This is a genomic window from Paenibacillus xylanivorans (genome assembly GCF_001280595.1).
GTDB classification, from domain to species: domain Bacteria; phylum Bacillota; class Bacilli; order Paenibacillales; family Paenibacillaceae; genus Paenibacillus; species Paenibacillus xylanivorans.
Window position 1 is genome coordinate 57,672 of sequence record NZ_LITU01000061.1, and the last position, 57,671, is coordinate 115,342.

The window sequence follows — 57,671 nt, forward strand, 5'->3', positions numbered from 1 at the left end:
AATCTCGTCCTCGGCTCCAGCGAATCACTGGTTCTGAACGGTAACGTAGATACTTTCGCGGTGACCAACAATGTCATTCACGATAACGACAACATTGGTATTGATCTCATCGGTTATGAGGGTAAAGCGCCGAATACGGCTTACGATCAAGTGCGGAACGGACTCGTAAAGGGCAACAGAGTCTACAATATTTCTTCCAATAATAATCCTTCATACGGGAAGTCACTTCCGAATAACAGTAATGCAGCCGATGGCATCTATGTTGATGGTGGCAAGGACAGTATTATTGAGCAGAACTACAGCTATAGCAATGATATCGGTATCGAGATTGCGTCAGAGCATGCCGGTAAGTCCACGAGCAATATTACTGTGCGCAGCAACGCAGTCTACAACAACCGACTAACCGGCATTGCCATGGGTGGCTACGATAACAAGCGTGGCTCCACAGTAAACTGTAAGATCGTTAACAATACGGTTTACAAAAATGACACGCTTGGCGATGGCAGCGGCCAGCTTTACGTTCAGTTTGATACACAAAATAATGTAATTAAGAACAACATTTTCGTAGCCAGTTCCACAGATGTGTTGATTTACAATGAATACACTAAGAATTCTGGAAACGTTGTGGATTATAATCTCTATTTTGCTCCTGCAGGTAGCAGTGGAGCGAACTGGACATGGAAAAATAAAGACTACACCGGTTTCTCCGCTTACAAAACGGGAACTGGCAATGACGCACACTCCTTGTTCGTTGATCCCAAGTTTGTGAATGCTTCAGTTTACGATTTCCATCTTCAATCTTCATCTCCAGCGATTGATGCAGGGAATACGGATAGTGCAATCATCGGAACACTGGACATTGAGGGGAAACCAAGAGTACAGGGAGCTGCTGTGAATATCGGCGCTTACGAGTAAGATTTATAATCTAACGGGAAGATTCTTCCCTAAGGCAATCCAACAAAGGCGGCTGAATAATCAGCTGCCTTTGTTTTATTTAAATATTAATAACCCTCTTAAAATGGTTGTGTCTGAGTTGGATCTTACCTCAATCCATATTTAGGTAAGGAGCTGCATTTCCATTTTGAGCCAAGGATAGTAAAATCGGTTATAACATGATTAATGCTAAGGTTAATTCACAACTGTAGCAAAGAAAGGAGGATATTTGGAATGAAAACCAGTTTCATCAAGCACAGTATGGCCATCTATTGGATCATAATCTTAATGCTCGTTTTGGTTGCGTGTTCCCGGTCAGAGCAAAGTGAAAATCCATCACCCTCACAGACCACTCATCTTATACTACAACCAGTTGAATACAAGCTGAATCCCGATGAACCCGCATGGAAGCTTGATACGACTCCTGTGGATTTGACCTGGTTCGTAGGTGCCAACTGGTATGGACACACCTGGGGTGAGAGCTTGACCTCCAAGTATGTAACGGAGAAAACAGGTGTTAGTGTCAAATTTGAAGTGCCATCCGGTGAAGCGAGCGAACAAATTACGCTGATGATGACCTCCGGTAAGCTGCCGGATTTGATGACAATAGGCTCGTGGGAAAGTGCGATTAATAAGTTGTGGGAAGGCGATCAGGTATATGCCTTAAATGAATTGGCCGAGCAGTATGATCCCTACTTTTTCAAGGTCGCGGGCGACGGTACATTGAAGTGGTATCGTCAGGAAAACGGAAATACATATGGCATTCCAAATGATTCATACAGCCCCAAGCAGATGCAAGCAACTGGTTTGACGGCTGCCAACCAAACCTTTTTGGTGCGAAAAGATCTGTATGAGGCTATGGGCAGACCGGATTTGAGCACTCCGGAAGGCTTTCTGAACGCATTGCAACTGTTAAAGGATCAGTATTCTGTTTATAAAGGTCAGCTCATCAGCCCCTTCTTCGCTCAGGGGAATGTCTCTTACGGGATGACCGATTACCTGCAGAACCTGCTGGCTATTCCACATGAAAAGGACGGTAAATTTAACGACCGTATGACCGACCCGGACTATATTAACTGGCTCAAAACCTTCCGCACAGCCTATGAGCGTGGCTTGATTAATGTGGATTTTATGGTGGACTCGAATGCTCAGGTAGAGGAAAAAACCAGTAATGCCCGCTATTTTATGATGATTCGCGAGTGGAATGGCATGGCGGCTATCAATCCGATATTGGCCGCAGGTGCATATCCGAATTCGTACTACATCGCTGTGGATGGCCCGCAAAGCACACAAGGTGATTCCGCCGGACTGTTCCCCGGCAATATGGACGGCTGGATGGTTACGATGATTAGCAAATCCACCAAATACCCTGAACGAGCCATCCGCTTCTTGACCTATCTCGCCAGTGAAGAAGGCCAAAGGGATGTATTTCTGGGCAAAGAAGGCGAAACATGGACGATGGAAAATGGCAAACCGCAGTTGAAGGCGGAAATGGTCCAATTGCTTGACAAGGATAGGGAGCGGCTGGAAAAGGAATACGGTATCATGGATACCTACTGGATGCTGCGAAACCCTGCTTTTGTTAACCAGTGGAGACCGGAGAAGGCTCCATCCGTTAAGCAAATGGAGGAGTTCGCCAACAAACAGGCTGATATGGACAGCGGCATCTATAAGGGAATAGATCCTGTAGGAGATTCCGATATAGCGTTAGCCTGGTCACGTATTTCTCAGAATTGGGAAGAAGTGCTGCCAGAACTGATTACCGCCAAAGATGAAGCTGCTTTTGATAAGATTTTCGAAAATTTCCTAGCCCGCCGTGTGAATTACGGCTTTAATCAGGTAATGGAGTACCGTCAGGCCGAGCTGGATGCGCGAAAAGCAAAGATGGCGGAATAACCATTCCCTATCAGCCTCGTTACCTATCAGACAACTTGTAATATATGGTATAACAAAGGTGGGGAGGGCATCAGAATGAAATATCTACTGACTAGACTGAGGAAGCTTTACCGCAATTCGCGTATATCCCAGAAGCTGTTTCTGGCGTTTAGCCTGATGATTGCCATACCTGTTATTTTGGTGTCCTTTTTATATATTCGCATGCAGGAAAGCCAGCTGTATAAGGATGCTATGGCAGCAGGCAATAGCCACGTTTCATGGTTAAACGAACAATTACGCAGCAGGATGGACATCATTGATAACGCTTCCACAACTGCACTTACTCAAAAGGCATTTGTGGATTTTATTCATTCCAATATGATTGTGGATGGACTACGACTGGTGAAATTTAAACAAAACCAATTTGAACAAATGCAAAATATCATTCAAAGCAATGCGATGATTAGTGAGCTCAGCTTTTATGTCGATAACCCGAACTTGTATGAAATCTGGCCTGAAATCTATCATTACAAGAAATTTTGGCCGCAGGATTACTGGGCAAAGCTTCGGGATGAAGGTGGTGCGGCATACCGTTTATTTTCTTTTAAGGACGGAGATCATACGCTATCCTACTATCGACTGGTTCGTCTTCAGGGTCAGGAGAAAAAACGACCTAGCATCATGGAAATTCGCGTTCAGCACAGTATGTTTTTCAGCGACCTGCTCCAGGAGAACAAGGGAGATTTTTTTTCTGTTTTGATGAACGAAAGCGATCCTCCCCAATATGTTTACAATCCCCAGCATGAGTTTTCTCGAAAGGCCGGGGAAGGGCTGGTCGATATCCTTGGCAGTATTCATCGCCAGTTGGATGTACTGCCGCAGGAAAGTCCCGTTAAAATTAAGGTGGGTGATCAGAGCTACTATGCACTGTACCGCTACATCGCTCCGCTGAATACTTATGTGGTCGATATTGCCTCCCATCAGGCATTGATGAAGGGGCCTCGCAGCTGGTATGCATTTGTGGTAACGATTACATTATGTGTATTGCTGCTGATCATGCTACTCGTGTCACATACAACTCGGCGCATTTTTCGACGGCTGGACAGCGTACTGGCTTCAATGCGTCAGGTTCGGAAAGGTGAGCTGGATGCAATGATTGATACCGGTCTAGATGAAAATGAGAGAGGGGATGAAATCGATGAGGTAGCTGTGAGTTACAACAAAATGTTACATGAGGTCAAACGTCTGATGACACAGGTCGTGGATAAGCAGTTAATCGCCAAAAACGCACAGCTGCACTCACTTCATTCGCAGATTAACTCTCATTTTTTGTATAATGCACTGGAATCTATTCGTATGCTCGCAGAGGTTCAACGGCAACCCACTATTGCCAATTCATTGGTATCATTAGGCTCACAGCTTCGCTACAGCATGAAGTGGCGCAGCGATACCGTTGCGCTTCGTGAGGAACTTGCCAATATCCAAAGCTACATTCAATTTATTAATTTAATGGAAGGTGGCAGCATAAAATTGACGGCAGATCTCCCGCAAGAGGTGCTTCGCTATGCGATTCCTAAAATGTGCATGCAGCCCATTGTTGAAAATGCAGTTCATCACGCTGCACCTTCAGGAGATAGTGTCTGTATTCAGATGACCGTTTCAGTGGAGAATAACCGCTTGCTCATTAAGATACAAGATGATGGAGTGGGGCTAGACCCAGAGATGTTAGTCCGAATGCAAGCGGCACTGCGGGGAGATTCGGATACGCCGATGGTTACCAGCAAGAACGGATTAGGTTTGGAAAACGTGAATAAGCGGCTGCAGCTTCATTATGGCAAGGGTTGCGGTCTTTGGATTGATAGTGTTCAGGGCGCTTATACTTGTGTAACGATACGCTTGCCTTGGGAAAATATAAATCTTGGAGGGTGGTAGGAGATGATCAACATTCTGATTGTGGACGATCAAAAGCACATACGTGACGGTCTGCAGGCGATGCTACATCAATTTCCTCTAAAACTGAACAACATTTATTGTGCCGCGAGCGGGATTGAGGCGCTAAATCTTTTGCGCCAGCACAGCATTCACATCGTTATTACCGATATTATGATGCCGGATATGGATGGTTTGGCGCTCATGGCACAAACGAAGGAGGAGCGTATTGAGGTGGAATACCTCATTATTAGCGGTTATAGTGATTTTACATATGCTCAAAGAGCCATCGAACTTGGGGCAAAGGGCTACTTGCTAAAACCCCTAAAGCGGGAGGATTTGCAAACTTCGTTAGACCATGTATGGCAAGAAATCCAAACACGGCAGACACTTACGCACAACATGCAGCATATATCCCGTCTCGCCCAAGAGACAGATCGTAAAGAATTACGAATGTTTATGCAAGGTGCGTTAAACGATGAGGCCTGGATCCTCCAAATCCAGGACCACCATCCTACCCTATGGCACAATTATCGCTTATGCTTGCTTCGGGAGAAATGTTGGATTAACCAGCCAGGGGCGAGCAGCGCCCATAGCATGGAAGCTATTGCCTATGATGTGTTCGGTACACAAGGCTGTATTTGCCTGCAACACAGCCCGTACCTGATTCTCGCAGTGGATGGAGCCATAGATCCGGATGCTTTACCAGCGGCGCTGAAGGTAGCACTGATCGATGCTGTAACCGTCATGACTGACCCTCAGCAGGGATTAAAGGTGCTGCCAGGCAGCTACACACAAGTGCTTGAGCTATACCGCCATAGTTACCTGTTTCCAGATCAGTACAGTATCCTGCCAGCACATATTGAGCATATGGAGCAGCAGTGGCAACTTCCCTATGAAGAGCTTTATGATCTGTTCCAATCCGTTGGGACCGACAATAGTGGTAAAATCGCCCAAGGCATTTCCGCAATATTTCACAAAAATGTGCTGCAACGCTATCATATTCGCTATACCCAGCAGCTCTGCGGTGCTACCGTGAAGATGATGGAAGAGTACGAGCGTATTATTCGCCCCTATATGGGGGAGGAGGCGCTGGATCTTGAGTCTTTGCGTAATCTCTTTGATTATCCGGGAATGCGCGATTATATTCAAGCGCTGCAACAGCAGCTGCTTCGGCTGAATCAGTTCTATTTTGAATATAAGCACAGCTATCGCAATTCGCAGGACTTGAATGAAGCCATACGTTTTATACACGAGAGCTATCATAAGCCGCTGGACCTCGCAATGGTATCCAATCATGTCTCACTTAATTATGCCTATTTCTCAAATCTGTTTAAAAAGAATATTGGCAAAGGTTTTGCCGAATACTTGCGAGATGTGCGTCTGGATAAAGCGCGGCGGCTCCTAGCCGAAACCGATTATAAAGTTGTCGAGGTGGCTGCTATGGTAGGTTATGAAAGCTACAAAAGCTTTACACGGGCTTTTCGCCTCGTGATGCAGATCCAACCCTCAGAGTACCGACAAATGATGCGGCAAAAGGTAGAAAGTGAAGTGCAGTACCGCAGCTCAACACCCTGAGGCAGCATGCTTACAAGGAAAATTCTTTGGAGTGAGAATGCACATTGAATCAAAACCCAAAAAATTGGGATACAACAAAAATAATTGTACCTTTTCAGCAGATTATCCTATTCGATAGAATAAAGATATTCCCCGATGTAAGCGATTTCCTTTATACGCATAGATTGGGAGAAACTATGATCCTATCAAAGGAGGGCAATTATGAAACCATCTCACTTTGCGGAGAAACGGTTGATGAAGAAGGTACTTGGTTTGTTTTTAGTGGTTGTGATGCTGGCTAGTGTTGGCGTGTTGCCAACTTCAAAAGTTCAAGCAGCTGGAACCACAGTTACTTCAATGGAGTACTTTTCACCAGCAGATGGACCTGTTATTTCAAAATCTGGAGTTGGCAAAGCTAGCTACGGATTTGTTATGCCTAAGTTCAATGGAGGTTCCGCTACGTGGAACGATGTATACAGTGACGTGGGTGTCAATGTGAAAGTGGGTAACAACTGGGTTGATATTGACCAGGCAGGCGGTTATATCTATAACCAAAACTGGGGGCACTGGAGCGATGGCGGCTTCAATGGCTATTGGTTCACCCTCTCCGCAACAACCGAAATTCAACTGTACTCCAAAGCGAATGGTGTTAAGCTTGAATATCAACTTGTATTCCAAAACATAAACAAAACAACCATTACGGCTATGAATCCGACACAAGGGCCGCAGATTACAGCAAGTTTCACAGGCGGTGCAGGTTTTACATATCCAACGTTCAACAATGATTCTGCGGTAACCTATGAAGCCGTAGCTGATGATTTGAAGGTGTATGTAAAACCTGTAAATAGCAGCACATGGATTGATATTGACAATAACGCAGCCAGTGGCTGGATCTATGATCACAACTTCGGCCAATTCACCGATGGTGGGGGCGGATACTGGTTTACCGTAACGGAGTCGATCAATGTGAAATTGGAATCGAAGACTTCTTCGGCTAACCTCATTTATACGATTACCTTTAATGAACCGACAAGAAATTCATATGTCATTACGCCATACGAAGGAACAACTTTTACAGCAGATGCAAATGGTTCCATTGGGGTACCGCTTCCCAAAATTGACGGGGGTGCGGCAATCGCCAAGGAACTGGGCAATTTCGTATACCAGATTAACATCAATGGGCAATGGGTGGATTTGAGTAACTCCAGTCAGAGCAAATTTGCATACTCCGCTAATGGCTACAACAATATGTCTGATGCCAATCAGTGGGGATACTGGGCCGATTATATCTATGGTCTTTGGTTCCAGCCAATCCAGGAAAATATGCAAATCCGTATCGGCTATCCGTTGAACGGACAGGCGGGTGGAAATATAGGCAACAACTTCGTAAACTATACCTTCATCGGTAATCCAAATGCTCCGCGTCCGGATGTATCGGATCAAGAGGATATTGCGATCGGAACACCAACTGACCCGGCTATCTCGGGCATGAATCTCATCTGGCAGGATGAATTCACCGGAACTACGCTCGATACAAGTAAATGGAACTATGAAACTGGCTATTATCTCAATAACGATCCTGCTACCTGGGGTTGGGGCAACGCAGAACTGCAGCATTACACGAACAGCACCCAAAATGTATTTGTCCAAGACGGAAAGCTGAATATCAAAGCCATGAACGATAGCAAATCTTTCCCGCAGGATCCGAATCGGTATGCACAGTACTCCTCGGGTAAGATTAACACCAAGGATAAACTCTCCTTGAAATACGGCAGAGTAGATTTTCGTGCCAAGCTTCCTACAGGTGATGGCGTTTGGCCGGCACTGTGGATGCTTCCAAAAGATTCAGTATATGGCACATGGGCTGCATCGGGTGAAATCGATGTCATGGAAGCGAGAGGACGTTTGCCAGGATCTGTAAGCGGTACCATACACTTTGGTGGACAATGGCCCGTGAACCAGTCTTCGGGTGGTGATTATCACTTCCCAGAAGGGCAAACTTTTGCCAATGATTATCATGTATACTCTGTAGTCTGGGAAGAGGACAGCATTAAATGGTATGTCGACGGCAAGTTTTTCTATAAAGTCACCAACCAGCAGTGGTATTCCGCAGCTGCACCGAATAATCCGAACGCACCTTTTGATGAGCCGTTCTACCTCATTATGAACTTGGCAGTCGGCGGAAACTTCGACGGTGGCCGTACTCCGAACGCGTCCGATATCCCGGCAACTATGCAAGTGGATTATGTACGTGTGTATAAAGAACAGTAATAAAACAGCCGTTTCCGCGATTGGGGTCGTGTCGAGGCCATTCACCATAGTTATCGGTGATGTGGCAAGTTGAACGCTAAAAAACAAGGGAGACCAACAACAATAATGTTGTTGGTCTCTGTCGTTTGAGAAAGCAGCCGGTCAGTTTCAAACGTATTTTGTAATTCCATGAAAAATTGTTTTAATTACTCGAAGCTGCTTGCGCTGGGACTACAGAAGCTTCTTCGCGAGCTACCGCTTGTGCCGCCGAACGTGTTACCGCAGGAGCTTCTTCGCGAACTGCCGCTTGTGCCGCGGCACGAGTTACCGCAGGAGCTTCTTCACGAGCTACCGCTTGTGCTGCCGAACGTGTTACTCCAGGAGCTTCTTCACGAACTGCGGCTTGTGCTGATGGACGCGTTACCGTCGAAGCTTCCTCACTCGCAATCACCCTTGGAGTGTTGCTGGAAGCCCAAGCCGTTGACACCGTACTAATTGCGGCTACTAGAAATAGTGTTGATATCGCTATAACAAAGGTTTTCTTTTTCACATTCTTTACGTTAAGCATAATAGTTAATCTCCTTTTTAGTTGTTTACCGTCCCCGGATAAAGAGGAGCAGAATTGTAAGGGTAAATTCCTTGATCCAGCCACTACGTTAAGAATCGTTTCCCCATAGCGTTTACGATCTGCATAGGACATTCCCTTTACGACTTCTTCATCGCAGGACAGTTCACTCCATTTATGAATATCTTTGGAAAGTATGTGAACCAATGGATTAAACCAATGCAATGCACGAGCTACTAATATGAGCGCCTTGATCCATAGATCTTTCCTTTTCAGGTGGATCAGTTCATGATGGAACACCATACCGATATCCACATTTGCAGAATTCTTCATAGGTAGATAAATAGTCGGTTTCCTCAGCCCAATTAGAAAAGGACTGCGAATCATAGCGCTGTATGCAAGCCAAACCTCGCTCTTAAGACCCAGATTCCCTTTGATTACAGGGAGCAGCATAGCAACTTCACTGTTTTTCGGAACAGTGGTTCGCGTAAGTTTTAATTTTTTGAGAAACCTGCGATAACAATATGTTTGCCATGCTAGAAAAGCTATGGCTCCGATTACCCATAAGCATATAAAAGCGAGAGCATTGTTTGCTGAAATGGTCTGTACCTGGATGGCAGGAGCCGGATTGAAGGGTCCAGGTAACACATGTTGAACCGTTAAGGGTAGCTCGTTTACTGTAGTACTAGATGGGAACAACGAAAAAATCCAATGAAAGGCCAGAAAGATGGGCAATAGATACAATCCTAAAGCCATTTTCCCAATTCCAAAACGCCATTTAGCAGGGAAGACTTGAAAGGGAACGAGGCGCAATAACAGAATGAAAACGACAACGACACTTCCGGCAACAGTCAGAGTAGACAGTAATACAAGAATGGTATTCATAGATTACACCTACTTTTCTGAAAACCATTGTCTCAGCTCTGCAATGTCTTGATCAGAAAGCTTGTCGCCATCATACAAAGCTGAAATCAAATTTTTTACAGAGCCTTGATATAATCCATCCAGAACTTGTTGTGTCTCCAAAAGCTTGTAATCTTCGGGCGAAATACGGGGGACATATTTGTTGGTCCGTCCATGCCTTGTAGCTGTAAGAGCCCCTTTGTCTACCAGCCGAGAGAGAAAGGTGGAGATCGTTTGCGCCTTCCATGCTTTACCCCTTTGGGAAAACATGTTCAGCAGTTCTGTGGAGGTGACAGGTGGCTCACACTCCCAGATCACTTCCATCAGCTCCATTTCAGTATCCGATAATTTTTGAAGTTGGTTCACGGTGAACACTCCTTACATCGCTATGCGTCCATAACGAATGGTATTACTACACTACGTAGTACGATTAATTTACTACAAGGTGTAGTGGATAGTCAAGTGTCGAAAGGATTTTGCGAAACCAAAGTCAGGTTTTTACTAGCTATATAAGTTCAACTAATGAATATTTACACTGACACTCCGATGACAGAACAATCTTCCGATCGCTGTTATCCCCAGATTTTTTTGATTCCTTTTTTAAAAGGGGAAATCCGGGGATAGCATATGCTTCCGATGTAGCTTTCTTTCAGAAAGCTTTTAGGTAAACGCTTCGCTTCTTCAGGTTATTCCTTTCCTCTCCGTTCTCGTGTAAATGATTAGTTGAACATATATAGTAAACTCAATCTTTGATTGATTTTAATGCAGAGACGAATGTCTGGAGTATATACTTAGTCTTAAATCCTGAAATCTCTAATAGAGAGAGGAGAAATCATATGAATCTGTTTCATATACAATCTACACTGCAAGAGATCGACTGGACCGCATCGTTTCTGGAGAATAACTTTATCGGTATTGGTTGGCCGGCTACAGGAGATTTGGAGCTCGAGCCTGCAGAAGAATGGAAAGAGCAACTAGTTCGACGCTACAGGATAGGAAAGACGGAACTTAGTGATGTCCTGGACACGCTCCATACCTTTGTCTACGTCATGCAGGATGGGGATTATGTCTTGATAGACGATGATGAATGGGCATATGTTGGGGATTTGGGAGATTATTTTTACGATGATTCCAACGGAATCGGAGAGGAATACATATGCCACCGACGAGGAGTTACCTGGCTGGGGCGCATTCCCTTAGCAGAGTTAAATGACAAAGTACTTGCACTTGTAAGTCATTACTCAATTATTGCAAAATTCGAACATCCAATTTCCCAGGCTCAACTGGAGCCCTGGGTTTCGATCACCTCTACAACCACTGAAGGAGATAATCATTCTTCAGTTAGAGTAGATGATGGCACTATTCAAGAAGCGCTCAATGTTCTAAAAAACGCATTGCATTGCGAAGAAGAAGAACTGCGAATCCGTGCAGCGACGGCAATTTTGCAATATGCAAAAGCTTAGGGGGTTAGGGCTCGGAGCAACATAGTGTGACAACGGACGCTTTGAATATGAGTTGAATAACAGTTAGTATTGACTGGACACCAAATGGTGCCATAATATTTAAGCGTCGCTCGCTACATGGTGTTGAATGAAATGAACGGCTTTTTCTTGGCAATCATATGTAGAGAGTACGTTATGAACGAGAATAACCATTCGTAGGATGTGTTTGATGCCATATGATTAGAATGATAAAGGATGGTCCCTGATGACAACTAATAGAACAAACCCCAAAGTGGATGGATATTTAAACAAAGCAAAGAAGTGGAAGGAAGAATCGGTAAAGCTAAGACAAATCATCCTTGACTGCGGTCTGACCGAAGACTTTAAGTGGATGCATCCTTGTTACACGTTGGAGAATAAAAACGTCGTGATCATTCATGGATTTAAAGAATATTGTGCGCTGCTGTTTCACAAAGGTGCCTTGTTAAAGGACAAGCAGGGTATTCTAATTCAACAAACAGAAAATGTACAGTCAGCCCGCCAGATTCGGTTCACGAATATTCAACAGATCGTTGACATGGAGAACATCTTGAAAGAGTATATTCAAGAAGCGATTGAGATTGAAAAGGCCGGATTGAAAGTAACTCTCAAACAGAATACAGAATATGCTGTTCCAGAAGAGTTTCAACATAAACTGGATGAAAATTCTGCTTTGAAAACAGCCTTTGAAGCGTTGACGCCTGGACGTCAACGAGCATACCTGTTTTATTTCTCCCAACCCAAGCAATCCAAAACCCGTGTTTCAAGGGTTGAGAAATATACGCAGCAAATTCTGGATGGAAAAGGTTTAAATGATTAAGGTATTTCAACCCTTTGGTGAATCTGAGACAAAGGGTTTTTTAATCTCATTTTCATGATAATATGAGATGAAGTATGCGAAATAAATCTTGGTTAGGAGAAGATATGATGGAAGTTTTTGCAGAATATCTAGCACGAATTGATAACCTGGGACATCGGGACCGAACGGAAGAAATTCTAGAATGGATTACCAAGAAGTATCCAAATTTAGTAGCCAAAATAGCGTGGAATCAGCCCATGTTTACCGATCATGGCACATTTATTATCGGTTTTAGCGTAGCGAAACATCATTTGGCTGTGGCGCCCGAAAAGGCTGGTATTAATCATTTTTCCGACGAAATTGTAAAAGCGGGCTATGATCATACCAAGGAGTTGGTACGTATCCGGTGGGATGGCCCGGTTGATTTCTCATTACTGGAGAAAATGATTGAATTCAATATTACGGAGAAGGCAGACTGTTCAACCTTTTGGCGGAAATAGGCATGGCGGATACTACATCTGAAAAGACCTCGCTTAGACATTCAATGATGAGCGGGGTCTTTGCAATGGTCATTCATCAATTGGTTGGGACATTGAACCGAAATAATCTATAACAACGCTGCGAAAAGCGATAGCTGCTTTCGAGATATATCTGTTTTTATGCGACAATAAAGCAATTTCCCGCACAAGGTTCTGATCCTCGATTGGAAGATATACAATGCGTTCCTGTGAGTTTTTTGCCGTACTTGGTATAAAGGCTAGCCCAATCTCCGCTTCAACAAGTGCGGTTAATCTTGCAGGCTCATCTCCTTCGTAAACATACTTCGGTACATACCCGACGGACAGGCATTTGGAGTCCACCAGATCACGAATACCATATCCTTTTTTCACCCCCACAAACCACTCATCCTTAAGCTCTGCTAATGTTATACTGCTTCGATCCGCATATCGATGACCAAGAGGCACAGCTACGACAATAGGGTCCTGGAACAGCATCTGACATTCGATAACATCACCTTGAATTGGAGGGGAGGACAGGCAAAAATCGATTTCGCCTCGATGAAGAAGCGTGGACATGTCTTCCAAAGTAACCATTTGTACATGAAACTGAACATTCGGCTTATTTTTTCGGAATTCCCGCAAGATCCCTGGTAATGTGCTGGCAGTAGTGACCGCCAACTGAAGTGTGCCGTGATCCGGGTTGGAGAGATCCGCAATTTCCTGTTTTCCCTGTTCCAATTCGAATAGGGCTTTTTCGGTCCGTCGAAGGAATGTTCTTCCGAATTCGTTTAAACGCAGCTTTCTGCCCAATCGATCAAATAACGGTGCACCCAAGTCATCTTCCAATCGTTGTATCGTTTTACTCAATGAAGATTGAGTGACATGCAACTTACCCGCTGCCTCCGTAACATGTTCACACCGGGCTAACGTCAGAAAATAGCGTAGCTGAAGAAGCTCCATTTCGCACCACTCTCTTATTCCTTTTAGTTCATCAAATCATAACATAAAATGCGTTGGAATAAATAAAGGAATTCCATTAAGATGACAACAAAAGAAGGAGGTGCATACATAATGAACGTTCGAAATATATGGTTAATGATAGCTGTCGGCTTGGGAATCATGTTGAATCCGTTAAATTCCTCCATGATATCTATAGCGATTGCAAGACTGCAACAGGTATATCTACTTGATGTTACGGCAGTTTCGTGGATCATTTTCTCCTTTTACATTGCCAGTGCTGTGGCTCAACCCGTCATGGGCAAGTGCAGTGATCTGTTCGGCCGCAGAAAGATATTCCTTACTGGTCTTGTTGTTGTGTTCGTTTCCTCCATGTTAGCTCCGTTATCCCCAAGTTTTTCGTGGCTCATCGTGTTCCGAATCATTCAATCTGTTGGTACAAGCATGATGGTAGCCGTTGGGATGGCGATTGTAAAAATCCATGTTACTGAGAAACAGGCAGCTGCCTTGTCAGTCCTCGCAATGTTCCTTTCCGGTGCAGCAGCGGTAGGCCCTTTTATTGGTGGTGTATTGATTCATTGGTGGGACTGGCCAAGCATATTCCTTGTAAATATTCCATTTGTAATCGCGAGCTTTATCTTCGCCTGGAAAACGATTCCCAAAGAGGGGGCACTCAAATCCAACCATGGTGACATGTCCATTAGGAAATGGTTCCTGCTGATTGATGCGCCAGGCATACTTTTGTTCACAATCGCTTTGGTAACTCTGCTAATGAGCTTGCTTTCAGTTAATTCAACCGGACATCTTTCAACATGGCACCTTATGGCAGGGGGAGTCGGTTTGATTGCATTAGTGACTTTTATACGGCATGAATTGAAAACGCCGTCCCCCTTTATTCCGCTGCGGGTATTTGCCAAACATCCCGAGATGACATGGGTAAATGTACAATTTATGCTGGTTAACACTCTGTTTTATGCTCTGTTTTTTGGTATACCGTCTTATTTGCAGCAGGTTCGCCATCTCAACGAAGTTCATACAGGAATAATCATGCTCACCCTCGGTTTATGTTCACTCATCAGTTCTCCTCTAGCAGGACGCTGGATTGACAGATCAGGGACACGACCAGCCTTGATCGTTTCTGCCGTGTTAATGACGCTCGGATCCATCATGATTGTGGTGTTGGATAAAGCTTCGCCGGTTGTGAATATAATCTTGCCCCTGGCTGTATTCGGTATAAGTAACGGGTTGAACAGTGTCGGTATGCAAGCGGCATTGTTTAAGAGCACACCCGAAGAAATGATCGGTGTCGCATCGGGTATTTTTAATACATCGAGATATCTGGGTACTATTCTGTCGTCATTGTTGATTGGTATTGTCATGGGAGATACTTTCAGTTTTAGGGGATTCCAAACGCTCGGGATCATCCTGACGGTATTAGCTGCATCTTTAATCATGATGACCTTACGACGTCAGAGAATAGACAAGGGAACCGAATGCTTATAAGAACAGTGGTTCGGCTGATACAAAGAATTACTTAGCCATATATTGCTTTCGAAACTGAAGCGGAGACAATCCGATATACTGTTTGAAACAGGATGAGAAGTATGGAGCATAACGAAAACCCACTTCTTCAGCGATACCGATCTGCCAGTCTGTAGTTACCAGAAGCCGCTTCCCACGTTCTAAACGAAGTTCATATAAATATTCAATTGGCGTTTTACCATACTTCATTTTCATGCAACGGATAACATAATTGGGATGAAAATGGAGAGCTGCCGCCAAGGTTTCATTGGTGACCTTTGTCTTGTAATTCTGTTGAATGTAATTGGATGCTTGTACTACTAATCGAGTCTGCACGGAGTCCATAACTCGCAAGCTGCCTTCTTCCAACATGGAAAGCAATTCACCGAGCAAGCGTTGCTCCTGCCAGAAGGAGTTGTCGATTTGCAATGCCAACAATTGCTCCAGTAGGTTGAAAGCCGCTTGTGGGTCAGCTAATTTTGAATGTTTAGGAAGACTTAACGTATATGAGTTACCAAACGGTCGGGAAGATTCCTGTACCTCTGGTTCATGGATAGCAGAGGTTGGCAAGTTTTCGTATCTTGCAGCATGCTCGAAGTGCAGCCAGTAAAATACAGTATTCTGTGTACACGGCCCGACCGAAAAGTGTTCTCCTTCTGGCAACAAGAGCAGTGTTTCTCCTTTTTTCAAAGTCCATTGCTGATCATTCTCTCCGATATATAACTGTCCATTAACCACAAGTAATAAATCATATTGGTGGCTGCATTACTATAGAAGTTGATGGGCTACTTGTGGATGAATCTGCGTGGTTGGAGAATCAACCATACCAGTCGTTACACAAAAACTTAAAACCTGTACAACTCAAAGCAATCCCTTATTATTTATGGGGTAATCGACAAACGGGAGAAATGAATGTTTGGCTTCGTACCTGATTTTTGAAACTTGCTTGTAACACTATTAATTGAGAATCAGAGGAGAAGATCATAATGGTTAGAAGTCGCCTGCATGGCGGCTTTTTTATTTCAGAATTTAAAAACATCGGATAATCGTTCTCATTTAATACAAACAGCCACTTTTTTTAAACGAAATTTAAGATACGCATTAAACCAGTGTAAGGTTGGTCTTCTATACTTACATTTATGTTTCAAAAATCATTCGAGGGAGAGATTTATATCAATCATTCACGTTCATTAACATCAAATCTAATGAGAATAACAGCAGTCAGCACACTCGCTCTGGTTCTGACAGCATGCCCATTAATAAGTACGGGTAGTGCTGCTGCTCAAGCATCTCCTGTATCTACTATTTCACAAGCCACAGAGGACGTTAAGGCTCAGGCGCCTATTCAATACCGAATTCAAGCCCGGTTGGACGAGAAGAAGATGACGATTCAGGGGAATGAATCCATTACTTACCGAAATACAAGCAAAGATACATTGAAGCAGTTGGTATTTCATACTTATGCTGATGCGAACCTTTCGAAATCAACCCAGACGACCATGTTTAAGCGCTCAAATGAAGAAATCAGCAAAAATAATCCTGATAAGAAGCCGGAAGACTTTCTTGGAGGCATTGATATTGAGAAGGTGACGACCGGCGGACAAGCCCTTGATTTTAGTAATAAAAACCAAGCTATGACGGTGAAACTGGAGAAGCCTATCCAGCCCGGAGAATCCGTTACGGTTCAAGTCCATTTCAATCTGAAGATTCCCTATGGCTCACAGCGCTTGTCGTATTACAAAGATATTATCAATGGTGCTCATTGGTTTCCTGTAATGTCAGTCTATGATGAGGCCAAGCATGAATGGGACACCAAACCATATAGTCAAACGTTTGAAACGGATTATTATACTTCCGCGGATTATGAAGTTCAGTTCAATGTTCCCGATCAATATCAGGTAATGATGCCTGGAACGATAACAACACAAGATGATGTGGAGAATGGACGCAAAGTAGTATCCACCGTGGCCCGGAATACAAGGGAGTTTGTTTTCTTTGCCAGCCCAAACTTCAAAGTGGACAGTGTAACCCGTAATGGCCTTACAGTAGAGTATTATTATTTTGATAACCAACCAGGTAAGAAAAAGATCGTTGATGGGTATATTGATCAAGCATTCAAAGCCATTGATTTTTTCAGCGACAAATACGGTAAATACCCTTATCCTGAATTCCGAATTGTTGAATCGTATGTGGAAGGTGTGGCTATCGAGTATTCAAGGGTCATTCAAATGGGACAAATCGGAATAAACGCGGCTCCTGAACAGGACACGGTATTTGTCCACGAAATTGCACATCAGTGGTTCCATGCGTTAATCGGAAATGATTCGGAGACGGAGTCTTTCCTGGATGAAGGCTTTGCGGATTTTTCCAAAGTTTATTTTGCTGAGAAGCAGGGGGATAAGCTGAATGGTTTTAAATCCATCCAATTTGACGATTCCACGGTGGATAAGGCCATTGCTTCAACCAATGATGAAGTGGGAGATTGGGCAAGCCCCGTTTATTACGATAAAGGTCGCCAAGCGATATACCAATTGTACCGCTCCGTCGGGGAAGAGAAATTTGATGCATTTATGAAAGTATATTTTAAACGTTATGTGTACCAAAACGCTACGATTGACGGACTTCTCCAAACCATAGAAGAAGAACTGGGGAAAGAAGCGCGAAATGATATGAAGGCGGCTTTATATGAGCCCAATTTCGTGCTGAAGCCTGAATATCAAATGTCTAACGAGGAGAAAACCGCATATCTGCATGATCAATTTCAATTGCTGTATGAATCAGCGTTAACTCAGGTTCCGAATTTGCCTTTTGAAACGATGAGCCGTGTGATGGATAAAGCCCTCCAAGGTGAACCATTAGCCATTGTGCTTGGTGATCAGGTGAGCAAATCAGCGAACAAACAACAGGAAGCTATGGTTAACCAACTGACAACTCTTCTGGATTTAAGTGGAGTGAAGTATGACGTGATCCGGGACCGTCAGGTATTGAAGCAAAAAATGAAAAAGGAGCTGGCCACCAGCAATCTGATTGTGATTGGTAATGCCAAATCAAATGGTCTTGTACAAGCTTTGAAATCCAGCATCATGGACCGTGCTACCCATATCGGCTTTCAATGGAAGACGATCATGAATCAACCTTCTGCAGCTGGAGCGTATATTATCAAACATCCTTATAATCAAAATCGCTTAATGCTGCACTATTTCTGGAATGAAGATCATCTGAGCGGTGGGAGTCTTGAATCGTTCATGATGAAAATGCAGGAATCCATTGGGTTCACCAATGCTTATTATCAGTACTATGTGCTGGACAAAACCGGCAAGGTGACACTGGATAAAAAAGTGGAAAATCCCCTATCGAAATTTTTCGCAGAGGAATAAACGGAAGTGTTCATTCTTATAAAGAATGTCTAATTCTCTTGGGAATTGCCCACCGAAAGATAATGATATAGTTTGTTTAGAGTCGCCATTTAGGCGACTTTTTTTATTTAAGTTCAATTTAGGTTTTTAAAAGCTGTTCTGAAGGGTAAATATAACGTGGATCTTTAAATGGATGTAAAATAAAACGTTGCGGAGGAACATGAAGAATGTGAGGGAAAGCATTGATTGTTAATATCCTGCAAATAATAACAATATAATGTGTGAAGACACCTGAAAATGTACGAGAGTAACATCAATGACAAGAAAATGATCAGAATTCGGAGAACACCGAGATGAGGAGGACATATGAAAACAACCAAGGTCTCATTTTTTGTACTTACACTGGTTTTACTCCTAGTGACGGGGTTATCCGGATGGGCGGGGGATGCCAATGCAAACTCCAATTCAGGTAAAACCTATGTGATCGGCACGGACATTACATTTGCACCGTTTGAATATCAAGATGAAAATGGGGATTTTGTAGGCATCGATATGGATTTGCTGGATGCGATCGCCAAAGACCAGAACTTCAATTATCAAATCAAAGCCCTGGGATTTAATGCTGCAGTGCAAGCTCTGGAGTCCAATCAGGTGGATGGCGTCATTGCCGGAATGAGTATTACAGATGAACGAAAACAAAAGTTTGACTTCTCAGAGCCTTATTATCAATCAGGCGTAGTGATGGGGATTAGTGCCAATAATGATACTGTAAAAAGCTACGAAGATCTTCGCGGTAAAAAGGTCGCTGTGAAAACGGGCACAGAAGGATACAGCTTTGCTGAATCCATCGCTTCAAAATATGGCTTTACCATCGTTCCGTTTGATGATTCATCGCAAATGTATGATGATGTGAAAACCGGTAATTCGGTTGCATGTTTTGAAGATGAACCTGTTTTAAGATTTGGGGTGAACCAAAATAACGGTTTGAAAATCGTTACCGATAGAGAAGATGGGGCTTCCTACGGATTTGCGGTAAGTAAGGGTAAGAATCAGGAACTACTTAAGATGTTTAACGAGGGTTTAACGAATATTAAGGTAAGCGGCGAGTATGAACGTATTAAAGAGAAGTACCTTGGTGAAAATGCCCTAGTGGCAACCCAGAGTCGTTGGGAATTGATTCAGAAATCGCTTCCTTCGCTGTTCAAAGGTTTGGGAAACACACTCTTATATACGATTGTATCTCTGTTTTTTGCCTTTATCATCGGCTTGATATTTGGCTTTATGAAAGTGGGACAAAATAGGTTTCTTCGTGGTGTTGCGACCGTATTTGTGGATATTTTCCGCGGGATACCTTTGATTGTCCTGGCCTTCTTTATCTATTTCGGGATTCCGCAGGCTATGGGCTTTACCATGCCACTGTTCCTGGCCGCCATTCTGACACTGAGTCTTAACGCAGGTGCATATGTAACCGAAATTATTCGTGGCGGGATTCAATCGATTGACCGTGGACAGATGGAAGCCGCCCGTTCATTGGGTCTTCCTTATCGTAAAGCTATGATGAAGATCGTAATTCCTCAGGCCATACGGGTTATGATCCCTTCATTTATTAATCAGATGGTCATTACACTGAAAGATACGTCGATCTTATCCGTCATTGGGCTTGTGGAGTTGACGCAATCCGGTAAGATTGTCATCGCAAGGACGTTCGCCTCTTTTGACATTTGGTTAGTTGTTGCGATTATGTACCTGATTGTTATCATCACATTGACTAAAATCGCTGATTATCTGGAGGTGAAGGTTCGTCGTGGGTAAAATTATGGTTGAAGGATTAAAGAAAAGCTTCGGTTCGAATCAGGTTCTAAAGGGAATTGATATGTCCGTCCTCGAAGGTGAGGTTGTCTGTGTCATCGGACCTTCAGGTTCGGGTAAAAGTACGTTTTTGCGTTGCATTAACCAATTAGATGAGATTACGGCTGGACGGGTTATTGTGGATGATCGGGATCTAAATGATCCCAAAACGAACATTAACAAAGCACGCGAGAATATTGGCATGGTGTTTCAGCATTTTAACCTATTTCCCCATTTCAGCGTGCTTAAAAATATCATGTTTGCACCCAGAGAACTGGGGATATTAAATGAAAAAGAAGCCCGCGATACCGCACTTCGTTTACTTGATCGTGTTGGTTTGTCGGATAAAGCAGACAGCTATCCAAATCAACTATCAGGCGGACAGAAACAACGTGTAGCTATCGCACGGGCGCTTGCCATGAACCCGGATGTTATGTTATTCGACGAACCAACTTCGGCGCTGGACCCCGAAATGGTAGGCGAAGTACTCGGTGTAATGAAAGACCTTGCGAGCGAAGGCATGACGATGATGATTGTTACCCATGAGATGGGGTTCGCCCGTGAAGTTGCGGATCGGGTTATCTTCATGGATGGTGGATTTATCGTAGAACAAGGGACTCCCGAAGAGATATTTGGAAATCCGAAGAATGAGCGCACGATCAGCTTCCTGGAAAAAGTACTCTAAAGCTCCAATTTAAACCCCCTCAAGAGCAAGTTCTTGAGGGGGGTTGGTCTGAATTTAGTTTGAATTGGTCGCGTTTCTTGTGTTCTTTTTTTTACAAAGACGAAAATCGGTCCAGCAAATTTTGTCGGTATTTTCTATTACACCATCTTAAGTTTATCGAGTCACTCCTGGCAGCTTATTGCGGCTCAGCTCCTGCAGGCAATATATGTAGCCATTGTGATGGGGAACGGACTAAGCTATTTCACGGATGTGTTGCCTCATTCACCGGGACTGTCCACGACCCTCTATTACAATGGCTCCATTATGGGTCGTCTTGTGGGAAATATGGGTGGTGGTATTCTTGCTCAGATCATATTTCTCCTTATTGATCCTATGGGCGACAAGGGTTCATTCAAAAGTTAAACCAGCAGCAGGGCATTCCCTGTAGTTGGTAGTTCTTAATCCGCCATTTCCATTCTCATAAGAAAGAGGCAGGCAGGTATTCACCCAGGTGAATCTTGTTTAGCCTTCTTTTCCATTTGCGATGGTCTTTTCGGCCGTCGCATAAACCAATCGGTTGCGGACAAGAGAGGGGAGAAAATTTAGATAGAAAAAGCTGACGGCTATCGTGCATAATGCCAACATGTAATGCAGCCAGGTGACCGATAACTATACTGGAAAGGAGAGAGCGATGCCTCCCAAAGCCACTGAGTGCCCAAGCATCATAATCGGATTGATCAATGAATTGACTCGACATTTATTCTACGGGGGAACAAGCTCCGGCATCCATCTGCCAAGCGCGATGTTAATGGGAGCTATGGCAATTCCCACCAACAGGATGAGATTTTCGGGGCTTAAATGCCATATTTCCAATCACGGTGCCTAGCTGCGACGCAAAAGCCGCAATGAACAGCTTGCAGAATGTTGGATTACAAAAGCGTCTTCATTCTTGCTCCCCCTAACGTTACGTCTCTTCGATTGATACTGGATGGAGTAGACTTTTTAAATAAAGCATAAGGGCTTCATACTGCATTAAAGTATTCGCTTTTTCGGGACCGATTGTGATGTAGTGGGTCATAATTCCCTCCTGAAAGGAAGCAGCAAGTCTGGAGATGTCCATAACGCCATGACGGTGAGAATTCTTCACGTTCCACACCGATCCGAAGAAGGTCCGCAAATTGTGCGATTCCCTTTTCGTAATCCATCTAGAAATGAATGCGAATCACTCTTCCAAATGGAAATTTTCCAACGAATGTGCAGTCATTTGCATGTTTTTAGCGTAGTCGATTTGGAAAATACAGGAGTAAATCACGTTTAATACGTAATCGAAAGCAATTTGTGATGAAAATGTACCGATCTTTGCGTGTTTTGTTTCGTCATTCGGCACCTGGATACAGATCGTACTCATTTTGGCCAACTCACTTTGATGATTAGCAGTAATCGTGATGAATGGAATTTTTTCTCGCGAGAAATGTTGAGCTGCTTTTAGGAAAATGGGTGATTTGTCATGGTAGGTCAAAAAAATGGCGCAATCCTGTGTCGTAAGATTTATGGTGTGGTAAGCCCATTCGGATAGCTCTGTTGTGATCACGACGTATTTATTGATTTTAATCAGTTTATTCTGAAAGCTCTTCGCGCGAATTTGAGAATCACCCAATGCATAGATGAAGATTCGTTTTGCCTGATCCAGCAAATGAGCCGCTTCTGATAGAGAGGTTTCATCCATAAAGGCAAAGTTTTTCTCAATCGTTTCTTTCATTAGTTCAGCAATATCTTTTGCTACCTGGAGTGAGGATTCACCAAGAGCGAATGGATAATTGGGATCGATATTGGAGATGTTCTGAGCATCCTGCTGAAACTCTCGAGCAAGCTTAATACTGAACTCCTTGAACCCCGAAAGTCCAAGCTTATGAGTCAAGCGGTTTATGGCAGAATGTGACGTGTATGTAGCTTTGGCTAGCTCTTGAATATTGAATTGAAGCATGAGTTCCTTGTGCGTCAGAATATAAGAAGCAATGCTTTTTTCATTTGGTGTAAAGTTGTTCATGTCTGTTAATTGAGTCAATATTTTCAATAGGTTCACCCCGGATTCATTGAAATAACGTTGATGTAGAGCGTTCAGTAAACATTTTGTTTAAAAATAGGGCATTAGAAATACAAATTATTGGTCAAATATACCGTAATTTCTTCAAAGCTCCTATGGAGGGTTTTCTTCTTCTATAATAATTGAAAAAGAGCCTTAGGGGGAATTCACATGTTGACCATCGGTTACATTGGCAATGGCAAAAGTACGAATCGTTATCATCTTCCTTTTTCATTAAATCGAGATCATTTAAAAGTAAAAACAATATACGCCCGTCATCCGGAGAAAACGGAATGGGAGAAAATGGATGGTGTTCTTTATACAGATGATCTTGCAGTTTTAATGAATGACGATGAAATTCAGTTAATAGTGGTCTGTACACATATCGAATCCCATTATGAATATGCAAAGATGGCGCTCGACCACGGAAAACATGTACTTGTTGAAAAACCTTTCATGCTTAGCAGAGAAGAAGCCGAATTCATTTTCCAGTACGCAAAAGAAAAAAATCTACTGATTCAATGTTATCAGAACCGACGATATGATTCGGATTTTCTGACGACCAAGAAAGTGATCGAATCAGGAAAGCTTGGTGATCTGTTGGAAGTGGAGATGCATTACGATTATTATCGACCGGAGATCCCGCATGCTACCTCCCATTTTTCCAAATACAAAAGTTATTTATACGGGCACGGTGTTCACACCATTGACCAGGTATTATCCTATTTCGGGCAACCGGACAAGATTCATTACGATGTTCGTCAATTGCTGGGCCCTGGCAGAATGAATGACTATTTCGATCTGGATTTTTATTACGCTTCCCATAAAGTATCTGTCAAATCGAGCTTTTTTCGCTTAAAACCCCGCCCGAGTTTTGTAGTATACGGCAAAAAGGGGGTATTCGTAAAACAAACGGAGGATCGTCAAGAGGAACATCTGAAGTTATTTTATCTTCCCAAAGGACATCCCGATTTTGGTAAGGATTTGCCTCAGCATTATGGCGTATTAACGTATCTGGATGACGCAGGAATCTATCATGAGGAAAAAGTAGTATCTGAACAGGGGGATTATGCAAGAGTGTACGACGACCTCTATGAAGCAATCAACCATGGCAAAGAAAAAGTGATTCAAGACAGAGAAACCATAGCAGTTATGGAAATATTGGAAAAAGGTATGAAGGAGTGTAACTAACATGAAATTGGGAATTGTCGGAGCCGGAATGATTGTAAGGGATCTATTGAGCTTTATTCATGAAATTCCTGCAATTACGTTGAGGGCCATCTGCTCCAGACCTAGTCATTTGGAACAATTGCTGTCTCTGCAAGAGCAGTATGGTATTGCCCGAATATACTCGGAGTATAGCGATATGATTGCAAATGACGAAGTAGATACGATCTATGTCGGACTTCCAAATCATCTTCATTATGCCTATGCCAAAGAAGCGTTATTGAGCGGCAAACATGTCATCTGTGAGAAGCCGTTCACTTCCACCCTGCAAGAATTTCTTGAACTTAAAGAGATTGCACAGCAAAAACAGCTGGTGTTGGTCGAAGCTATCACAAACCAGTATTTGAAGAACTATTTGTCCATGAAGGAGAAACTGCCCAAACTGGGTGACATCAAAATCGTGGAGTGTAACTATTCCCAATATTCATCCCGCTATGCGGCTTTTCAGGCCGGAGAAGTGCTGCCCGCATTTAATCCGGAAATGTCTGGTGGAGCCTTGATGGACATTAATTTGTATAATATTCATCTCGTCGTGGGGCTTTTCGGGAGCCCGAAGAAGGTCGAGTACTGGGCCAACATGGAACGCGGGATTGATACTTCAGGCATGTTGCTTTTGGACTATGGCGAGTTCAAGTGTGTTTGCATAGGTTCTAAAGACAGCACAGCCCCTAATGCAATGAACATCCAGGGTAATAAAGGATATATCCAGATGACGAGCTCTACCAACAAATGTGAATCCTTTAATCTTGCTCTTCATAAGGAAACACCGATTCGGGTAGATGATAAGGATCATCCTCATCGTATGTATGACGAGTTTGTTGAATTCGAGCGTATGATCCGCGAACAAGATCTTGGGAAAGTTACAGCTATGCTTGAGCATAGTGAGAAGGTTATGGAGGTTATTGAACTAGCCAAGCAATCCGCAAATCTTGTATTTGGACCTGATCTATAATTTATTCTGAAATTTCTGATCGATTGTATCTTTTTGTGCAATTCCCAAGATGACGTGTTAAAATGCGGTGAATGATATAAAAATTCATTTGCTAGTGAACCAATAACAGTCTTCTTGGGGAGTATTTAATGATAACGATTAAAGATGTAGCAAAGTTAGCGGGTGTCGCGAGTTCAACCGTATCTTGTGTACTTAACAGCAAGAAATATGTAAGTGAGCACACAAGACAGAAAGTACTTGCAGCAGCAAATGAGCTTAATTACATCAAGCACGGAGCCGCATCCGAATTAAAACGTAAACAAACACAAACTATCGGTGTTATAGTTCATGACATGTCCGTCCCCTATTTTTCCGACTTGGTGAGCGGAATTGAATCCAGCGCTATAAGTCAAGGATACGACCTGATCGTATGCAGTTCTTTAGGTGGAGAGCGCTCTACAGCCGCACGCTTCATCAGGGAGAGAAGGCTGGATGGCGTGATTGTAATCGCTGAAAACATTGAAGATGAATTATTGCTGCAGGCTGCCGAAACGGGATTTCCTATTGTTGTGATGGACCGGGAACTCCATAGTAAGCATATTGTAAATGTTCTGATGGATGATGAGCAGGGTGGATATATGGCAACCCGTTTCCTTCTGGATAAAGGGCACCGCGCAATAGCGTATATCAGCGGACCTTTAAGTTCAGATTGTAATCTGATGCGATATCAGGGTTATCTGAGAGCTATGCATGAAGCTGGAGTGGAAGAGAATGAGAATTGGAGAATGGGCGGACAATTTTTGAAAACAGGTGGTTACAACGCAGCCAAGTTGCTAATGGAAGGAGAACTTCCAACGGCAGTCTTTTTTGCAAATGATGAAATGGCCATTGGAGGCTTGGAGGCATTTAAAGAACATCAGGTCTCCATACCCGAAGATCTATCCATTATCGGTTTTGACAACATACATTTATCCGAATACCTTAATCCACCGCTTACCACTTTTCGACAACCCAAAACAGATGCCGGCTCCCTTGCCGGACATGTTCTAATTCAAATGTTAAAAGGAGAGGCTGTAGAATCGACTTATAGGATCAATATACAGTGTGTCGAACGCGATTCCGTTTCCTGTTATTCTATTATTAAAAGCTAAAAAGGCGGGACTGCTTATGTCCGTGAGAAGCAAAAAAATAATTAAGGCTCCACATGAGCTGGAACGTGCACCAGACAAACAAGGAAGCCTAAAGCAGGACGGGTTATCCGTCATTAAATTCTGCTTGCACACACAAGGGACAACAGGTTCCTATTTTCTGAAAGATCACATGTTGTTGTTCGTCATATCTGGCGTGTATACGGTTCGATTCAAGGATCAGGAGTACACCGTGCGCAGTAATGAAATGGTTTTTCTTCACAAATCAATTCGAATTGATTACATAAAGTCGGGAGAATCCGGCTCTGAATTCATGCTGGACTACATGATGTTTTTCCTGAACGAAAATATGCTTGAGGAATTTGTTCAGTTCTCTGGCTTCAAACCTACGAATACCTTAAATGAATTCATTCCGGTGTCCATTATTCCTGTCAACGAACTCACTCGCTCTTATATAGCGTCATTGAAACCCTATTTCGAAACACCGGAAGAGGTAAAGGACGGGCTGGTACGGATCAAGTTCATGGAACTCCTGTTTCATCTGGCGCATGCCAACGAGCATTTCTTACATCAACTCCTGCAGCCGAATCATGATAAAAACAGTAACTTCGGCAAAATGATAGAAGAAAATATTACCAATCCCATATCCATAAGTGATCTGGCTTATTTGTCCGGCAAAAGCCTGTCTACCTTCAAAAGGGACTTTCAGGCTGCATACCACACTTCACCTCTGAAATGGATTCGTAATCAGAGACTGGATAAAGCCAAGAAACTGCTGGCAGAGACGTCTCTGTCTGTCACGGATGTCTGTTTCTCAACAGGTTTCGAAAACGTTGCCCATTTTTCCAAGGTGTTCAAACTTCAGTTCGGGCTTCCACCGTCGGAATATAGGCTGCAATGCAAGCACAGTGAGGAAAAGATAAAATAAGCTCATCTGAACCTCTTCAGCCTCTAAAAAGATAGTTATGTACCGTTTTTGTGCAAAGCGCTTCGCGATAAAATGTCGTGAAACGCTTTTTTGTTTATCTTTGGAGACAAATGGGCTAAATAAACAAATCAGATGAACTTAATAGCAAAGAAACGTATCTGTTTTCTTGTTATTCTTGACTCATGGGTACGGTGTTGTGGCAAACAAAAATAACTGAGGAGAGGATAAACAAATGGAATATGTTAAATTGGGAAATACAGGTATGGATGTATCTCGGCTTTGTCTTGGCTGTATGGGCTTTGGTGAACCAGGGCGTGGATTTCATCAATGGGTATTGGATGAGGAGAATAGTCGTCCCGTCATTCAAAGAGCTTTGGAGATCGGTATTAATTTCTTTGATACGGCAAATGTATATGCAGGCGGAACAAGTGAGGAGATCCTGGGGCGGGCTCTCAAGGACTATGCAAATCGCGATGAAATTGTCCTTGCGACAAAAGTGTTTTCCCGCATGCATGATGGTCCGAATGGCGCCGGACTTTCTCGAAAAGCAATTATGAGTGAGATCGATAAGAGCCTCAAGAGACTGGGAACCGATTATGTGGATCTGTATCAAATTCATCGCTGGGACAACCATACCCCGATCGAAGAGACTATGGAAGCATTACATGATGTGGTGAAGGCAGGGAAGGCAAGATATATTGGCGCTTCTGCCATGTCAGCATGGCAATTCCAAAAGGCTTTATATGTTGCCGAGAAAAATGGATGGACCCGATTTGTATCGATGCAAAACCACTATAACCTGATCTACCGTGAAGAGGAAAGGGAAATGATGCCTTTATGTCAGGAAGAGAAAATCGGTGTAATTCCATATAGTCCACTTGCTTCTGGTCGACTGACCAGAGATTGGGAGGAAACGACAAAACGTTCTGAGACTGATCAGGTGCAAAAGGCAAAATACGATGCAACAGCCAGTACCGATCGGTTGGTGGTAGAGCAGGTTGCAGATATCGCAAAAAAACGCGGCGTTCCCCGGGTCCAAATCGCCCTTGCCTGGTTGCTGCACAAGGATCCGGTTACAGCTCCGATTATTGGCGCTACGAAGATATCCCATCTCGAAAATGCAGCTGAAGCTCTGTCGATTACGTTAACATCTGAAGAGATTGCATGTTTGGAAGAGCCTTATGTTCCTCATCCGGTATATGGGCTTAATGTGGGATTTAAGTAATGTGAGAAAAGACCGAATAGGTCAATGAATTAGAGACAGGATGGCTATCAGTAACCAACTTGTCTCTTTTTATATTATTTTTTAAGATATAGTTGGATTACATTATTGATGTTTGATAACCATGGCGATTGAAAAGTAGCTACCAATGAGCTTCGGGAAATATTGAATTTAGCAAACAGGAAGTAGCACAGAGGATTTCTAAATTGATATAAGTAGGTGTGGTTTTGACTCTAAATATCGTTAACAGCGAGGTGCACAGCCTTTTTGATCAATTTACCGATCTGATTCAAGGGAAATTCAGGCTTCAAAAATGGGAGCAGCATATTACGATCCCACACGAGATGGGACAAGGAAGTATTCACAGAACACGAATCCGTCCTGGTATGGAAATCGTTATAACCGACGTGACCTATGTCCAGGATATGAGACTTCGTATTCAGGAGGCTTGTCCGTTATTTGAGATAAGTTATTGTCTTAATGGCGATATTTATTGTGAATGGGACGGGAAGGAAAGCCATACCAATCATTGGACGGGCAACGTATTATTTTTCGAGGATGAATTGGTGTATGAAGAGAAAAAAGCGGATGTCCGGCATCATATGCTTGAAATTCGCTTATCCCCGCAGGAACTGCTGTATTATGCGGCAGATCTAACCGAGGAACAGAGAATGCAGTCTTGGCTGCAGCGATATAAAGGGAACATTGATAACTATCCCAATACACCGGAGATTCATCGTTGTGTGTCGGATATGTTGAATTGCTCGTATGATGGAGCCTTGAAACGGTTGTACATGGAGAGCAAATCCATGGAACTGATCGCTTTGTTTGGTGAAGTGGAAGGACATCAGGCGCTGAATGAAAAATGCTTCTTGAGCCGTGATGATCTGGCGAATCTTGATTATGCCAGGGAATTGGTCATTCGCCACTATGAACAGCCCTTATCGATTCAGGAACTGGCGAGAAAGGTTGGGCTCAATGAATTCAAGCTCAAAAAAGGATTTCGTGAACGCTTTGGCATGACTGTATTTGAGCTGGTGCGTAAGCAGAGAATGGAAATGGCGCTTTATTATATGGAAGTACAGCGAATGAACGTCGGAGAAGCGGCCGTATCCGTAGGCTATAGCAATGTCAGCAATTTTGCAGCAGCTTTTCGTAAGATTTATGGATATAATCCAAGTGAGCACCTCAAGATGTTATCTCAGTGGGATGCAAAAACCGATTAGGACAATTTAAAAGGAATTTCGGACATGGCTATCATGTCGAAATTCCTTTTTTAGTTCCCACGCACTCCTTTTATAGGGATAGAAAATCCCTTTGCAGGTAGACCTCCTCTCCCTATTAACTGATAATTGTTATCAATTGAAGGTTGGAAGAGAGGGATCATGATCATGCATCAATTAACTGCTGCAACTACAAGAGAAGCACACACGGTACCTCAGGTGGATCCGCGCCGCTGGATGGCTCTAGCTCTGATTTTGTTGCCGACGCTACTGATTTCGCTGAATAACTACATGATACAGGTGGCTCTTCCGTTGATGCAGTTGAGCGTAAAAGCAAGCTTTGGCGAGGCCCAGCTTATTTTCTCGGGATATTCTTTAGGACTTGCCGTTGCATTGATTCTGGGTGGGAAACTGGGCGATTTATATGGTCGGAAACGTATATTATGGATCGGGGTATTGGGTTTTACCCTGATGGGTCTGCTCGGAGGAGTAGGTTCTAATCCAACGATGCTCATTGTCATTCGTATCATCCAGGGTCTATCGGCAGCAATGATCCAACCTCAGGTTTTGTCCATCATGCAGAGCAGCTTCCCGGCGAACGAAAAAGGGCTTGTTTTTGCCATCTATGGTGCCGTTATCGGTGTAGGTTTTACACTTGGCATCATTTTGGGCGGCTTATTATTGGACTGGAATCTGTTTGGTCTTGGTTGGAGGATCGTTTTTCTATTTAATGTGCCTATTGGACTGCTAGTAATAGCAGGGCTCCACATCGTTCCCGAATCAAAGGGGCATCGCAAGCAGAGTATTGACTGGCTCGGCACTGCTTTGGTCATGCTTGGATTGCTTATGCTCATTTATCCGTTGACGATTGGGCAAAAACAAGGATGGCCGATATGGACTTGGGGATGTCTGTTGTTATCACTGTTGCTGCTGATCCTATTCGTTCTTCGACAGAAACGGAGGGAGGACGCGGGGCGCACGCCGTTAATGGAGCTATCCATTTTCAAAATAGACTCGTTTCGGATCGGCATTTTCACAGAAATCGTTGTATATCTGAGCATGTTCTCTTTTTTCTTCATCTTGAATTATTATGTTCAGGCGGGATTACAATTCGATGTTCAATCAACCAGTCTTGTTTTTTTGCCACTAGGCTTTGGATTTTTCGCTACTTCCTTATTATCCTCGCGGCTGGTGAAAAGGTGGGGAGATGTTGTATTGAAAATAGGGACATTTACCATGGGGACAAGTATATTTTTGCTGATTTGGTCTTTGCATGCCGATACCGTTCATTTGTTCCATTTCCACAATATATTGATACTCTTGGTGTACGGGCTTGGTCTGGGCATGGCAACAACGCCGCTTGCCAATACGATCCTGAATTGTGTGCCAACGGCCTCGGCAGGAACCGGATCGGGACTGTTCACAACCTTTATGTATTTGGCGAACACATTGGGCGTGGCAATAATCAGCATTTTGTTTTCTGCCGCACTGCGCTCGCCCCTTGATGAGGCCGGACTAGCGGATTATGTAAGAGCCTTTTCCATTTCAAGCGCCGCGAGCGGCGGACTTGCCTTTGCTGCTTGTGCCTGCATTTTCCTGTTAAAAGAAAAGTGACGTAATTGCATTCTTGAAGTAATCTGCATCAAAAGAACAGCCCGGAAGGCATAAGTGCCTTTCAGGTTGTTTCGTTTGGAGCAAAACAACAGAGACAAACAGACTAATTCTTACTTGGATGGTTGAGCGGATTACTCGAATTCCGAAAATCCTTAGGCGTTTGGCACTGATGTTTTTTGAAAGATTGAATGAAATTATTTACATGGTTAAAACCCACTCTATGAGCTACTTCGGTTACTGTATAATCCGTTGAAATTAATAACTCCATGCTTTTCTTGATCCGGTATTTAATCAAGTAATCGTACGGTGTCATATGAATGGTTTTCTTAAAACTACGGGTGCACTCCGAGATGCTCAGATGTGCTGCATCAGCAATTTCTTGCAGTGTGATATTCGTTGAATGCTGTTGATGGATAAAGCTGAGCATGAGTTGCAGGCGCTCTTGCTGTAGCTTTGCATATTTGGGTGCCTCCTCGGTAGAAAGCGTAATGTTATTAATCAATATTAACCACAATTGTACGGTTTGGATGGAAACCTCATATTCCCATCCCCACGTTTTAGTTCTATCAAATCTCTTTTTCATATCCCATAGCATATCTACCACGACCCTTTGCCATTCCACATCCCCTTTGATTACCAGTGACACGAGGGCAGAGTCGGTATAAGGTAATACATAATTTTTCTCCATCGCACTATCTGTATAGAAGGCCAACAGCTTTTCAGGAAAATTAAAACTTACATATTGACCGTTGTGGGTTAGATGTGTCGTCACATGAAGGACTCCCTTATTAATCAGGATAGCCTGGCCCGCCAGTAATTCATGATCGATGCCGTTCACCTGTATGACTAACTTTCCTTGAGTAACCAACGTAATTTGTAGCTCTTCATGCCAATGCAAGTCATTAAATCCCCTGCCTTCAGGAATAATTTTCTCGGAATTAACCGTGTACATAATGTATGGAAATGAAGCATCAGGGAAAAGAATCGTCTCGTGAAGCTGTTTTGACATTGAACGGCGTCCTTTCAGATGGTGATATTTATATATAATATAGCGATATTATTACACAATTAAAAGAATAACGATGATATTATTATATCCAATCTTTGTTTTATCACTATAATCCTGTGCACAGAATTGGGGTAGAACATCTTGGAGGAAAAAGCATGAAAATGAATAAATCGTTGTATCCGTCTCATCCGTACATTTTGCTTTTTATAAGCATTTTGTCCATTTCGATCTCTTCCATATTGATAAAGTCCTCAGAGACTCCAACCTCTGTAGCTGGGATGTACAGATTGTTCATAACCGTAATACTAATGCTCCCTTTTGTAGCTTGGAAAAGACTTCGAACCCTTGAGATGAGCAAAAAAGATTGGAGCGTTGTGTTGTTAGCCGGGCTTTTTCTCGGATTACACTTCTTATTCTGGATGGAGTCATTGGTTCATACCTCCGTTGCAAGTTCCATGGTCATTTTATCGTTGCAGCCTCTATTTGTAATGATTGGATCATACTTGATCTTCAAGGAACGAGCTAACATGGTTACCATTCTATGCTTAATCACTGCCCTTGCAGGATCAGTCATTATCGCTTGGGGGGACATCGGGGTATCGAGAGAGGCGTTGATTGGGGATGGATTATCTTTAGTAGGTACAATCTCAGTTTCGGCATATATGCTTGCTGGACAAAAAGTAAGTCATAAAATCGATGCAAATAGGTACAGTATTATTGTTTTCTTTCTTGGGGGAAGTGTCTTGCTTGTCTACAATCTATGCAATCACTTCTCACTAACAGGATATAACGTTTCGGATTGGACGTATTTCTTGTTGCTTGCCGTAATCCCAACCATTTTTGGACAATTTCTTATTAATTTATTATTGAAATCTTTAGGTGCAACGACGGTTTCTGTAGGTATTATCGGTGAGCCTGTTCTTGCGATCATCCTCGCCTTTGTATTTCTGGGAGAAACCATCTCTCTGTTTCAGTTTGTAGGCGGGATGATGACCGTAGTTGGCATGGCAGTGTATTTTTGGGCAAAATCCGTGCGTTACACCGTTCCTGAATCTCGAAACTTGACGTGAAGGTATAGCTGTTTTTCCAACAATAAGATAAGTAGATGAGGAGAATATATATGGCTACCATTGATGATTTTTTGAAATTGGATATCCGAGTCGGAACCATTACAAAAGCTGAGTTTTTTGCAAAAGCGAAAGTACCTGCGATCAAACTTGAGATTGATTTTGGACAAGAGATCGGAATAAAAAAGTCTAGTGCACAAATTACCAAAAGATATGCAGCCGAGCAACTAATCGGAAGACAAGTCGTAGGAGTAGTCAACTTTCCACCGCGTCGTATAGCCGGTTTTAATTCAGAAGTATTGGTTCTGGGAGGAATACCGGACAAAGGTGATGTCGTACTATTAAAACCAGATATCGAACTGCCCGATGGGACACCGATTGGTTAATAGAGCGTTTTATCATATTGGCGTAACAGACAACGGGTAAGATGGCTATCGAGGTGATTGATTATGAAGAAAATATCAACGCAATCGAGTTGGCCAATCGGAAAAAATGTTTTACTTTCGGCGGCCATTATGGTTGCATTGGCTGGATGCAGTTCTAATTCAGCCTCTCCAAAACCAATGGAGATTTCAGGGTTGAACAGCCGTCAGGAAGAGAAAACCGCAGTTCCTTCAGAGAAAATGAGCTATTGGAATGAACAGCGGAAAGGGACGAATTTTATGAATTCCACGTCTCTTCCGGAAAACTATGAAGCGGCCAAGGAACAAGGCATAGAGTTCGTCCGGCTCGCGCCTGATAAGTGGAGCAAAGATCGGGATTTTTTGTTTAACGATCAGCCGGATAAACATATTAATGCAGATTTTTTATAGGGAGCTCGAATAAGTACGAAGGTATCGTGGAAGCGGATTTTGCCCGACTCAAAGCGGATCTGGATGCCGCTGAAGCTAAAGGGATGAAAGTGATAATTACGGTGCTTAGCTTACCGGGAGATCGCTGGCGGCAGTTCAACGGGGCCAAAAACGATGATCGGATCTGGAATGATGTTGAATACCACAAGCAGGCCGCTTGGTTTTGGAAATATCTTACATCCAGACTGAAGAATCATCCTGCCGTCATCGGCTATAACTTGATTAATGAGCCTCATCCGGAAACGGCAACGGGCTTCCACGACTTCTGGACACAGGATTATTCGGAGTGGTATGCCAAAGTGGAACGTTCTGCAGCGGATCTAAATTCACTCTATGACACAATAGTTAAAGAGATCCGAACGGTCGACCAAACGACCCCCATCATTTTGGATTCAGGACTCTATGCAACGCCTTGGGCCTTTACGTACATGAAGGCGATTGATGATCCTAACGTGCTGTATGCTTTTCACATGTATGAGCCTTATGAAATGACAAGTCAAAACAAGAAAAAAGGATTTACTTATTCTTATCCGGGAAGCGTTAAGGCCGGGAATGACAAGACGGAAAAAGAGTTTAACCGTCAAGCACTCAAACAATTTGTGGAGCCAGTCGCCAAGTGGGCATCAGATCATAACATACCTGCGAATCGGATTATCGCTTCGGAATTCGGAACGAACCGAATGGTCCAAGGTGCAGATCGCTACATGGCGGATCTTATTTCTATCTTTAATGAGCATGGATGGCATTGGGCTTTCTACGCATTTCGTGAAGATACGTGGGACGGGATGGACTATGAATTAGGCAGTGAGAAGCCGAACTGGAAGTATTGGGATGCGATTGAAAAAGGGGAGCTTCCTGCCCGTGGTAAGGCGGATAATCCAATTTGGAATGAAATAAAGGGAAGCCTGACGAAGTGAACCTGATATTGTAGTGTTTATTGGAGATTGGCGAGATTTGAAAACTCTCAATTAGGAAATTTCTTGATGCAAAATAATCTTGTCAAATTATCCATAGCATGATATCGTTGATAACGATTATCAATATCAACGCGGAGGGTGGATTTATTTTGCAGAAACGAACAAAATCGCTAGGTCTTATGTTAGCACTGATCGTGCTGCTCATAGTGAGTGCATGTAGCCAGTCCGCTTCAACGAGCAATACGACTGGGACAAATACAAACGCAGCTGCGGAGACGGGTACAACAACCGATTCAGCTTCAGAGTCTGCAGCTGATACAACGACGGCTGCTGAAGAGGAGAGTAGTATCGGGTATCAATCGGATGCAGGCCAAGTACAAGTTCCTAAAAATCCGAAACGCATCATTGACCTGACGGCATTTTCGACAGGATACTTTGTTGCTCTGGACGCTCCGGTAGTCGGGGCGTTGTCAGGTGCGATGAACAACAAGTACATCAAGGATCAACTGACTAATGAGGGTACAACAGATCTCGGTGAGAAGCCAACAGCCGAGCGACTGGTCAGCTTAAAGCCTGACCTGATCATCGTTTATACAGGTACAGAGGGAATCGATCAGTTGTCGCAAATTGCACCTGTAGTACAAATCAAATATGGCGAGCGCAACTATAAAGACCTCATGCTGGAACTGGGTAAGCTGACGAATAGAGAAGATGCGGCCAAAGAATGGATCACGAAATGGGAAGCACAGATTAACGAATTGAAGCCGAAGGTGCAAGAGGTAGTAGGCGATCGCACAGTCTCTATCTTGAATCCGTATACGAAGGGGCTGTTTGTATTCGGCCATAATTTTGGTCGTGGCGGTGAGATCATCTATGGTGAATTTGGCCTCAAGGCTCCAGCCAAAGCTCAGGTAGAGGCGATTGATAGTGGTACAGGCTGGGCGTCGATCTCGATGGAAGTGTTGCAGGAATATGCCGGTGACATCATCTTCACCAGCCCGTGGTCGGGAGATACAAGCGATCCGCAGATCGTTTATGATAATACTCTGTGGAAAAATCTACCTGCAGTTAAGGCAGGTAATGTGTTCCAACTGGATCCGACATCCGACACATACAACGACCCTGTATCATTGGAAGGCCAGTTGAAGTTTATCTCGGACAGCCTTCTTTCGGTGAAGTAAGGCGTATTCAAACATTTAAGTAGTCTAAAAAGGATTATTATACTTTTGTACTGACCAGTCGTCGTAATCAAATGAGGACTGGTTTTTTTGTTTTCACGAAGTTGTATGAGTATCATGAAGGGATATCATCTTAAATTGTCAGTAAAATTGAATTACTTTCAAATATAAGTAGGAGTAATGTAATGACTCAACGAGATTTTATTAAGAGAAGAAGAGTTTGTGAGGATACTTCTAATCTGTATACCAAGGTCAAATTTGTATTGTGGGATTATATCGTTACTACTGTTTTTCCATACATTTGCGTCTTTATATTTTTATTCCAGATACTCGAGTGACCCTTATCATACTTGGGACATCTCTTCCTAAAGGATGATTTGCCTAACTCCCTATTGTTTGCTATAAATCCATTAGACTTGAAAATTTGCCTTGCGTAATAAATTCAGTGGGTGACATGCCACAAGATTTTTTAAAAATTTTGAAGAAGTATGATGCATCGTAATAACCTAAATAATACGCAATGCTGGAGATCGTCATATCGGAATGTAACAAGAGATTACGAGCCTCCATAACACGTAAATAGTGCATATACTTAATCGGTGTGTATCCGTAAACTTCCTTAAACAAGGTAGTTGCATAATTCGGGGTCCGATTGATTAAATCTGCGAGTACTCCAATTTGAATAGGTTCGCGGTAATGGCTTAGTAAATATGATTGAACAGTTTGTGCGTATTTAAGTTTCATTGGGGTTAGTTCAGGTTTTTCCAGCTCTTGAGCAAGGATTCCAAGGAGTTCCTGTGTGATTCCCACGGAAATAATGGGACTGAAGTTGTCCCTTTTCCTCATCTCTTCAAATAGTCGATTGCATCGACTGCTAACATATTGAAAGTTCGAAATTTTGAGCTTGATAAAATGACCCTGGTCAATGAATGGTATTCCGGTTTCGATCTGCGGATCAGTCCTGAAGAGGATTGTATATTTCTGATGTGTACCTTCCTGCGAGTTTTTCCCGCTTCTTAAGCTATAACGGGGAATGAATATAAAGTCTCCTTTTTCGCCTATATAATCTACTCCGTTAATCGAATAGTGAATTTCGCCTTCCATAACAAGAATCAGTATATGACAAGTGATTTCTTCCATAGGTGTTCGCCAATTAGGAATATGATTATCAAAATGTACAACTAAGAGATTTAACATCCAATGTTCCCTTTCTTAATTTTTGTTCAATTATACTACAACAAGAGGGGATTCGGGATAAAGCCCCTCTAAAAGAAACAATTCGATTCGTTAAAGTTATTGTTGAAATATACATGCCAGTATGGATATATACATTTACGGTTGAATGGCATTAAACTATACTTTTTTTTAAGAAGCAACTGATTTGGAAGGAATAACTTTAATCTGTTGATGGTTGAAATGGAAAGGTTTGATTACAGGTTTCTGGATAGTGGTTGTTAATAATGATGCTTGAAAGGGGACAAACAAATGAGAGTATTGCTATTGGATTTGGATTCCTTACGTCCGGACCATTTGGGATGTTACGGCTACAACCGAGATACATCGCCCAATATTGACCGTATTGCATCGGAAGGTGTACGGTTTGATAACTATTATACGTCTGACGCTCCATGTTTCCCTTCCCGTACAGCCCTGATGACAGGGAAGTTTGGAATACATAATGGTGTTGTGGGCCATTCAGGTACAGCTGCAGAAGTTCGTCATGAGGGGATTGAACGCGGCTTTGGAGATAGGCTTGGAAGCGAAAGCTTTCCAATGGTGTTTAGACGTTCTGGTATGAAGACGATACTCGTGAGCCCATTTGGAGAGCGTCATTCGGCATGGACGTTTTATGCTGGTTTTAACGAAATTTATAACACAGGTCAAGGCGGGATGGAATCTGCTGAGGTAGTCTCACCAGTTGTGTTGGACTGGATTGAACGAAACGGTGATCAGGATAATTGGATGCTATATGTGAATTTCTGGGATCCGCATACGCCTTATCGTGCACCGCAATCGTTTGGAAATCCATTCGCTCAAGATCCACTGCCTAATTGGATTACTGATGATGTATTAGCGGAACATGTAAAAAAAGTAGGCCCGCACAGCGCAAGTGAAATTAACATGTACGACAATAATATAGACCCTAATTTCCCTCGTCATCCAGGGGAAATACGTAATCGAGACGAACTTAAGAAGATGATTGATGGTTATGACTGTGGTGTCCGACATATGGATGACCATATTGGCTCTATTTTCAGGCTGCTGGAGAAAAAAGGGTTGATGGATGATCTTATTGTAATCATTACTGCAGACCACGGAGAAAATTTGGGTGAACTAGGTATTTATGGTGAACATGCTACTGCGGACCAAGGAACTTGTCGTATCCCAATGATTATTCGTTGGCCTGGCATGACAACAGGAAGTGTAGATGAGGGACTCCATTATCATTTAGATTTATTGCCTACACTCGCAGAATTGCTGGGTCAAGTTCCAGGTTCATCTTGGGATGGAGAAAGCTATGCTGGTATGCTACGAAATGGGGAAGACTGCGGACGTAATTATCTTGTCTTCTCCCAATGTGCCCATGTGTGTCAGCGAAGTGTTAGATTTGGGGACTGGCTGTATATTCGAACATATCATGACGGCTATCATTTGTTCGATAAGGAGATGCTGTTTAATCTGAAAGAAGATCCATTTGAACAACATAACTTGGCTCAGCAACGTCTGGACATTTGCAGGGAAGCAGTGTATCTCTTATATGAATGGCACGATAATATGATGGCATCGATGAAAGAGAATGTTGACCCACTATGGACGGTTATAAAAGAAGGCGGTCCATTTCATGCAAAAGGTCAATTGAATCGTTATTTGGAACGGTTAAAAGTGACAGGAAGAGAGCATGCAGTTCCTGAACTCCAAAAGCGTCATCCTTATGAGCAAGTCTAATAATGTCATATTCAAAAGGCTAGTAACAACAACCAATAGTTCTATAAGTCAGTTAGTAAAATACATTACTTGCCCAATCGATTTTTCCATAATTTAAGCTTTTATGCTCTAGCGCTTTAAATAAAAATCTTATAAGTTCTGATTTTCAGTTAGGAGAATTTGTATGATAAATACTGAAAAGCTGGTGTCGTGTTGCTCAGCTTCCCGACAAGATACTAGCGTGGAGGTTACAAAAGAGGCAGGAATTATTCCTATGAATCTCAAGATGCACAAGGAAAAGAGCCCATTGCCTTATCTCGAAATGGCACATATTCCCTCAGGGTCATTCCTGATGGGAACTGATACAGATGAAGGTTTTCCTAGAGATGGTGAGGGTCCCGTTCGCAGGATAACCGTGCATACGTTCCAAATAGCACCATATGCAGTCACGAACGCAGAGTTCAAACAGTTTGTAGAGACGACAGGTTATATTACTGATGCTGAACGGTTCGGATGGTCGTACGTGTTCCACTTATTCCCTTCTGAGGAGACGAAGAAGCAAGTAGTGCAAGTTCCACAGTCCACCCCTTGGTGGCTTGTCGTGGAAGGGGCGTATTGGGCTGCTCCTGAAGGAACGGACTCAAGCCTTGTGGATCGAATGGATCACCCTGTGGTACATGTGTCATGGAATGACGCTGATGCTTATTGTCGTTGGGCAGGGGGGAGACTGCCGACTGAAGCGGAATGGGAGTACGCGGCAAGAGGAGGGCTGGAAGGGAAAACCTATCCATGGGGTGATCTGCTAAAGCAAGGCGACGAACATCGTTGTAACATTTGGCAGGGCAAGTTCCCGATCAAAAATAATGCAAGCGACGGGTATGTCGGCACAGCACCTGTGCGTACATACAAACCAAACAGCTATGGCCTTTATCAAATGTCCGGAAATGTATGGGAGTGGTGTGTTGATTGGTTTACCCCCGATTACCATCGTATGACTTCCTTTGACAATCCGAGATTTGAAAGAGAAACGGGAAAGAAGTCGATGCGTGGGGGTTCCTACTTATGCCATCGTTCATATTGCAATCGGTACCGGGTCGCAGCGAGGAGCGCCAACACGCCGGATTCCTCAACCGGAAACTGCGGGTTTCGAATGGTTTACGATAATTAATTAGCTCTGAAGAAGCGTTTCTATCTATTCTCTAAATTAGAATACACTAAATAAAAAACGTAAAATAGATAAGAGTTCCCTAGCGGTAGGGCCCATGGCCGGATTCGTGTAGAATGAAGTCACCACAACACCATTCACACAAGGAGAATCCACCATGAGCTACACACATCTTAGCAAAATCGAACGCGTCAAGCTAGAAATCAAGGACAAAGATCGAGAGTCATTGCACAAGAACGGGGTAGGCACCCGTCGACGATTTGTCGTGAGCTAGATCGTGTTGCTGCATCGTATCACTATCAGGCAGGACAAGCTCAGAATGCTTATGAGGAGCGTCGTAAGGCTTCTGTCTCTCGGGTAATTGGTCAGATACCTTGGCTGCTTCACTGGAGGAAGGAAAAACTGGAGGCAACGTGGTCTCCGGAACAAAACACCGAACGTTTCCGCACCGAAGGCCGGCGTACAGTCTCCTTCAAAACCATCTGGAACGCATATATTGAAAAGTGAATCGCCCCCAGAAGTCTTCATGGAGGCGATTTTATTTAGGCTTTAGCCAGTTGAGGGCATGAAACGCACGACGGAAAGAGATTTATAATCAAGTGAGAAGAGACTTAATAGAAATTTTCAAACGCTTATGAAAGTACAAGGGAGTAGAAATTATAGAAGGCCACATGATGCCCGATCATGTCCATATGTTGGTAGCTATACCACCGAAAATCTCAGTCTCATCGTTTATGGGATATCTAAAAGGAAAAAGTTTGTTAATGATCTTTGAGAAGCATGTACAGCTAAAATATAATACGGGAATATGTTCTTCTCTTCAATACACTTTTACCGGACAAATCAAAGCACTTCCTGACAGGCTCTTGAGTATATCTTCATCTATCATTGAAATCAAGGAGTGATTAACCGCATGAACTGGATCGAATCATTACAACTGGCTATTCAATATATGGAGGATCATTTACTGGAAAATATGACTATCGAGCAGATATCAGCTCAAGCGCATATCTCTCCTTTTCATTTTCAACGTACGTTTGCCTTGTTAACGGATGTTACCGTAGGCGAGTATATAAGGCGGAGACGATTGACTTTGGCCGCAAATGATCTTCTGTTGAGCGATCAAAAAATCATTGATCTGGCGAACAAATATGGCTATGACACTCCTGAATCTTTTTCCAAAGCTTTTCGGAGACTACATGGAATTTCACCTAGTGAAGCACGTAAAAATAGTTCCTCCGTCAAAGCGTATAATCGTCTGGTTATTCAAGTCAGTCTAAAAGGAGCAGAACCCATGAATTACAAAATTGTAGAACATCCCGGAATTACGTTAGTTGGAATAAAAAAAACCTTCTCTCATGTAGAGGGTGAACATTTACGAGGAATCGGGCAGATGTGGCAAGAAGCATATACGAGTGGTATGGAAGATCGTTTATTTGAATTGAACAATGGTGGTATCAAAGGATTACTTGGTGTGTGTGTGGATCAGAGTGAAATCCAGGAGAAGCAAATGGAATACTGGATTGCTACAGCCTATGAAGGTAAAGTGCCGGAAGGACTTGCCTCATTCACAATCCCTCTTTGCAAATGGAGTGTATTTGAAGTGAAAGGGCCGATGCCCGAGAGCATGCAGAGCCTATGGAAACAAATTATATCCGAATGGTTCCCTTCGAATCCATATGAGCATGCGGGCATACCCGAACTTGAAGTATATCCAGGTCCGGGTCATCCTCCGCAAATCTGGATTCCGATTAAATAAAGTGCTACATACTGCCACACTGCGTTCCAGCAGTGCTTAGCCTGTTACGATTCGCCCTTGGAACTCTCCAGGGGCGATCTTATTTCTCTTGTCTTGTTGCTAGATAATGAGCCGGAGAATCTCCGAAAGCACGTCGAAACATAGCAATAAAATTACTTGGCGAGGCGTACCCAAGCGCATCAGCAATCATTCCAACGGAATCTCCTTGTGCCAACATCTCCAAAGCATGTGTCAAACGGGCCTGTTGCCGCCATTGGGCAAAGGTTAATCCCGTATCAGCCAGAATCAAACGCCGCAAGGTGCGCGGGGAAAGGGCGGCCCAAGCAGCCCAATCATCAGCGTTCGATTGTCCTCAGGATACTTCAGAATTTCATTCGCAATTCGTAAGAGACGGGATTCGGAAGGCATAGGCAAGTGCAAAGGCTCCAACGGTGCTCGCACGATTTCATCCAATAGTACAGCGACTATTCGTTCCTGTTGAGGCTCTAAGAAGTCCTGGTCATACCAAGACACTGTCCGTCGCACCAAAGCGTACATCAGTTCCGAAGTGCTGATTACACAAGGATTGGATGGTAAATCGCGACTGGTGTCAGGGAGTACGAGCACGCACCATCCACTCATTGCGCCGCTGATACTAACCTTATGTCGTACATTTGGTGGTATCCAGCCTGCCCGATGTGGAGGGAGCAGCCATGATCCCTGCGCGGTGCGAACATGTATAAGGCCGTTCTCTACGCAAAAAATCTGTCCGCGCTTGTGACTGTGCCAATCGTATTCACGAGTGCCTAACTGAAATTCATTCGCTGGATCTTCATTACCCCAGAAGGCAATTAGAGAAGGGCCGTCCAGTCGGTAGCTATGATCAATAGCTTCATATTTCATGCCACTTGCGCTTAGCATCATTATTGCGTTCAGCCTCCGGCAGAAGTCGAACGATAGGAAACAGGATAAACTCGACCTTCCTGGCGCGGCCGCCGTTACGCTCTCCGTCGCTAGGCCTTCTGGCTACGGCTGGATTCATCTGGTTAAATGAACTGCCAATACATCCGAACTATGTTACTCAATTACTTCTTCCGAGCTTGCTCATTGGCGGTGGCTTGGGGCTGATGTTGATGACGGCTACTCATGCCGTACTTGCAGGCATTCCGTCGCAAGACTCCGGCATCGCCGCAGGACTGCAAAATACAGCCCGCCAGCTCGGCGGCGCGCTCGGAATTGCGGTACTTGTAACGGTGGCCCATATAGGGGCAGGGGGACAAACGAATGAAATTGGTATAACCGCAGCTTCACAGCTGGCCGGATATCATGCTGCTTTCCTTGCATGCGGCGTAATTAGCGGATTATCTGCTTTAGCTTCATTGTTTCTGCAGCGAAATAAGGACTAGTAATCTTCGCTAAATAATAGACAAAAAGGCAACCGATCAATGCGATCGGTTGCCTTTTTGTTTCTAACTAGCAGGTGATACAAAAAAATAAAATTGAACAAGAAATAACACTATGATATAATCATTAGCGTCATCGGCAATTCAACATAAAAGGTGTATACATTTTAATTCCTAATTTAATTGTACATCTGGAACTTTGATTTGTCAATGCTCATTTTCATCCCAAAAAAAGGAATAAGGAGTGTGTTGGGAGAGATGGAAACGAAGGATTGGCGATTGGAACAGGAACGGTTGGAATGGGTAAGAGAGAAACTTCAGGCGAGAATTACCGAGCTGGAGCCTGAGGTTGAGGGAATGCAGGATCAGGCTACGGAAATTCGCAAGCACTTTTGGGAAGAAGTTACGATCAACACAAGCACTCATGAAGATTTTGAAGAGACGTTCTATACCATTAACCAGCAGTCTGCGGTATTGGCCGAGCGGGAACGTGGTCACAAGCGGTTGACGCAGCAATGGAATAACATGAAGCGTTTGCTCCCGTCCCCTTATTTTGGACGCATCGACTTTCAGGAGAAGGGTCTTAAATTCAGCGAGCAGATCTATATCGGGGTATCCTCTTTCGTCGAAGACGGGTTGAGCTTTTTGATCTATGATTGGCGTACGCCGATCGCGAGCATGTACTACGACTCTTCCCCCGGCGTGGCTTCTTATGTGACGCCGATCGGACCAATTGATGGCACAATGGACCTTAAACGGCAATTTCAGATTCATAACGGACAAATCCGCAACATGTTTGATGCGAGCGAAACGATCGGAGACGACTTGCTGCAGCAGGTGCTTGGAAAAGGAGCCGACTCGCAAATGAAGAGTATTGTGGCAACCATTCAGAGGGAACAAAATGCCATCATCCGTAATGACAAAAGCCGAATGCTTATCGTACAGGGAGCAGCTGGCAGTGGTAAAACTTCCGCAGCCTTGCAGCGGGTGGCGTACTTGCTGTACAAACACCGCCAGACGATCAGTGCTGATCAGATTGTTCTTTTCTCACCGAATCCGATGTTTGCCAGTTATATCTCCACCGTCCTTCCGGAGCTCGGCGAAGAGAATATGCAGCAGACCACTTTTCAAGAATATCTCGACTATTGGCTAGGATCTTCGTTACGGCCAGAGGGTGCCTTTGATCAAATTGAATATGTACTGACCGAACATGGAGCACCGGGCTACGAGGCTCGTCTTCAGGGGATCGAATATAAAGCTTCCGATGCTTTTCTGCAAGCCTTGCAGAACTATGGAAACTGGTTGGGACAGGAAGGCATGCGATTCAACAGTATTCGGTTTCGGAACCGTGATTTGATTACGGCGGAGCAAATGAGAGCCAAATTTTACGGTTATGATCATTCCCTGCCCTTGCAAAATCGCATTGTTCTCTTACAGGATTGGCTGCTGAATGAATTGAGTACGCTGGAACGAATGGAACGGGAGGCGCCTTGGGTACAGGAAGAGTTGAACTATCTCGACACCGAGCAGTATGAGGAAGTGTTCGGAATGCTTCACAAAGATAGGGAAGTATTCGACGTTGCTGAGCAATATGCCACAGTTCGTGAAAAAATGACCAATAAGCGCCGGCAAGATGAAGGTGACTTTGACTTTGGGCAGAAGGAAGAAGAACTGCTCCGTCGCAAGATCGTGAAAGAACGTTTTAGCCCATTAAGAAAAAGTATCAAGAAATTCTCGTTTGTTGATATCAAAGGCATATATGGTGAATTGTTTGTTGACGAAGCCGCTTATCGGGAGAAAACGAATGCTGTGGTTATTCCCTCACTATGGACTGAGATATGCAAGCAAACCAGGGAAAGCCTGCTCCGGAATGAGTTGTTCCACGAGGATGCAACACCTTATTTGTATGTAAAAGAAATGATTGAAGGGGTCCGGACTAACACGGAAATCAAATATGTCTTCGTTGATGAGGGTCAGGATTATTCATCATTTCAATATGAATATCTCAAAAAGCTGTTTCCCCGTGCCCGTATGACGGTGCTTGGCGATTTCGGGCAAGCGATCTTCACACAGGCTACAAATTTGGCCGCAGCTGACTCACCACTGGTCCGTCTCTTCGGCGAAGCAGAAACAAGCCTGATCTCCCTTGTACGCAGTTATCGCTCAACCAGAGAGATCGTTGAATTTACAAGAGCGATGCTTCCAGACGGAGATGAAATTGTACCATTTGAAAGAAAAGGGCAGAAGCCCCTGTTGACGAGAATCAACGACAGGGAGAAGCTGAATGTACAAATGGTGGCAAATATCGCGGCGCTAAGAGCTGAGGGCTTTGATTCCATCGCCATCATTACGAAGACCGCCGCCGAAAGCCAGAAGGCCCATGAATCGTTACGGATTCAAGGAGGTGAAGATTTGCAGCTCATTACAAAAGAGACGTTCAACTTCGAAAAAGGCGTAATGGTGATTCCTGTGTATCTCGCCAAGGGTGTTGAGTTCGATGCAGTCTTGATCTACGATGCTTCGTCTGGGATGTATGGTCTTGACAATGAACGCAAGCTTCTTTATACGGCGTGTACGCGGGCTATGCATCGGCTTCATCTGTACACGACGGGCGATTGGTCGCCTTTCGTGCAGGCATTGCCTGTGAATTTGTACGAAGAATGGAATTCCTATACATCAGAGTAAACTCGTAGCGCATGCGAACTAAGCGTCTTTGGTAATAAAAGCAGAATTAGTCATGATTATCACGGAGTCAATGCAATAAAGAAACACAAGTCGCCTTTCTGGCGACTTTTTTTGAATTTCTAAGTGATTGTAGAGATAAAATTGTTAGCGTCTTTCTTTGGATTATTTCCGTATTGTTATACTCAGCATAACTATTATTATATGGGTGGACTAAGATTACAGTTATATAATAGGAATACGTACTATTAATTTGGGGACATTTCCATTTGTCGAAACACAGAATCAGAAGAAAAGATTACATCAATCAATCAATCAATAGAGGAGAGTTGAGATCATGTTAACCAAAATGAATTTGCAGGGAAGCTGGGAGCTTCGACTGGATGAACATAAACAAGGCGCTCAAGTCCCATTTGACGATACCATAATGATGCCGAATACGACCTCACATGCGCGCAAAGGAATAAAGACTGATGTGGCTCACATCGGGTCTTTGACAGATGAATATTCATATGAAGGCTGGATTTGGCTGAAAAGGGAGATTGATATTCCAGCAGCACTTGCTGGCAAGAAATGCAGTTTGTATCTGGAACGCACGCGTATAACCAAGTTATGGGTTGATGGTGAAGAAGTTGGAGCGCAGGATAGTCTCAACACCCCCCATGTGTACAGCTTGCCGGAAGGGCTCTCTGAGGGAGAACACACCCTCACCATCCGGGTTGATAATACGGACTATCCGACGAAAGGCGGTCATCTTACATCCGTTGATACCCAGACCAACTGGAACGGAATTACCGGGAAGTTGGAGCTTCACTTTTTCCACGAGTTGCATTTGGGAGAGGTACAGATCTATCCCGATGCTAAAGAGCGAACATTCAGAATCACAAGTACATTGTCACAATCCATACCAGGTACGGTACTGTGCGTTACCGCGCAAACTTTCAAGCCCCTTTTAGAAGATACTCATGGATATATGCCGTCAGATAGAAATCATATAGTGATTGAGCAAACCTATCCATGCAACCAGAAGGAAGTTAATGTGCTCTACAAGATGGGTGACGACTCATTGCTCTGGAGTGATTCGGAACCAAATCTCTACTTGCTGACCCTTAATCTGTTGGGGGACCATGGCGATGTACTGGATACAATCGAAGTGGTAACAGGGCTACGTGATTTTGAAGCTAATGGAGATGCTTTTACCATCAATGGTCGAAAGACCTTTCTTCGCGGAAAACATGACGGTCTAATCTTTCCCCTTACGGGTTACGCGCCAACCGATGTCGATGAATGGCTGCGAATTCTGAGCATTTCCAAATCATATGGTATAAATCATTATCGTTTCCATACCTGTTGTCCGCCCGAAGCAGCGTTCACTGCTGCAGATATGCTTGGTATCTATATGGAGCCTGAGCTTCCATTCTGGGGTACGATTACGGATGAACTTGATCCACAGCATAATCAGGCTGAACAGGACTATCTCATTCGTGAAGGCTTCGCCATGCTCAGGGCGTACGGGAATCATCCTTCATTTGTAATGATGTCACTAGGTAATGAACTTTGGGGAAGTAAAGAAAGACTGAATACCATTATCAAAGCATATAAAGCATTTGATCCACGCCATCTGTACACCCAGGGTTCAAACAATTTTCAGTTCACTCCGCACATTCTTGAGGAAGAAGACTTTTTCTGTGGCGTGCGCTTATCTAAAGATAGACTTTTCCGCGGGTCCTATGCCATGTGTGATGCCCCGTTGGGTCATGTTCAAACTGATGTGCCTGGTACCCTGAAGGACTACGACGACATGATCATGCCGGATGTGATGGTTTCGGAAAAAGAGGGAATTCAAGCAGGAGAATCGGAAATTCAGATTCAATATGGCACGGAAGCCAAGACTGTGAAAGCCGCGTCTGTTGAACATCAGCTCATTCCACATCTACCCGTCATCTCACATGAAATTGGACAATATGCCATGTATCCTAATTACGAGGAGATCGAGAAGTATAGAGGGTCGCTAAAGGCAAAAAACTTCGAGGTGTTTCGGGAGCGATTACAATCCAAAGGAATGGGACATCTGGCTGAACCATTTTTCAAAAGCTCTGGCAAGCTTGCAGTAGCCTGTTATAAGGAAGAGCTTGAAGCGGCATTCCGATCCAATCACCTGGCAGGATTTCAATTGCTTGATCTTCAGGACTTCAGTGGACAGGGGACAGCATCAGTAGGCATTTTGGATGCCTTCATGGATTCCAAAGGCTTGGTTACTTCTGAGGAGTGGAGGACATTTTGCTCCGATGCCGTACTTCTGGCCCGATTCGAGAAATACAACTACACTTCGGGAGAAGATTTCAATGCCCACATTCAATTAAGGTACTTCCGATCAGATTCATTGAAGGATCGTACATTGGAGTGGGAGATGCGTGATTCGAATCATCTGATTGCATCAGGAAGGGAAGAGATTCCCTTTATTTTTGGAGAAACTTGGTTTGAGATTAGCCAAATGAAGTTCAAGCTTCCTGCTGTGAAAAAGATGACGCCCATCGTTCTATCCCTGTATATTCCAGGTACTGATATCCGGAAACAATATGATCTTTGGATATATCCTGATCATGATGTGACAACAATTGATCATGATTATATTTTCAGTGAATGGTCCGATGAAGTAATTAACTTACTGGAAAAAGGAGAGAATGTGCTGCTGCTTCCCACAATCGAAGATAACGTCAGTTCAATCGAAGGCACATATTGTACTGATTTTTGGTGTTATCCGATGTTCCGATCTATCTCAGAAAGCATGAACAAGCCAGTTCCCGTCGGTACGCTAGGCTTGCTTATTGATAATTCGCACCCTGCATTGAAGCACTTTCCAAGTGAGACCCATTCCACTTACCCATGGTGGCATATCGTCATGAACTCACGGTCTATTATTCTGGATGAGGTTGCCGCGAATGTTCAACCTTTCGTTCAAACCATCGATAATTTTGAACGTAATCATAAGCTGGGACTGCTGTTTGAATGCCGGGTTGGAAAAGGGAAGCTGCTGGTTGGGGCAATAAATTATGATGAATTGATTAGCCGGACGGAAGGGCGGCAATTACTTTACAGCCTTGCACAATATGTAAAAAGTGAGGAGTTCAATCCGGAAGTCAAGTTAGGGCTGGAAGAGCTGCGACAGTTGCTCTGCAAGAAATAGAAACTGCATAATGCACATTATTAACGAATAGAAAAAATGCACATATCAGATTCCCAATAATAAACGAGAAGTCTGCTCTCAGGAACTAACAATAAACCCTTCAAACTGTTTTTACAGTTTGAAGGGTTTTCTTTTATTACTGTAGCTAAAGCGTCACTTCTGTTTTTATCCCTAAGAGGCATTGACTCATAAAACATCAATATTAATGAAATTTGTTAACGAAATTATTATTATGTAAACCAAATAAAATCAGTTTCATTTCTTTTTCCCAGAATGACATAAAACATCCATCATATGTAAATCGTAATGGTGTACGTACGAAGGAGGATACATATGAAAAGTCACGTGCATCGAAAAGAAGAAAACAAACTGAGCTGGATTAGTCTTTCATTATTCGGAGCGGGATGTACGCTAGGAACGGGATTTTTCCTTGGAACAAGTCTGGCTATTCATTGGGCCGGTTTATCGGTGCTTGTACTTTTGGTGCTGGCTGCTGCCGGGACTTATTTCGTATTTGGAGCATTGGCTCAGATGACGGCAGATGATCCGAAGGAAGGGGCTTTTCGAACCTATGCCGGAGAAGCGTTCGGCCCATGGGCCGGTTTCGGAAGCGGCTGGATGTATTGGTCTTCTGAAATGCTGATTATGGGGAGTTCATTAACGGCACTCGGATTGTTCTCTCAATTTTGGTTTCCCAAGTTTCCATTATGGGTGTTTGTAGCGGTATATGCATGCATTGGATTGTTCATCGCCGCATTGGGAGCCAAGGGGTTAACCCAAACTGAGAATGTGCTCGCAGTGATCAAGCTGGCTGCAACGGTTGCTTTTATTGCGATCGCAGCAGCGGCTTGCCTAGGCTGGTTAGATGTGAAGATTACCCCACAGAAAATAACCAACGAATGGTTTCCTCACAAAATAAAAGGCGTCTGGACCGGGTTTATTTATGCCTTTTTTGCTTTTGCCGGGATTGAGGTCATGGGTTTGATGGCAGCCAAGCTGAAAGAACCAAAGGATGCAGTGAAGTCAGGCCGTGTCATGTTGTTAACCGTCAGTACGCTGTATGTTGTGGCGATTGCCTTGATCCTGCTACTGGTGCCCGCCGCGAAGTTAACACCAGACGAGAGTCCACTCGTCAAAGCGATGTCATCGATTGGATTTACGGTCGTGGTTCATATTCTCAACGGAATTTTGATTATAGCCGGGTTCTCCACGATGGTCGCCTCAATCTATGCGATTACGTCCATGTTGGTTAAACTGGGTGAAGATGGAGATGCACCGAAGATGTTTACAAAGACATGGGGGAAAAAGAACATGCCCCTTCATGCTTTGGGATGCACTGCGGCCGGATTAATTCTTTCTACCCTATTGGCATTATGGATGCCAAAGAGCCTGTTCGAATATATAACTACCGCAGGCAGCTTGGTATTAATGTATACCTGGCTTCTAATTTGCATCACGTATATCAAGAAAATGAAACCGACGAAATGGAATCGCGTCAAAGTGTGGACCGCCATGTTTCTTATTGTTGCAGCAGTAGCTGGAACCGCCATGGAAAAAACCAGCAGAACAGGTCTACTGGCAAGTATAGGTCTTGTTGTATTGATTGCCTTGATTACCTACATTGTGAACAAAATACGAGGACCGCTACCATCCCCCATCCAATAAACCGTCACAGTCCTGAATTCCTGGATAGAACTCTTCCATATGTCTTAGCTAATCTGCTGAGTGCTGAGTTCTTGAATTGCTTTACTGAGGTGTTTTGTATCCGCTATTTCGTCAATTTGCTAATGGCTTGCTTCATGCGCATGAAAGGACATTTGGAAGGCGCCTGCTCGTCATCGGGCAGGAAATATTGTTTCCATTCCAGATTATCCTGCTGTCCATACCACATGAGCGAAGGGTGAGCCGGAACGGCATCATAGGCTTCCAAGCGTTTGCGAATCAAGGTTTTCATTTTCCGGCCAAGAGGTGTGTTGTCATTAATTGATTCAAACACCCACCGTGGTTGAAAAGCAAACATCAGATAAGGGAAGTGTCGACTGGCTCTGAGCTCGTGCGCGGGAGTGGCGCAGAAACAAAAATAAGGTTCACCGCCAAAGCAAAATTCCCACGTGGCCTCATGCGGATCCGTGGATATATGATCTGGCCAAGAAGCCTCATCAAGTGAGCTTACCCGGTTAAGCATCTCCCAGAACAAGGACTGGTACTGTTCCACCGTTGTGTTGTTTCTCAAATCATCCGGTGTCTCGCAAAAGACGACCAAAGAAGCGTAATGACCCGTGTCCCGGGAAACGAGCCCATATTGACTAAGTAATTCCGCCATATCTTCAGCAGAAGCTTGTGTATGTGGATCACATGTGAATCCGTATCTCAGATGGCCGGAGAGAAAACCCATCCGTCCGGGAACACACGGATACGTATTACCTTCATCTGCAATCATATTGGCGAATTGTGAATAAGCATTCTGCTGCCATTCGGGCAGACCTTTAAATAATGGTTTTATTTCATCGGCACTGTACAGCTCTGCCATGAATTCCCCAACCCCATTCCACATGATACAGTTAACGTATTAATGTGGATGGCGTTGGGTGACTGTCCAGTGTAGTTTTTATGTCAGAAAAAGATGGAGCGTACTGCTTCGTATCCGAAGTACAGGCCAAATCCGATCAGGCAAATTCCTGAGATGATGGAGATCCAGCGCAAGACGGTTTCGTTGCTGCGTTTATGAAATCGGCTGGCCATGCCAGCCATGATGACGTCCCATACTAGGATTCCTATGAATATACCAGAACTGTATAGTAGTAGATGAGCGGTGTCGGTATGCTTCACGGTTGTGGCAAGAATAGAGCCGTAAATTCCGAGCCAGAATAAAATATTCAGCGGATTGGATAAGGCCATCAGAAAGCCAGAGACAAAGGATTTTCCGACTTTTGCTTCTGCTGTAGAAGAGGTCTGAATGCCGTCTTTTATCTTGGACAGTGTTTCCACACCGGTATACACCAGAATAAAGCTGCCAAAAGACCAAAGAAAAGAGCGCATGAACGGCGTGTCCAGAAAATGGGCAACTCCAAAATAAATCAGGAGCATGTACACCAAATCGGCAAACATCGCTCCGAGTCCTAAAATCCAGGCATGCATGAATCCATGGCGGGCCCCCCGATCCAACTGAGCTGCATTAATCGGACCAATCGGAGCTGATAGTGAGATTCCCAGAATAATATAACTGAACAGTACAGACATATACGCGTTCACTCCTTAACGGGTTCGACGAATTGTACCGGTAAGTCACACACATATGGGTACAAGTCATCGTATTCCCGTTTGGAGCGAATTAGAACAAGCTGTCCGTCGCTTAATTTGCCATGGGCTCCACATCCAATTGGATTGCTGTGCAGTGGTAACCGTTGCAAGAACTTTCTTCACAAGGGCAGGCTGATAATCCGATAACCAGATCGGTTAAGGCTTCCATCTCCACATAATCACCGGCTCGCGAGTCTGGAGCTACGACATCAATCTTGCCCAGATCATCTACAACGGATTTCATAAACAGATTAAACGGATAATGCTGATCGGGCGGCAAGATCCCGAACGGTTCCAGAGCCTGATTTAGGTTATGATAACAGCTGGCATGATCCTTTTTGTCATATAACACTTCATACATTTCCGGACGACAGGCGGAGTTGAAGAAATCATGAACACCAACCGTGTCACGAACCATTTTAAGCAGCGGCTGATAATGATTGGAATACACGGACTGTCCTGGTTTGATCCGGTAGGACCGCAGTACGTCCATCGTTACCCCTGGGTCAAGCCGATTATTGGCGTTTTGAGCATCATATGCAACAAAATCAACGACCTGCTGACCCTCCAGATCGGTCACCCGAATTAATGACCCTTTATTCACCTTGACGGCATGACCCGTTTTGGCCGGGATCCGAACGGACTCTTTATGGCGCTCCGTTGTACTCATATTCATTCGTCACATTCCTCCGCTGTTTTTGTTTTCAGTATGCGGAGCTGACATAGCTTTCATGCACTTTGGCAGACATATGGCTCATCTTGGAAATGATATAGGAAGTATCCTAAGATTATACTGGAAACAGTGGATTACCTTTCATCCCGACCCAAAGTTCGGATGTTTCCAGCTGACTAGCCAGATGAAGCAACCAGTCTTCACGGCCTTTCGTGGCCATTATTTGTACACCCATGGGTAGGCCCTCAGGAGTCAGATGTACTGGAACACTCATGGCTGGTTGACCCGTCAGATTTGCGAGCTGAGTGAACGGTGTGTACGTGAGACTTGGTTCAAACATCTCATAAATCAACTGTTGCTGCTGTACCTTGTCCAAATCGCTTATGCGCATCAGATGTTGAATCTGTTCATCATGAGGCGTCAATTCACCGATTTTGGGTGCTGGAAAAGCATTGACAGGTGTGACATAAAAATCATACCGTTCAAACAAGGTGGACATCTGGGCTGCGGCAACATCCCATTCAGCCAAACTATGTACGAATTCGGCAGCGGATACCTTTTTGCCGGCTTCAGCCAGAACCCAGGACTCGATTTCCATATCATCAGATGTTAATGCTCTGCCCATAGAACGTTCCATGGAAGAGATCATCGCCGCCATTTCACCGCTGTTCATCATGTAATAGTTCTCCATCAATTTGACACCATTAACTGGACTCAGCTTTTCCTCAACCTCATGACCTTGTTCTTCCAGCCAGCGAACCATCTTATAAACAGCTTCTTTAGCTTCATTACTCACAGGTGTACCCACAGGAGAAGCAGTCGTGTATGCGACTTTCAGTTTGCGTTGATGAGGGTAGTTCATATCAGCCAAGTAGCTGCCTGGAAAGAGGGGAGCATGAAACGCAGCTTCGGGTTGAATGACTTGCAATGTATCCAGCAAAGCAGCACTGTCGCGAACGGAGCGAGACAAGGCAAAATCAATCGATGCACCCTGCCACTGACGACCAACCCCCGGTCCTACGGGCGTCCGTCCACGTGTAGGTTTGAGTCCGAACAATCCGCTGAATGAAGCAGGAATTCGGATTGAACCACCACCGTCACTGGCTCCCGCAAGAGGAACAATACCCGAGGCTACAGCGGCGGCGGCGCCTCCACTTGAACCACCTGGCGAGTGATTGGTATTCCATGGATTACGACTTGGGCCGTGAAGGCGGGGTTCAGTAATATTTTTCAGGCCGAATTCCGGCGTATTGGTATGACCGATGATAATAAATCCTGCATCACGCAAACGGGAGACGAAGTTGGAATTCCGCTGTGCACGATGCTCGCTGAGAAGACGGGAACCCGAGGTGAGGATTTCCCCCTCCAGGGATTGGGAGATATCTTTCAATAACAAGGGCACGCCGGCAAAGGGCTGCTCTCCCGGGCGAACCATACCCGCTTCCTGACGTGCGCGTGTTTCATATGTACGAATGACTGCATTAAGCTGAGGGTTTACTTCTTCCAGGCGTGCATACGCCGCTTCCAGCAATTCGACAGGGGATATCTCCCTTGCGCGAACCAATTCAGCCAAGCCGATGGCGTCGTATGATGTATATGAAAATGATGAAGATGAAGACATGATGATCGTTCCTCTCTAAATTGACTTGATCTACTGTTCCATATATCATCGTACCACCGGAATAGTGAAAAGACAAAAGGCACTGTACATCCCGATGGATGTGCAGTGCCTTGATTGATTTGCGTCATATATGAATTTCAATCCTTCCGAAGCTTTGGTGCAGCGTCAGCCGGAGTCGCGGAGCGTTCTTGCTGTTTGGAGATGGCGAACAGGGCAATCCAGATGAGGATGAAGCCCAGCAGTTGTTCCCAAGTAATTAGCGTACGGAATGCAATCCAGTTTACCAGTACACCGGCCATTGGGAAGCTTAGTTCCGCGAGTGTGGCAACAGAAGCTTTGGTGGAAGAGAGGCCTTTGTAATATAACAGAAGACTCAGTAACCCTGGTAGCAATGCCTGGCCTAGAATATTGAGTGCCACAGCTGCCTGCTCACCTGTACCCGAAGGAAAAGTCCACGCAGCACCTTCGTTCCACGTCATAAAAATTAGCAGTGGCAGAGCTACGACGAATCGCAGGGAGGTGACTGTTTCATAACGGGTCTGCCCCAGCATCAGCCGCCCCATAACGGTTGAGCCGCCCCAAAGGGCAGCTGCACCCAGCGATAACAGGCTGCCTGCATGAACCCAATTGTCCCAGTTGCCAAGAGGAAGGGTAAATCCGAACGTAAGCAGGTATGTTCCTGCAAGTGCAATAATAAACAGTCCACCGAAGCGACGAGGTAATGTTTCTTTCAGCAGAAGTTTAGCGAGAACAATCGCAAATAACGGCTGCATCTTTTGCAATAACAAGACGGTATTGGGATCGTTATGTGTAAGTGCTAAGGTGAATAATACCGTGGCGAGAGCTGAACCTCCCCAGGAGATAAAGATCACGGCAATCCAGTGGCGTGCACGCAGGTTTTTCAGATCGGCCCGGAACTTCCACAGGACGGGAATCGCCACAAGGCTGACAATAATATGTTCCACCAGCACAATCTGAGTAGAGGTCATCGTTTTGAGCAAAATAATACGAAACAGTGGGTCTACACCCCAAAGGGCGGCGCCGAGCACGACGAGCCAGAATCCGGTATTGCTTCGTTCCTTGCGGTAAATCGTTGATGCAGATTGGGTCTTTTCCATATTCAGGACTCCTTCGTCAGAACACGGAATCTTCAGTTGGTAAAATCGACAAAAGCCCCCGTTTTGGTATACACCAAATAAACGGGGGCTCAATCATTGACATGTCATACGGAAAGAAACCTTCCAGTAAAGGCATGTCAATGTGTTGATCTTCTCTCATCCGGACTGTACCGTCGGCCTTGGAGTCACACCAAGTCAGTCGCTGAATCCCCACATCGGGTCAAACAGCGAGTCGCGGGCTGGTTCCGAAGAACATCACCGCCGGTTGGGAATTGCACCCTACCCCGAAGATCCTATTCAATTATATTGTGTATTGAACAAGCTGTAACATTAATAAGTCCATCTTATTCCTGTAAGCGCTAGCAGTTCAAGTGTTTTTTTAGAATATGATATTCCAGCTTCCCTGTTGTCTGCGTAGTAATACAATCTGGCCTGCATGATACACATCGTGGAGTATCCAGCGAGCAAGTTCATGTGCCCATTTTTCATTCGTATCCATGTAAGGGGCTTCGAGATCGGATTCTTCTAATGAAGCGAGCTGATCACGAAGCTGTCCGGCTAATTGTGTTGTATTTTGCATAAGTGTACTCCAGATAGAGGTATTGGAAGGGTCGCCGGAATCTCCGAAGGTGGATTCATTGTTTTCGGCAGGTGGACCGGAAGGAGTTATGCCCTGAATGCGACTCAACAAGCGATGATTATAATAATACATATGGTTAACCAACTGCCAGATGCTTAATCCACCGGTTGTTGGAACCCATGCTGCCTGCTCAGCGGTAAGTCCTTCGAGCGACTTGGATAAAGGCACAATCCAATTGCATTGATCCCAAGTGTCATCTTTCTGAATGAGCAATAGTTCTGTTGCTGTTGTAGTCATTGATTTTTCCTCCCTAAAATGAATTCATGGTAACTAGCTAAAGTGCTTAAATGTGGTTACAATTAATATAACCCAAACTTGAATGGATGTAACTATCTTTTTATATTTAAATGGTTACATTTTAGCGGAGGTACTATGGATAGACTATGGACTGATTTTGTGAACAGTGATTATCATGACTGGCGTGGTGGGGATCGTTCGGAGGACAGGCTTGGCAGAACGGAATGGCAGCAAGAATTTCTAAAACAATGGCAACTAAAAGCACCTATACCTGCTTCTCCTGAAGAAGAGAGAACCCTGAGAAGCTTCAGAGGCAAATTGCACGCTCTTGCAACTCGTTTATCTGCCGGAAACCCATTATTGGACGAAGACCAGGAGTGGCTTAACTCCATGATGGAGGAAGGTAAGGTCACCAGAAGACTGCACTCTGGAGATGAGGGACTGAG

The 57,671-nt window shown here is 44.0% G+C and carries 47 protein-coding genes, 4 pseudogenes and 1 riboswitch (2 of these 52 cut by a window edge); of the genes and pseudogenes, 35 read left to right on the top strand and 16 right to left on the bottom strand.

Translation table 11 applies throughout. The features are described from left to right. The 5 genes from AMS66_RS16545 to AMS66_RS16565 all read left to right on the top strand — a co-directional run. Window positions 1–915 carry the 3' portion of a right-handed parallel beta-helix repeat-containing protein gene (locus AMS66_RS16545; RefSeq protein WP_053781861.1) on the top strand. The gene continues 633 nt to the left of window position 1, outside the view, so the window shows 915 of its 1,548 coding nt (coding positions 634–1,548); its start codon lies beyond the left edge, outside the window; it ends in the stop codon at window positions 913–915. A 252-nt stretch (window positions 916–1,167) separates the two neighbouring features. Further along, complete coding sequence (locus AMS66_RS16550) at window positions 1,168–2,829, top strand: extracellular solute-binding protein (protein WP_053781862.1); 1,662 nt, start codon at window positions 1,168–1,170, stop codon at window positions 2,827–2,829. Window positions 2,830–2,904: 75 nt separating this feature from the next. After that, a complete protein-coding gene (locus AMS66_RS16555) occupies window positions 2,905–4,740 on the top strand; it encodes a sensor histidine kinase (RefSeq protein ID WP_053781863.1) in 1,836 nt (611 codons plus the stop codon). 3 nt (window positions 4,741–4,743) lie between these two features. Further along, window positions 4,744–6,315 (top strand): response regulator, encoded by a 1,572-nt coding sequence (locus AMS66_RS16560; RefSeq protein WP_053781864.1) that lies wholly within the window; start codon window positions 4,744–4,746, stop codon window positions 6,313–6,315. A gap of 201 nt (window positions 6,316–6,516) precedes the next feature. Next, window positions 6,517–8,565: a glycoside hydrolase family 16 protein gene (locus AMS66_RS16565; RefSeq protein ID WP_053781865.1), complete on the top strand. Its 2,049-nt coding sequence runs from the start codon at window positions 6,517–6,519 to the stop codon at window positions 8,563–8,565. A 181-nt stretch (window positions 8,566–8,746) separates the two neighbouring features. Here the strand turns inward: AMS66_RS16565 and AMS66_RS16570 are convergent, their stop codons facing one another. Continuing rightward, the gene (locus AMS66_RS16570) at window positions 8,747–9,994 is read right to left on the bottom strand and encodes a M56 family metallopeptidase (protein ID WP_053781866.1); all 1,248 of its coding nucleotides are present in this window, start codon (window positions 9,992–9,994) and stop codon (window positions 8,747–8,749) included. A gap of 9 nt (window positions 9,995–10,003) precedes the next feature. Further along, window positions 10,004–10,378, bottom strand: a complete 375-nt coding sequence (locus tag AMS66_RS16575) for a BlaI/MecI/CopY family transcriptional regulator (RefSeq protein ID WP_053781867.1) — start codon at window positions 10,376–10,378, stop codon at window positions 10,004–10,006. Between the two features lie 470 nt (window positions 10,379–10,848). Between AMS66_RS16575 and AMS66_RS16580 the strand changes: the two genes are divergently transcribed. From AMS66_RS16580 to AMS66_RS16590, 3 genes are all read left to right on the top strand, one after another. Beyond that, on the top strand, window positions 10,849–11,475 hold the full coding sequence (locus tag AMS66_RS16580; protein WP_053781868.1) for a hypothetical protein: 627 nt from the start codon (window positions 10,849–10,851) through the stop codon (window positions 11,473–11,475). A 244-nt stretch (window positions 11,476–11,719) separates the two neighbouring features. Further along, window positions 11,720–12,313 (top strand): YdeI/OmpD-associated family protein, encoded by a 594-nt coding sequence (locus tag AMS66_RS16585; protein ID WP_053781869.1) that lies wholly within the window; start codon window positions 11,720–11,722, stop codon window positions 12,311–12,313. A 107-nt stretch (window positions 12,314–12,420) separates the two neighbouring features. Further along, entirely contained in the window at window positions 12,421–12,792 is a 372-nt protein-coding gene (locus AMS66_RS16590; protein ID WP_053781870.1) for an iron chaperone, read from the top strand. A 69-nt stretch (window positions 12,793–12,861) separates the two neighbouring features. Here the strand turns inward: AMS66_RS16590 and AMS66_RS16595 are convergent, their stop codons facing one another. Continuing rightward, complete coding sequence (locus tag AMS66_RS16595) at window positions 12,862–13,752, bottom strand: LysR family transcriptional regulator (protein ID WP_053781871.1); 891 nt, start codon at window positions 13,750–13,752, stop codon at window positions 12,862–12,864. Between the two features lie 111 nt (window positions 13,753–13,863). On the opposite strand from AMS66_RS16595, the gene AMS66_RS16600 reads away from it, so the two are divergent. Next, window positions 13,864–15,252: an MFS transporter gene (locus AMS66_RS16600; protein ID WP_053781872.1), complete on the top strand. Its 1,389-nt coding sequence runs from the start codon at window positions 13,864–13,866 to the stop codon at window positions 15,250–15,252. A 27-nt stretch (window positions 15,253–15,279) separates the two neighbouring features. Here AMS66_RS16600 and AMS66_RS34380 read toward each other — a convergent pair whose 3' ends face one another. Both AMS66_RS34380 and AMS66_RS34385 read right to left on the bottom strand, forming a co-directional pair. After that, window positions 15,280–15,642 (bottom strand): helix-turn-helix domain-containing protein, encoded by a 363-nt coding sequence (locus AMS66_RS34380; protein ID WP_330219322.1) that lies wholly within the window; start codon window positions 15,640–15,642, stop codon window positions 15,280–15,282. A gap of 54 nt (window positions 15,643–15,696) precedes the next feature. Further along, a pseudogene (locus AMS66_RS34385) lies at window positions 15,697–16,011 on the bottom strand (AraC family ligand binding domain-containing protein); the annotation flags it as partial. A 50-nt stretch (window positions 16,012–16,061) separates the two neighbouring features. On the opposite strand from AMS66_RS34385, the gene AMS66_RS34720 reads away from it, so the two are divergent. From AMS66_RS34720 to AMS66_RS31800, 5 genes are all read left to right on the top strand, one after another. Continuing rightward, window positions 16,062–16,202, top strand: coding sequence for a hypothetical protein (locus AMS66_RS34720; RefSeq protein WP_407944551.1), 141 nt, complete (start codon window positions 16,062–16,064; stop codon window positions 16,200–16,202). A 273-nt stretch (window positions 16,203–16,475) separates the two neighbouring features. Further along, window positions 16,476–18,647, top strand: coding sequence for a M1 family metallopeptidase (locus tag AMS66_RS16610; protein WP_236703452.1), 2,172 nt, complete (start codon window positions 16,476–16,478; stop codon window positions 18,645–18,647). A gap of 345 nt (window positions 18,648–18,992) precedes the next feature. Further along, a complete protein-coding gene (locus tag AMS66_RS16615; RefSeq protein ID WP_053781875.1) occupies window positions 18,993–20,438 on the top strand; it encodes an amino acid ABC transporter substrate-binding protein/permease in 1,446 nt (481 codons plus the stop codon). 4 nt (window positions 20,439–20,442) lie between these two features. Further along, window positions 20,443–21,159, top strand: coding sequence for an amino acid ABC transporter ATP-binding protein (locus AMS66_RS16620; RefSeq protein WP_373456367.1), 717 nt, complete (start codon window positions 20,443–20,445; stop codon window positions 21,157–21,159). A gap of 219 nt (window positions 21,160–21,378) precedes the next feature. After that, window positions 21,379–21,561, top strand: a complete 183-nt coding sequence (locus AMS66_RS31800) for a hypothetical protein (protein ID WP_053781876.1) — start codon at window positions 21,379–21,381, stop codon at window positions 21,559–21,561. Between the two features lie 799 nt (window positions 21,562–22,360). Here AMS66_RS31800 and AMS66_RS16630 read toward each other — a convergent pair. Continuing rightward, complete coding sequence (locus tag AMS66_RS16630; RefSeq protein ID WP_053781877.1) at window positions 22,361–23,212, bottom strand: MurR/RpiR family transcriptional regulator; 852 nt, start codon at window positions 23,210–23,212, stop codon at window positions 22,361–22,363. Between the two features lie 180 nt (window positions 23,213–23,392). Here AMS66_RS16630 and AMS66_RS16635 point away from each other — a divergent pair, with 180 nt between their 5' ends. The 7 genes from AMS66_RS16635 (at window position 23,393) to AMS66_RS16665 (ending at window position 31,514) form a co-directional block, all read left to right on the top strand. Beyond that, entirely contained in the window at window positions 23,393–24,412 is a 1,020-nt protein-coding gene (locus AMS66_RS16635; protein WP_053781878.1) for a Gfo/Idh/MocA family oxidoreductase, read from the top strand. Window position 24,413: 1 nt separating this feature from the next. Further along, window positions 24,414–25,400: a Gfo/Idh/MocA family protein gene (locus AMS66_RS16640; protein ID WP_053781879.1), complete on the top strand. Its 987-nt coding sequence runs from the start codon at window positions 24,414–24,416 to the stop codon at window positions 25,398–25,400. A 128-nt stretch (window positions 25,401–25,528) separates the two neighbouring features. Beyond that, window positions 25,529–26,530 (top strand): LacI family DNA-binding transcriptional regulator, encoded by a 1,002-nt coding sequence (locus AMS66_RS16645; RefSeq protein ID WP_053781880.1) that lies wholly within the window; start codon window positions 25,529–25,531, stop codon window positions 26,528–26,530. Between the two features lie 16 nt (window positions 26,531–26,546). Then, a complete protein-coding gene (locus AMS66_RS16650; protein ID WP_053781881.1) occupies window positions 26,547–27,455 on the top strand; it encodes a helix-turn-helix domain-containing protein in 909 nt (302 codons plus the stop codon). Window positions 27,456–27,687: 232 nt separating this feature from the next. Further along, window positions 27,688–28,680 carry an aldo/keto reductase gene (locus AMS66_RS16655; protein ID WP_053781882.1) on the top strand — a complete coding sequence of 331 codons (993 nt, stop codon included), beginning with the start codon at window positions 27,688–27,690 and terminating at the stop codon, window positions 28,678–28,680. A gap of 218 nt (window positions 28,681–28,898) precedes the next feature. After that, window positions 28,899–29,903 (top strand): helix-turn-helix transcriptional regulator, encoded by a 1,005-nt coding sequence (locus AMS66_RS16660; protein ID WP_236703453.1) that lies wholly within the window; start codon window positions 28,899–28,901, stop codon window positions 29,901–29,903. A 159-nt stretch (window positions 29,904–30,062) separates the two neighbouring features. Beyond that, entirely contained in the window at window positions 30,063–31,514 is a 1,452-nt protein-coding gene (locus AMS66_RS16665) for an MFS transporter (protein ID WP_236703454.1), read from the top strand. Window positions 31,515–31,617: 103 nt separating this feature from the next. Here the strand turns inward: AMS66_RS16665 and AMS66_RS16670 are convergent, their stop codons facing one another. Next, entirely contained in the window at window positions 31,618–32,523 is a 906-nt protein-coding gene (locus AMS66_RS16670) for an AraC family transcriptional regulator (protein WP_053781884.1), read from the bottom strand. 155 nt (window positions 32,524–32,678) lie between these two features. Here AMS66_RS16670 and AMS66_RS16675 point away from each other — a divergent pair, with 155 nt between their 5' ends. The 4 genes and pseudogenes from AMS66_RS16675 (at window position 32,679) to AMS66_RS16690 (ending at window position 36,539) form a co-directional block, all read left to right on the top strand. Then, window positions 32,679–33,593: a DMT family transporter gene (locus AMS66_RS16675; RefSeq protein ID WP_082350747.1), complete on the top strand. Its 915-nt coding sequence runs from the start codon at window positions 32,679–32,681 to the stop codon at window positions 33,591–33,593. Between the two features lie 50 nt (window positions 33,594–33,643). Further along, entirely contained in the window at window positions 33,644–33,976 is a 333-nt protein-coding gene (csaA, locus tag AMS66_RS16680) for a chaperone CsaA (RefSeq protein ID WP_053781885.1), read from the top strand. Between the two features lie 177 nt (window positions 33,977–34,153). Then, a pseudogene (locus AMS66_RS16685) lies at window positions 34,154–35,358 on the top strand (glycoside hydrolase family 5 protein). 149 nt (window positions 35,359–35,507) lie between these two features. Further along, complete coding sequence (locus tag AMS66_RS16690; protein ID WP_053781886.1) at window positions 35,508–36,539, top strand: ABC transporter substrate-binding protein; 1,032 nt, start codon at window positions 35,508–35,510, stop codon at window positions 36,537–36,539. A gap of 396 nt (window positions 36,540–36,935) precedes the next feature. Here AMS66_RS16690 and AMS66_RS16695 read toward each other — a convergent pair whose 3' ends face one another. Next, window positions 36,936–37,640, bottom strand: coding sequence for a helix-turn-helix domain-containing protein (locus tag AMS66_RS16695; protein ID WP_236703456.1), 705 nt, complete (start codon window positions 37,638–37,640; stop codon window positions 36,936–36,938). 381 nt (window positions 37,641–38,021) lie between these two features. Between AMS66_RS16695 and AMS66_RS16700 the strand changes: the two genes are divergently transcribed. The 5 genes and pseudogenes from AMS66_RS16700 to AMS66_RS16715 all read left to right on the top strand — a co-directional run bounded on the left by AMS66_RS16700 (window position 38,022) and on the right by AMS66_RS16715 (window position 42,385). After that, entirely contained in the window at window positions 38,022–39,482 is a 1,461-nt protein-coding gene (locus AMS66_RS16700) for a sulfatase family protein (protein ID WP_053781888.1), read from the top strand. A gap of 163 nt (window positions 39,483–39,645) precedes the next feature. Further along, complete coding sequence (locus AMS66_RS16705; protein WP_053781889.1) at window positions 39,646–40,629, top strand: formylglycine-generating enzyme family protein; 984 nt, start codon at window positions 39,646–39,648, stop codon at window positions 40,627–40,629. Between the two features lie 154 nt (window positions 40,630–40,783). After that, window positions 40,784–41,112, top strand: a pseudogene (locus AMS66_RS34855) (IS30 family transposase); the annotation flags it as partial. An 89-nt stretch (window positions 41,113–41,201) separates the two neighbouring features. Beyond that, window positions 41,202–41,432, top strand: a pseudogene (gene tnpA / locus AMS66_RS16710) (IS200/IS605 family transposase); the annotation flags it as partial. A 107-nt stretch (window positions 41,433–41,539) separates the two neighbouring features. Beyond that, window positions 41,540–42,385: an AraC family transcriptional regulator gene (locus tag AMS66_RS16715; protein WP_053781890.1), complete on the top strand. Its 846-nt coding sequence runs from the start codon at window positions 41,540–41,542 to the stop codon at window positions 42,383–42,385. A gap of 79 nt (window positions 42,386–42,464) precedes the next feature. Here the strand turns inward: AMS66_RS16715 and AMS66_RS33205 are convergent, their stop codons facing one another. Continuing rightward, window positions 42,465–42,683, bottom strand: a complete 219-nt coding sequence (locus AMS66_RS33205; protein ID WP_201782184.1) for a helix-turn-helix transcriptional regulator — start codon at window positions 42,681–42,683, stop codon at window positions 42,465–42,467. Beyond that, window positions 42,671–43,288 (bottom strand): AraC family ligand binding domain-containing protein, encoded by a 618-nt coding sequence (locus AMS66_RS16725; RefSeq protein WP_053781892.1) that lies wholly within the window; start codon window positions 43,286–43,288, stop codon window positions 42,671–42,673. The genes AMS66_RS33205 and AMS66_RS16725 overlap by 13 nt, the downstream gene beginning before the upstream one ends. A gap of 203 nt (window positions 43,289–43,491) precedes the next feature. On the opposite strand from AMS66_RS16725, the gene AMS66_RS33785 reads away from it, so the two are divergent. The 4 genes from AMS66_RS33785 to AMS66_RS16745 all read left to right on the top strand — a co-directional run bounded on the left by AMS66_RS33785 (window position 43,492) and on the right by AMS66_RS16745 (window position 51,301). Continuing rightward, a complete protein-coding gene (locus AMS66_RS33785; RefSeq protein ID WP_053781893.1) occupies window positions 43,492–43,770 on the top strand; it encodes an MFS transporter in 279 nt (92 codons plus the stop codon). Window positions 43,771–44,025: 255 nt separating this feature from the next. Further along, entirely contained in the window at window positions 44,026–46,452 is a 2,427-nt protein-coding gene (gene helD, locus AMS66_RS16735) for an RNA polymerase recycling motor HelD (protein ID WP_053781894.1), read from the top strand. 334 nt (window positions 46,453–46,786) lie between these two features. Then, complete coding sequence (locus AMS66_RS16740) at window positions 46,787–49,636, top strand: glycoside hydrolase family 2 TIM barrel-domain containing protein (protein WP_053781895.1); 2,850 nt, start codon at window positions 46,787–46,789, stop codon at window positions 49,634–49,636. Window positions 49,637–49,969: 333 nt separating this feature from the next. Then, entirely contained in the window at window positions 49,970–51,301 is a 1,332-nt protein-coding gene (locus AMS66_RS16745) for an amino acid permease (protein ID WP_053781896.1), read from the top strand. Between the two features lie 103 nt (window positions 51,302–51,404). On the opposite strand, the gene AMS66_RS16750 is transcribed toward AMS66_RS16745, so the two are convergent. From AMS66_RS16750 to AMS66_RS16775, 6 genes are all read right to left on the bottom strand, one after another. Beyond that, window positions 51,405–52,166 carry a YqcI/YcgG family protein gene (locus tag AMS66_RS16750; protein WP_053781897.1) on the bottom strand — a complete coding sequence of 254 codons (762 nt, stop codon included), beginning with the start codon at window positions 52,164–52,166 and terminating at the stop codon, window positions 51,405–51,407. Between the two features lie 83 nt (window positions 52,167–52,249). Then, complete coding sequence (locus tag AMS66_RS16755; protein ID WP_053781898.1) at window positions 52,250–52,876, bottom strand: LysE family translocator; 627 nt, start codon at window positions 52,874–52,876, stop codon at window positions 52,250–52,252. Window positions 52,877–52,988: 112 nt separating this feature from the next. Beyond that, window positions 52,989–53,612, bottom strand: a complete 624-nt coding sequence (locus AMS66_RS16760; protein WP_236703457.1) for a DUF1989 domain-containing protein — start codon at window positions 53,610–53,612, stop codon at window positions 52,989–52,991. Between the two features lie 112 nt (window positions 53,613–53,724). Further along, a complete protein-coding gene (locus AMS66_RS16765) occupies window positions 53,725–55,230 on the bottom strand; it encodes an amidase (protein ID WP_053781899.1) in 1,506 nt (501 codons plus the stop codon). 137 nt (window positions 55,231–55,367) lie between these two features. Continuing rightward, the gene (locus AMS66_RS16770; RefSeq protein WP_053781900.1) at window positions 55,368–56,348 is read right to left on the bottom strand and encodes a DMT family transporter; all 981 of its coding nucleotides are present in this window, start codon (window positions 56,346–56,348) and stop codon (window positions 55,368–55,370) included. A gap of 144 nt (window positions 56,349–56,492) precedes the next feature. Then, window positions 56,493–56,644: riboswitch (FMN riboswitch) on the bottom strand. An 83-nt stretch (window positions 56,645–56,727) separates the two neighbouring features. Then, window positions 56,728–57,225, bottom strand: coding sequence for a DinB family protein (locus AMS66_RS16775; protein ID WP_053781901.1), 498 nt, complete (start codon window positions 57,223–57,225; stop codon window positions 56,728–56,730). A 135-nt stretch (window positions 57,226–57,360) separates the two neighbouring features. Between AMS66_RS16775 and AMS66_RS16780 the strand changes: the two genes are divergently transcribed. After that, window positions 57,361–57,671: the 5' portion of a CGNR zinc finger domain-containing protein gene (locus AMS66_RS16780; protein ID WP_053781902.1), read on the top strand. The gene runs 250 nt beyond the window's last position; 311 of the gene's 561 nt are visible here — the first part of the coding sequence; it begins with the start codon at window positions 57,361–57,363; the stop codon falls past the right edge of the window.

Excerpts from the sequence above, each read along its gene's own strand:
- AMS66_RS16695 (WP_236703456.1), bottom strand. The coding sequence starts at position 37,640 with ATGGAAGGCGAAATTCACTATTCGATTAACGGAGTAGATTATATAGGC.
- AMS66_RS16740 (WP_053781895.1), top strand. The coding sequence starts at position 46,787 with ATGTTAACCAAAATGAATTTGCAGGGAAGCTGGGAGCTTCGACTGGAT.
- AMS66_RS16580 (WP_053781868.1), top strand. The coding sequence starts at position 10,849 with ATGAATCTGTTTCATATACAATCTACACTGCAAGAGATCGACTGGACC.
- AMS66_RS16640 (WP_053781879.1), top strand. The coding sequence starts at position 24,414 with ATGAAATTGGGAATTGTCGGAGCCGGAATGATTGTAAGGGATCTATTG.
- AMS66_RS16670 (WP_053781884.1), bottom strand. The coding sequence starts at position 32,523 with ATGTCAAAACAGCTTCACGAGACGATTCTTTTCCCTGATGCTTCATTT.
- AMS66_RS16775 (WP_053781901.1), bottom strand. The coding sequence starts at position 57,225 with ATGACTACAACAGCAACAGAACTATTGCTCATTCAGAAAGATGACACT.
- AMS66_RS16550 (WP_053781862.1), top strand. The coding sequence starts at position 1,168 with ATGAAAACCAGTTTCATCAAGCACAGTATGGCCATCTATTGGATCATA.
- AMS66_RS16560 (WP_053781864.1), top strand. The coding sequence starts at position 4,744 with ATGATCAACATTCTGATTGTGGACGATCAAAAGCACATACGTGACGGT.
- AMS66_RS31800 (WP_053781876.1), top strand. The coding sequence starts at position 21,379 with ATGGGGAACGGACTAAGCTATTTCACGGATGTGTTGCCTCATTCACCG.
- AMS66_RS16675 (WP_082350747.1), top strand. The coding sequence starts at position 32,679 with ATGAAAATGAATAAATCGTTGTATCCGTCTCATCCGTACATTTTGCTT.
- AMS66_RS16555 (WP_053781863.1), top strand. The coding sequence starts at position 2,905 with ATGAAATATCTACTGACTAGACTGAGGAAGCTTTACCGCAATTCGCGT.
- AMS66_RS16655 (WP_053781882.1), top strand. The coding sequence starts at position 27,688 with ATGGAATATGTTAAATTGGGAAATACAGGTATGGATGTATCTCGGCTT.
- AMS66_RS16620 (WP_373456367.1), top strand. The coding sequence starts at position 20,443 with ATGGTTGAAGGATTAAAGAAAAGCTTCGGTTCGAATCAGGTTCTAAAG.
- AMS66_RS16750 (WP_053781897.1), bottom strand. The coding sequence starts at position 52,166 with ATGGCAGAGCTGTACAGTGCCGATGAAATAAAACCATTATTTAAAGGT.
- AMS66_RS16600 (WP_053781872.1), top strand. The coding sequence starts at position 13,864 with ATGAACGTTCGAAATATATGGTTAATGATAGCTGTCGGCTTGGGAATC.
- helD (WP_053781894.1), top strand. The coding sequence starts at position 44,026 with ATGGAAACGAAGGATTGGCGATTGGAACAGGAACGGTTGGAATGGGTA.
- AMS66_RS16755 (WP_053781898.1), bottom strand. The coding sequence starts at position 52,876 with ATGTCTGTACTGTTCAGTTATATTATTCTGGGAATCTCACTATCAGCT.
- AMS66_RS16615 (WP_053781875.1), top strand. The coding sequence starts at position 18,993 with ATGAAAACAACCAAGGTCTCATTTTTTGTACTTACACTGGTTTTACTC.
- AMS66_RS16585 (WP_053781869.1), top strand. The coding sequence starts at position 11,720 with ATGACAACTAATAGAACAAACCCCAAAGTGGATGGATATTTAAACAAA.
- AMS66_RS16665 (WP_236703454.1), top strand. The coding sequence starts at position 30,063 with ATGATCATGCATCAATTAACTGCTGCAACTACAAGAGAAGCACACACG.
- AMS66_RS16565 (WP_053781865.1), top strand. The coding sequence starts at position 6,517 with ATGAAACCATCTCACTTTGCGGAGAAACGGTTGATGAAGAAGGTACTT.
- AMS66_RS16765 (WP_053781899.1), bottom strand. The coding sequence starts at position 55,230 with ATGTCTTCATCTTCATCATTTTCATATACATCATACGACGCCATCGGC.
- AMS66_RS16650 (WP_053781881.1), top strand. The coding sequence starts at position 26,547 with ATGTCCGTGAGAAGCAAAAAAATAATTAAGGCTCCACATGAGCTGGAA.
- AMS66_RS16760 (WP_236703457.1), bottom strand. The coding sequence starts at position 53,612 with ATGAATATGAGTACAACGGAGCGCCATAAAGAGTCCGTTCGGATCCCG.
- AMS66_RS16745 (WP_053781896.1), top strand. The coding sequence starts at position 49,970 with ATGAAAAGTCACGTGCATCGAAAAGAAGAAAACAAACTGAGCTGGATT.
- AMS66_RS16770 (WP_053781900.1), bottom strand. The coding sequence starts at position 56,348 with ATGGAAAAGACCCAATCTGCATCAACGATTTACCGCAAGGAACGAAGC.
- AMS66_RS16700 (WP_053781888.1), top strand. The coding sequence starts at position 38,022 with ATGAGAGTATTGCTATTGGATTTGGATTCCTTACGTCCGGACCATTTG.
- AMS66_RS34380 (WP_330219322.1), bottom strand. The coding sequence starts at position 15,642 with ATGTTGGAAGAAGGCAGCTTGCGAGTTATGGACTCCGTGCAGACTCGA.
- AMS66_RS16705 (WP_053781889.1), top strand. The coding sequence starts at position 39,646 with ATGATAAATACTGAAAAGCTGGTGTCGTGTTGCTCAGCTTCCCGACAA.
- AMS66_RS16570 (WP_053781866.1), bottom strand. The coding sequence starts at position 9,994 with ATGAATACCATTCTTGTATTACTGTCTACTCTGACTGTTGCCGGAAGT.
- AMS66_RS33785 (WP_053781893.1), top strand. The coding sequence starts at position 43,492 with ATGTTGATGACGGCTACTCATGCCGTACTTGCAGGCATTCCGTCGCAA.
- AMS66_RS16715 (WP_053781890.1), top strand. The coding sequence starts at position 41,540 with ATGAACTGGATCGAATCATTACAACTGGCTATTCAATATATGGAGGAT.
- AMS66_RS16645 (WP_053781880.1), top strand. The coding sequence starts at position 25,529 with ATGATAACGATTAAAGATGTAGCAAAGTTAGCGGGTGTCGCGAGTTCA.
- csaA (WP_053781885.1), top strand. The coding sequence starts at position 33,644 with ATGGCTACCATTGATGATTTTTTGAAATTGGATATCCGAGTCGGAACC.
- AMS66_RS16595 (WP_053781871.1), bottom strand. The coding sequence starts at position 13,752 with ATGGAGCTTCTTCAGCTACGCTATTTTCTGACGTTAGCCCGGTGTGAA.
- AMS66_RS16725 (WP_053781892.1), bottom strand. The coding sequence starts at position 43,288 with ATGATGCTAAGCGCAAGTGGCATGAAATATGAAGCTATTGATCATAGC.
- AMS66_RS16635 (WP_053781878.1), top strand. The coding sequence starts at position 23,393 with ATGTTGACCATCGGTTACATTGGCAATGGCAAAAGTACGAATCGTTAT.
- AMS66_RS16610 (WP_236703452.1), top strand. The coding sequence starts at position 16,476 with ATGAGAATAACAGCAGTCAGCACACTCGCTCTGGTTCTGACAGCATGC.
- AMS66_RS16590 (WP_053781870.1), top strand. The coding sequence starts at position 12,421 with ATGGAAGTTTTTGCAGAATATCTAGCACGAATTGATAACCTGGGACAT.